The organism is Nocardia alni, from assembly GCF_019038435.1.
Lineage (GTDB): Bacteria > Actinomycetota > Actinomycetes > Mycobacteriales > Mycobacteriaceae > Nocardia > Nocardia alni.
This window is the reverse complement of record NZ_JAGPOX010000025.1, coordinates 1-57671: the sequence shown is the minus strand read 5'-3', so window position 1 is coordinate 57671 and position 57671 is coordinate 1. Positions and strand designations below refer to the sequence as shown.

The 57671-nt window shown below is 67.3% G+C and carries 37 protein-coding genes (1 of these 37 running past the window's edge); 9 read left to right on the top strand and 28 right to left on the bottom strand.

What is annotated here, in order from left to right:
* Both mycP and eccD read right to left on the bottom strand, forming a co-directional pair.
* On the bottom strand, nt 1–1051 hold the 5' portion of the coding sequence (mycP, locus tag JZ791_RS12590; protein ID WP_216894441.1) for a type VII secretion-associated serine protease mycosin. 350 nt of this gene lie to the left of the window's left edge; the window shows 1051 of its 1401 coding nt (coding positions 1–1051); it begins with the start codon at nt 1049–1051; its stop codon lies beyond the left edge, outside the window.
* Nucleotides 1048–2529: a type VII secretion integral membrane protein EccD gene (gene eccD / locus JZ791_RS12585; RefSeq protein ID WP_216894440.1), complete on the bottom strand. Its 1482-nt coding sequence runs from the start codon at nt 2527–2529 to the stop codon at nt 1048–1050. Before eccD ends, mycP begins: the two co-directional genes overlap by 4 nt.
* Nucleotides 2530–2771: 242 nt before the next feature.
* Between eccD and eccA the strand changes: the two genes are divergently transcribed.
* Nucleotides 2772–4595: a type VII secretion AAA-ATPase EccA gene (eccA, locus tag JZ791_RS12580; RefSeq protein WP_216894439.1), complete on the top strand. Its 1824-nt coding sequence runs from the start codon at nt 2772–2774 to the stop codon at nt 4593–4595.
* A gap of 230 nt (nt 4596–4825) precedes the next feature.
* Here eccA and eccB read toward each other — a convergent pair whose 3' ends face one another.
* Nucleotides 4826–6382: a type VII secretion protein EccB gene (eccB, locus tag JZ791_RS12575; RefSeq protein ID WP_216894438.1), complete on the bottom strand. Its 1557-nt coding sequence runs from the start codon at nt 6380–6382 to the stop codon at nt 4826–4828.
* 167 nt (nt 6383–6549) lie between these two features.
* Here eccB and eccE point away from each other — a divergent pair, with 167 nt between their 5' ends.
* Nucleotides 6550–8346, top strand: a complete 1797-nt coding sequence (gene eccE, locus JZ791_RS12570; RefSeq protein WP_216894437.1) for a type VII secretion protein EccE — start codon at nt 6550–6552, stop codon at nt 8344–8346.
* Nucleotides 8347–8421: 75 nt separating this feature from the next.
* Here the strand turns inward: eccE and JZ791_RS12565 are convergent, their stop codons facing one another.
* The 23 genes from JZ791_RS12565 to JZ791_RS12455 all read right to left on the bottom strand — a co-directional run bounded on the left by JZ791_RS12565 (nt 8422) and on the right by JZ791_RS12455 (nt 46977).
* On the bottom strand, nt 8422–8718 hold the full coding sequence (locus JZ791_RS12565; RefSeq protein WP_216894436.1) for a WXG100 family type VII secretion target: 297 nt from the start codon (nt 8716–8718) through the stop codon (nt 8422–8424).
* A 39-nt stretch (nt 8719–8757) separates the two neighbouring features.
* Entirely contained in the window at nt 8758–9036 is a 279-nt protein-coding gene (locus JZ791_RS12560; RefSeq protein ID WP_216894435.1) for a WXG100 family type VII secretion target, read from the bottom strand.
* A 111-nt stretch (nt 9037–9147) separates the two neighbouring features.
* Complete coding sequence (locus tag JZ791_RS12555; protein ID WP_216894434.1) at nt 9148–9969, bottom strand: ESX secretion-associated protein EspG; 822 nt, start codon at nt 9967–9969, stop codon at nt 9148–9150.
* Nucleotides 9969–11000, bottom strand: a complete 1032-nt coding sequence (locus JZ791_RS12550) for a PPE domain-containing protein (protein ID WP_216894433.1) — start codon at nt 10998–11000, stop codon at nt 9969–9971. The genes JZ791_RS12555 and JZ791_RS12550 overlap by 1 nt, the downstream gene beginning before the upstream one ends.
* Before the next feature lie 14 nt (nt 11001–11014).
* A complete protein-coding gene (locus tag JZ791_RS12545) occupies nt 11015–11341 on the bottom strand; it encodes a PE family protein (RefSeq protein ID WP_216894432.1) in 327 nt (108 codons plus the stop codon).
* Between the two features lie 30 nt (nt 11342–11371).
* Nucleotides 11372–13036, bottom strand: coding sequence for a hypothetical protein (locus tag JZ791_RS12540; RefSeq protein WP_216894431.1), 1665 nt, complete (start codon nt 13034–13036; stop codon nt 11372–11374).
* A 3-nt stretch (nt 13037–13039) separates the two neighbouring features.
* Entirely contained in the window at nt 13040–13345 is a 306-nt protein-coding gene (locus tag JZ791_RS12535) for a type VII secretion target (protein ID WP_216894430.1), read from the bottom strand.
* 115 nt (nt 13346–13460) lie between these two features.
* On the bottom strand, nt 13461–13763 hold the full coding sequence (locus tag JZ791_RS12530) for a YbaB/EbfC family nucleoid-associated protein (RefSeq protein WP_216894429.1): 303 nt from the start codon (nt 13761–13763) through the stop codon (nt 13461–13463).
* Nucleotides 13764–13865: 102 nt separating this feature from the next.
* Nucleotides 13866–14411, bottom strand: a complete 546-nt coding sequence (locus JZ791_RS46485; RefSeq protein WP_308162898.1) for a hypothetical protein — start codon at nt 14409–14411, stop codon at nt 13866–13868.
* A 174-nt stretch (nt 14412–14585) separates the two neighbouring features.
* Nucleotides 14586–15638, bottom strand: a complete 1053-nt coding sequence (locus tag JZ791_RS12520; RefSeq protein WP_216894428.1) for a serine hydrolase domain-containing protein — start codon at nt 15636–15638, stop codon at nt 14586–14588.
* A 23-nt stretch (nt 15639–15661) separates the two neighbouring features.
* Nucleotides 15662–16495 carry an ESX secretion-associated protein EspG gene (locus JZ791_RS12515; RefSeq protein WP_216894427.1) on the bottom strand — a complete coding sequence of 278 codons (834 nt, stop codon included), beginning with the start codon at nt 16493–16495 and terminating at the stop codon, nt 15662–15664.
* Nucleotides 16492–17892 (bottom strand): hypothetical protein, encoded by a 1401-nt coding sequence (locus JZ791_RS12510; protein ID WP_216894426.1) that lies wholly within the window; start codon nt 17890–17892, stop codon nt 16492–16494. Before JZ791_RS12510 ends, JZ791_RS12515 begins: the two co-directional genes overlap by 4 nt.
* Nucleotides 17893–17957: 65 nt before the next feature.
* Nucleotides 17958–18362 (bottom strand): hypothetical protein, encoded by a 405-nt coding sequence (locus JZ791_RS12505; RefSeq protein ID WP_216894425.1) that lies wholly within the window; start codon nt 18360–18362, stop codon nt 17958–17960.
* 282 nt (nt 18363–18644) lie between these two features.
* Entirely contained in the window at nt 18645–20246 is a 1602-nt protein-coding gene (locus JZ791_RS12500) for a hypothetical protein (RefSeq protein ID WP_216894424.1), read from the bottom strand.
* Nucleotides 20247–20385: 139 nt separating this feature from the next.
* Nucleotides 20386–34695, bottom strand: a complete 14310-nt coding sequence (locus JZ791_RS12495; protein WP_216894423.1) for a WXG100-like domain-containing protein — start codon at nt 34693–34695, stop codon at nt 20386–20388.
* A gap of 22 nt (nt 34696–34717) precedes the next feature.
* Nucleotides 34718–35221 (bottom strand): YbaB/EbfC family nucleoid-associated protein, encoded by a 504-nt coding sequence (locus JZ791_RS12490; RefSeq protein WP_498049399.1) that lies wholly within the window; start codon nt 35219–35221, stop codon nt 34718–34720.
* A gap of 2 nt (nt 35222–35223) precedes the next feature.
* Nucleotides 35224–35574 carry a hypothetical protein gene (locus tag JZ791_RS12485; RefSeq protein ID WP_216894421.1) on the bottom strand — a complete coding sequence of 117 codons (351 nt, stop codon included), beginning with the start codon at nt 35572–35574 and terminating at the stop codon, nt 35224–35226.
* Nucleotides 35575–35796: 222 nt separating this feature from the next.
* Nucleotides 35797–36015: a hypothetical protein gene (locus JZ791_RS12480; RefSeq protein ID WP_216894420.1), complete on the bottom strand. Its 219-nt coding sequence runs from the start codon at nt 36013–36015 to the stop codon at nt 35797–35799.
* Nucleotides 36016–36191: 176 nt separating this feature from the next.
* Entirely contained in the window at nt 36192–36491 is a 300-nt protein-coding gene (locus JZ791_RS12475) for a WXG100 family type VII secretion target (RefSeq protein WP_216894419.1), read from the bottom strand.
* A 32-nt stretch (nt 36492–36523) separates the two neighbouring features.
* The gene (locus JZ791_RS12470) at nt 36524–37330 is read right to left on the bottom strand and encodes an ESX secretion-associated protein EspG (RefSeq protein WP_216894418.1); all 807 of its coding nucleotides are present in this window, start codon (nt 37328–37330) and stop codon (nt 36524–36526) included.
* Nucleotides 37327–39774, bottom strand: a complete 2448-nt coding sequence (locus JZ791_RS12465; RefSeq protein ID WP_216894417.1) for a hypothetical protein — start codon at nt 39772–39774, stop codon at nt 37327–37329. Before JZ791_RS12465 ends, JZ791_RS12470 begins: the two co-directional genes overlap by 4 nt.
* A gap of 58 nt (nt 39775–39832) precedes the next feature.
* On the bottom strand, nt 39833–46450 hold the full coding sequence (locus JZ791_RS12460; protein WP_216894416.1) for a WXG100-like domain-containing protein: 6618 nt from the start codon (nt 46448–46450) through the stop codon (nt 39833–39835).
* A 17-nt stretch (nt 46451–46467) separates the two neighbouring features.
* Complete coding sequence (locus tag JZ791_RS12455; protein ID WP_216894415.1) at nt 46468–46977, bottom strand: YbaB/EbfC family nucleoid-associated protein; 510 nt, start codon at nt 46975–46977, stop codon at nt 46468–46470.
* 403 nt (nt 46978–47380) lie between these two features.
* On the opposite strand from JZ791_RS12455, the gene JZ791_RS12450 reads away from it, so the two are divergent.
* From JZ791_RS12450 to JZ791_RS12435, 4 genes are read left to right on the top strand one after another with little or no spacing between them, the layout of a single operon-like run.
* Entirely contained in the window at nt 47381–49015 is a 1635-nt protein-coding gene (locus JZ791_RS12450; protein ID WP_216894414.1) for a hypothetical protein, read from the top strand.
* A gap of 14 nt (nt 49016–49029) precedes the next feature.
* Nucleotides 49030–50559, top strand: a complete 1530-nt coding sequence (locus JZ791_RS44955) for a hypothetical protein (protein WP_254205624.1) — start codon at nt 49030–49032, stop codon at nt 50557–50559.
* Nucleotides 50560–50596: 37 nt separating this feature from the next.
* Entirely contained in the window at nt 50597–51283 is a 687-nt protein-coding gene (locus tag JZ791_RS12440) for a hypothetical protein (protein ID WP_216894413.1), read from the top strand.
* Between the two features lie 35 nt (nt 51284–51318).
* Complete coding sequence (locus JZ791_RS12435) at nt 51319–51780, top strand: YbaB/EbfC family nucleoid-associated protein (protein ID WP_216894412.1); 462 nt, start codon at nt 51319–51321, stop codon at nt 51778–51780.
* A 3-nt stretch (nt 51781–51783) separates the two neighbouring features.
* Here JZ791_RS12435 and JZ791_RS12430 read toward each other — a convergent pair whose 3' ends face one another.
* The gene (locus tag JZ791_RS12430; RefSeq protein ID WP_216894411.1) at nt 51784–52542 is read right to left on the bottom strand and encodes a MerR family transcriptional regulator; all 759 of its coding nucleotides are present in this window, start codon (nt 52540–52542) and stop codon (nt 51784–51786) included.
* A gap of 188 nt (nt 52543–52730) precedes the next feature.
* Here JZ791_RS12430 and JZ791_RS12425 point away from each other — a divergent pair, with 188 nt between their 5' ends.
* Both JZ791_RS12425 and JZ791_RS12420 read left to right on the top strand, forming a co-directional pair.
* Complete coding sequence (locus tag JZ791_RS12425; protein WP_216894410.1) at nt 52731–54263, top strand: amino acid permease; 1533 nt, start codon at nt 52731–52733, stop codon at nt 54261–54263.
* A gap of 166 nt (nt 54264–54429) precedes the next feature.
* Nucleotides 54430–56715 carry a serine/threonine-protein kinase gene (locus tag JZ791_RS12420; RefSeq protein ID WP_308162897.1) on the top strand — a complete coding sequence of 762 codons (2286 nt, stop codon included), beginning with the start codon at nt 54430–54432 and terminating at the stop codon, nt 56713–56715.
* A gap of 10 nt (nt 56716–56725) precedes the next feature.
* Here JZ791_RS12420 and JZ791_RS12415 read toward each other — a convergent pair whose 3' ends face one another.
* Nucleotides 56726–57280 (bottom strand): YbaB/EbfC family nucleoid-associated protein, encoded by a 555-nt coding sequence (locus JZ791_RS12415; protein WP_216894408.1) that lies wholly within the window; start codon nt 57278–57280, stop codon nt 56726–56728.
* A 109-nt stretch (nt 57281–57389) separates the two neighbouring features.
* On the opposite strand from JZ791_RS12415, the gene JZ791_RS12410 reads away from it, so the two are divergent.
* On the top strand, nt 57390–57671 hold a 282-nt coding region (locus JZ791_RS12410; RefSeq protein ID WP_216894407.1), incomplete at its 3' end, for a D-aminoacyl-tRNA deacylase.

Sequence of the window (57671 nt, the reverse complement as noted above, 5' to 3'; positions counted from 1 at the left end):
CCAGGCCGGAGACGTAGGGCGCGGCGAAACTGGTGCCCTCGATCTCCTGCAGGCCGTTACTGGTCTGCACGCTGTTGACCAGACCGGTCCCGCCCGGTTTGCTGTCCAGCGAGACGATCTGGCGGCCGATGGCCGCCACACCCATCCACGGCCCCTGCAGCGTCAATTGCGAGACGGTGCCGCTGGGGTCGACCGAACCAACAGACAACACGTATTTATCGAACCACGCCGGGCTGGAGATTGTCTGCACTCCGTCCCAACCGGTTCCGTTCTGCGCCTTGCACGGACCGTCCTGCTGGAGATTTCCGGCAGCGGCGACCACGACGACGTTGTGGTCGTAGGCGTACTGCACCGCCGCGCCCAAGGCGCCGTCGGCGGTGTCCGCCCCAGCGTCCGTGCACGCCACCTCGGAGACATTGATCACCGTGGCGCCCAGGTTGGTCGCCCGCACCACCGCCGCGGCCAGGGTGAGCACGTTGCCGTATCCGGCGTCCGAGATCGCGCCCGCGCCCGCCTGACCGCCGGTGTTCTTGGCCTGGAAGGCCAGGCTCAACTGGCGGATGGACAGCACGCTGGCTTCCGGTGCGACACCGACGAATCCGTCACCCGGGCTGGGGCGCGCGGCGATGATGCCCGCGACGATCGTGCCGTGGCCGTCGCAGTCGCTCAGTCCGTTACCGCCCGCCTGGACGTAATCGCCGCCGGGCTGCACGGGAGGCAGCCGCGGATGCGGATTCACCCCGGTGTCGATGACCGCGACCTTCTGCCCGGCCCCCTTGGAGAACGCCCACGCCTCGGGCAGATTCAGCACGCGCTGCGCGATCGGCGGGTCCTGCGGCGCCGGGCCCGTGAGAGTCGGTGTGGCGCAGATGGTTTTCTGCTGGGTCGCTTCCAGTGGCGCGGGAGCGTTGCTCAACGGCAGCGCGGGGCCCAGGGCCGCGGGGTTGACCTCCGGTGGGCTGATCGCCGAGGCGGGACCGGGCACGCCGAAGACCGCCGCACCGAGAACCGTTGCCGCGCAGACCAACCGCAGTGTGATGCGGCCGGTCATATGCTGCGGGCCGCCTCGTACAGGCCCATGATCCACACCACCAGTGGTACCACCAGAATGATCAGGCCGTATTCGAACAACTCGCTCATCCGCCGCATGACGGGGGTGATCTCGACATGCGGGCCGATGATGCCGAAGACGATCGCCGCCGCGGCGAACAGCAGCAGCAATCCGACGGAAATCAGCACGGCCCGCGAATCACCCAGCGCCGCACCGGCCGCGGTGGCGACGAAGATCACCGCGCCGCCGGCGATCAGCGATCCGGCCTGGGTCAGGTCCGCGAAGGAGCGCCCGCGCAGAGCCAGGATGATCGAGGCCACCACGGCCAGCGCCAGCCCCTGCCAGTGCACGCCGCCCAGCGGATCGGCGGATCCGACCGCGCCGACCACCGCGGCCACGGCGCAGCCGGCCACGGTGCCTGTCTGATATTCGTTGGCCACCTTGGCCCTTCGCCCCAGGCCGACGGCCGAGGGCAGGGCGGTCGCGCCGATCGCGCCGATGCCCTCGATGGTCGGGCGCGGCTCGTGGTCGGCCGGGTCGATGGCCCCACCGGCCGTCGGCACCGGCGGCACGGGCAGCCGAGCCAGCACCGCGGACAGCCGCGGCACCATGGAGATCACGATCAGCGCGCCGACCAGCAGCCCGGCGGCGATCCTCGGCAGCGCCGGATCCCAGATCATCTCCACCGCCGAGGCAATCGCGCCGAAGATCGAGACGGTGATGGCCATCGAGAACAGCGTCGCCGCGGAGCCGGTGGCGCGATACCCGGCCGCGGCGGTCACGAGCATCACCGAAAAGCCCAGCAGTAGACCGGGACTGCCCAGATCACCGGGGACGAACAGCGCACCGGCGCTGAACATCAGGATCAGTCCGGCCAGCGCGAGCCAGGTCGCGGTGAGCGAATCGGCATAGCGACGCTCGGAGATCGCCGAGGCCACCAGCGCCGCCAGGCCCACCGCAACGGCGATCAACGGGCCTGCCAGCCAGTAGATGTCGTGCTGCCGGTCGACCGCGAGCAGCGCCATCGCGATGACGGTCGCCAGGACCGCGCCGACCAGTCCCATCCAGCGGGCCGCGCCCGGCGTCCACCCCCGGAACGAATCGGCGGTCAGCCGCGAGACGGCATCGATGACGTCGTCGAACAGCGCCGGGGTCTCCTTCGCCGAGACCGCCCGCAACACGAGTAGATCGCCGTCGAAGACCTCCGCCTCGATCAGGGTGCGGTTCGGCGAAATGGGTTCACGCCCCAGCCGGGCCAGGGTCCAGTGCTGGGTTTGCAGCGAACCGGCGTCGTCATCGGCCTCGGCGATGTCGGGGTTGCGCGATTCGACGAGCTCGACCAGCTCGCCGATGAAGGTGGCGACCGGGACCGTGGACGGTAGCCCGACATCGACCTGGGTATTGCCGCCGATCACGGAGACGCGGCATAGTTCGGGTTCGGCGGACGTGCGTCCGCCCGATGCTGAAGGTGCGCTCATCGGACAGTCAACTCCGGATCAGTGTGGTGACGGGCGGTGCTCCCCCGCTCGCCATGACAGAGAACAAGCTGCAAAATCTGCGTGTCAGCAGAACCACTCTCACCCCGTCGATCGTGTTCACGTTGCAGCCATTCGGCAACGAACCTTAATCTATCCGACAGGCGGGCAGGGCGCGATAGGTACGCTGGTCAGGAGAGATACGGAATGACCCACAACATAAGAAAATTCGGGGTTCGACTGCAATGACCGGTAACCGCCAAGCACAGCGCGCCTTCGACGCCGGGGTTCTGTCGCTCGGGCTGACCATCGACGGGCAAGAGGCCACACGCGATCTGGACTACGCCAAGCTGGCGTTTCATCGTGCCACCGAGTGGGATCCGACGATGTGCGATGCCTGGCTGGGCCTGGCCGCCGCCGGTGAGGTGACCCGCGAGGTGCTGCTCAATCTGTACAAGACCAGCGGCTCCACGCTGCAGCGCGAGCAGCGTCGGCTCGGCCTGCGGCCGAGAGAACTGTCCGGTCGGTTTGTTACGGGTCTTTACATCGACTACCCGCTGGCCAGCTACACCGAGATCTGGTGCGCACACATCGGCCAGCTGATTGTCGACAAGGATTTCGACGAGGCCGAGCAGGTCCTCGACCAGCTCACCGCCCACCTCAAGGCGCTGCCGCCCGGCCCGGACACCGTGGCCGACAACCGGATCGCCTCCTACATGCGCGGCGTCCTGCACTACACCACGCAGCGGTGGCCCGATGTGATGACCGTGCTGGCCGGTTCCAACGAATGGGACGACCCGTACATGTCCGCGGGCGCGCACGTCATGGTCGGCTCGGCCTGCGCCCAGCTCGGACTGTTCGGCGAGGCCATCCGCCGCATGGAACAGGCCGAGAACGGCCCGATTCCGTCCGCGCGCACCACCGCCATGTTCTGCCGCGGCCTGTGCCTGCGCGAGACCGGCGACGAGCAACAGGCTCAGTCCCTGTTCGAAAAGGTGTACTCGCAGGCCCCCGACTTCGCCTCCAACACCGAGGCGATGCGCGACCGCACCTACCGGATCACCTTGACCTCCAAGGAGACCATCGCCGCGCGCACCGACCGGTGGGATCCCGAATCCGCGCCCACCCTGCAGCAGCAGGAGGAGGCCGACTTCGAGGACCGTGCCAAGAAGATGCTGGAAACCGCACGCAAGGAACTCGATCGCCAGATTGGCCTCGCCTCGGTGAAGACCCAGGTGGCACGTCTGCAGTCGAGCGCTCAGCTGGCCAAGGTGCGGGCCGAGAAGGGCCTGTCCAGCGTGGCCCGCGGCAACCACCTGGCGTTCACCGGCCCGCCCGGAACGGGTAAGACGACCATCGCCCGTGTCGTCGCCAAGATCTATTGCGGTCTGGGGATTCTCAAGACCGACAAGATGGTCGAGGCCAAGCGCATGGACATGGTCGGCGAACATCTGGGCAGCACCGCGATCAAGACCGACAAGCTGATCGACAGCGCGATGGACGGCGTGCTGTTCATCGACGAGGCGTACACCCTGATCCAGGAGGGCCTGTCCGGCGGCGACGCGTTCGGCCGCGAGGCCGTGGACACCCTGCTGGCCCGCATGGAGAACGACCGCGACCGCCTCGTGGTGATCATCGCCGGATACGAGGGCGAGATCACCCGTCTGCTGGCCGCCAACGACGGTCTGGCGTCCCGCTTCTCCAAGCGCCTCCAGTTCCCCTCCTACCTCCCGGAGGAGCTGGGCCAGATCGGTCTGGTGATCTCCAAGGCCCGCGATTCCGAATTGTCCGAGGGCGCACAGCGTCGGCTGGTCGAGGCCTGTGATCGCCTCTACAACATGGAGAGCACCGATCAGAGCGGCCATCCCCGCCGCGGCGTCGACGTGGCGGGCAACGGCCGTTTCATCCGTAACCTCATCGAATCCGCCGAGGAGGAACGCGAATTCCGCCTCGCCAACGACGAGAACCTCGACCTGGCCGACATCGACGAGTCGATGCTGATGCGGATCGAGGAATCGGATATGGAGGCGGCCCTGCACACCATCCTGCACTCGATGGGCCTGGGATAGCCTCCCTCCCCGGTGTTCGGTACCTGAACGCCGGGATGGGCAGTGAGCAGCGGTTTTACCGGTTGTTCACTGCCCTGCGACCTGTTCTGCGCACGCGGACCGGCACTATTCACACACTATTCACGTGCTGCGGGCGACAGCCGGACACGGCAGATCATGGCCGCGACCGAACACCGTCGGTTTCGTCGTCGACGGCTACCGGGCCGCACAGATCGAGCCCGTGAGCCGGCTCAGTTTCCGGTGGCGCTGACTGGGTTGGCGTTGGCCGACGAGGTGGATATCGGGGAACCGCTGCCGGAGGGCAACGTGTCGTAACTGACCAGCGCGGCCTGCTGGGAGAGGGTCGGGCCGGGGATCAGGCGGCCCACTATCGCCCAGGGGGCCAGATGCGGAGTGGCGCCCAGGCCCAGGATCTGGGCGGTGGCCAGGTCCGGGATGCTGTAGCGAATTCCGTTGTCGGAGATGTAGAACAGGCCGTCGCGGCGCAGGCTGCCGGAGTCCATGCCGGTGGTCTGGACGAACTCGCCGGACATGGGCCTGAGGTAGACGTTGTCGACGTGGTCACCGTCGGACGGGGTGGCGAGCTGGACCGGGGTGGCCTGGCTCGGCAGGGGCATCTTTGTGCCCACGAGCAGGGACACCGCGGCCTTGTCGGCCGGGTTGCTGGTGTCGGTGGTCTGCGCGGTGGCCATGCCCGCGCTCTTGTCCCAGGCCACGCAGGTCACCGGATCGTCCTCGGCGGAGATGATTTTCGGGATCTGGGTCGGGAAGTGGCCTATCGCCAGCGTGTTCACCACCGGAACGCCGTCGAGCACATCCGGTGTGACGGCCTGGATCTGGCTCATCCCGTGCGAGTCGGCGTTGCGGATCATCTGAGCGGCGAAGGGGCCGATCTTCTGCACGCCGTCAGCGAGCACCACGTAGAGCTCGGCGGAGCCGCCCTCCAGCGGGGCCACCGAAATCACCCCGCCCACAGGAATATTCGACAGCTTGCCCGGGCCGGGCTGACCCGCCTGCGGAATGGTCGGCGGGGCCAGCGGCGGTACCGGAACCGCGACGTCCAGCAGCCCCGGGCCGGTCGGGCGAGGCGTGTACGAACCCAGGTTCAGGGTGCGGGAGACCACCGTGTTGGTGGGGTCGACCTCGGCGCGTTTGCCGTCGTAGACCAGGTAGTCCTTGCCGTCGTGCTGCACCAGCACAGCCTCGCCGGGGACCGCGGTGCGCGTCTGCGCGCCCAGTTGGGGCGCCCCGGCCATGATGGTCGTGGTGGGGGTCGAACCGGAGTCGGCGCTGCCGGTAGCGGTCAGCTGCACGGTCTCGCAATACGTCCAGTCCGAGTGGGCGCCCTGCGCGGAGGCGGGCAGTGCCGCGGGGGCGCCGGGGATACCCAGCAGCGGGCCCTGCGGATACCCGGTGAGCTTCGAATCCGCCACCGACGTAGGCGAATCCGCACTGGAGGTGATGAGCCTGGCCGAGGCCAGATTCAGCACCGGGTGCATGGTCTGGTTGCCGGAGGAGTCCTTGACCATCACGTACATCGCACCGCTGCTGTTACCCATGATGATCTTCGCGCTGCCGACCGAACCCTGCGGATGGATCAGCGCCAGGATCGTGCATCCGGCGATGCCGAGGATCGACAGCACGACCCCGATGATCAGCGAGCGCGACTGCGATCGCATCGGGTCATGCAGCATGCGCACATCGCGGCGGACCATGGCGTGGTCGAGCCGACGCAGCAGGAAACGGTAACCATTGACCTGAGCTCGGGTCGTCAGCTGAGCTGGCACTGGATCTCCCTCGGAAGAGTTCTCAGGAAAAGCCTATGCGGTTGTCCGGGCGGCACGCTACCCGCAGCCGAAACAGGTAACGTAATCCGCGAAACAGACAGATAGCAGCCCCAAGGTGTCATGTTTGTTTCACACCGCATTCTCTCGAGCGGATATGGGAAGCAGCGATGTCAGAAGAACCGATCGTCTACACCGGGCCCGAACAGGCGGCGGATTCCGAACTCTCCGCGCCGACCGCACGCGCGGCGCGTACTCCGGCGGCCCTGCACGATCAGGACTTCTGGCTCTTCCGATATTACCCGCTGCGGCTGGTGATTCCGGTGCTGCTGCTGGCCGGGCTGGCTGCCTGGATCGCCACCGCCTTCCACCTGCCGTGGTATGAGGTGGTACCCATCGGCGTGGTGATCCTGCCGATCGGCCTGGCGCCGCTGCGCCGCCGCATGCCACGCTCGCTGGCCGCGATCATCGCCGGGGCCATGGCCTTTCGCTTGAACAAGTGGCGGCACGACCCGAGTGCGCTGCCGCCGGAGCCCTTCGACGTGCCGCTGCCCGAGGGCGGTAGTTACGGCGTGCGCTGGGACAACGATCTGCTGATCACCATGCTGCGGATCGAGCCGCCGCCGGACGCGATGACCAAGCTGCGCCCGGGCTCACTGGGCTCGCATCAGGAACTCATGCTCAGCGAGATCGCCAGCTGTCTGGGGCAATTCGATATCACGCTGGACTCCATCGACATCATCAGCACCGGCGCGCGCACCGCCAGTAACGGCGCCGTGGCCTGGCTCTACGACAGCATCCTGGGCCCGCTGCCCGCGATCGCGCGCCGCACCGTGTGGCTGGTACTGCGCCTGGATCCGCTCGCGAACGCCGAGGCGGTGGACAATCGCGGCGGCGGCGGGACGGGCGCCCTGCGCGCGGCGATCATCGCGACCCGGCGCGTCGCCAATCGCCTTGCCGCCCGGGACATCTCGGCCTCGGTGCTGACCGCGAACGAAATCAACAGCGCGGTACGGCAACTCACCCACGGCATCCCCGTGGACCAGTTCTCGATATCCCCGCATACGTTGGAATACGAGGGATTACATCTGACCAGCTACGCGATCGGCCGCGACCTGATCGCCTCGCCCGGATTCGCCGACCTGTGGGCCGCGCCGAGCCTGTCCACGACCATCACGGTGCGGCTGCGCCCGCAGGCCTCGCGGCCCGGGCACGAGAACGGCTCGCCGACCATCAGCCTGCACGCCCTGGTGCGCTTCGACACCCTCGCCGAACCCGCCGAACCGCCGGTTCCCGGCCTGCGCCGCATGCCCGGCCAGCAATTGCAGGCCCTGCTGGACAGCCTGCCCATCGCCACGCCGCGCGAAGACGCCCCCGAGGATCACCGCGGCCCGCTGGACGCGCTGAACGGGTTGTCGGTGCCGACCGCCGGATGCGGCCAACTGATCGGCGCGGACCTCACCGGTTACGGCATCGCGGTGCCGCTGATCGGTGAGGGCACCAGGCATCTGGAGGTCATCGGCAAGCTCGACCTGGCCCAGCAGGTGGTACTGCGGGCCATCGCGCTGGGTGCGCACACCGTGGTGCACACGGTGCGCCCGGACGCGTGGAACACCATGGTGCAGGGCGTGTCCGCACCCGGTTCGCTGTCGCTGGCGCCGCGCGCCGCGGGTGCCAGCCACCATCCGCCCGCACCCGTGGTCCAGCCCGGAAGCCCTTATCCCACAACAACCGTGGTGGTCTTCGACGGGATCGACCCGACCGCCCTGCCGGGTGGCGCGACGATCCTTTACGTGCACGACGGTAACGGCACGAGCCCGTTCGACGCCGATGTGACGCTGTCCCAGGATCCGGATCAGCCGAATATGATCACCGTGCGCACCGCGACCGACTCGGCCACGGTACATATGGTCACCACGCGGGACGAGATGCAGTACATCGGCGAATCGTTGGTCGCCACCCGCTGATAAAACTTTCGGTGAATAAAAGATTCGGCCGGTCGGGAATCCCGACCGGCCGAATCTTTATGCGCTGACGCGCGATCAGAAAACTTCGAAACCCTGACCGACCGCGGAGTCGGCCGCCAGGGCCCGGTGCAGCGCGTCCTCGACCGACTGCTGCAGCTGGTTCAGCACCTGCAGGTTGTCGTCGTAATCGTTGCCCCACTTGCTGAAGACAGCATCGAAGCTCTGGTTGGCGTTGTCACCCTGCAGGGCGTTGTGGAACTGGCCCGCGTAGCCCTTGAGGTTCTCCGCCTCGGTCTGCAGCGTGGAACCGGAGTGCTGCAGGTCGTCGTACAGCGCGTTCATGCTCGTAGGGTCGTAGAGAATTTCACCCATTTGAATACTCCTTCAGTCGAAAAAAAGTATGAGACCTGATCAGGCGTTGCTCTGGTCCATGCTGAGCAACTTCTGCGCGCCCGCGTTCACTGCCTGGGTCAGCGCGTCCAGATCCGACTCCAGCTTCGAGGCCGTGTCGTGCCAGTTGTTGGTGGCGGTGATGAACGCGGAGTTCGCGTCACCCTTCCAGCCAGCCTTGGCCTGCTCGGCCGCATTGTCGATCTTCGAGATCTCGGCACGAATGGCCGCGATCGACTGGTCGAAGTTGCTCGCGAGGGTTTTGATCTGGTCGGGCTGAAGGCCAACTGCTCCTGCCATTTTACTTTCCTCTCATCAGGGGGTTGGTTACTGCTCACAGGGGGGTACTGCGTCGAGAGATCGGCTTCGGATCTCCCTCAGAATAGAAGACTCTTGCTGACATTTCAGAACTTATTGCCTCAGCCACCTCCCCCCGGGCAGCAACTCGACCAGCGCGGAAATCGCCTGTGCGATCCGGTGATCAGTGCCCGGTGTGACCGTCGACCAAGACCTCTGGTCTGGTGCGATGCTCGGCAGCGCGATAATACGACCCCTGCGAGTGTCGTACACCGCGACCGCGCCCGGTGCGCGGGTAGTGATGCCGTCCTCGTGTGCGTAAGCCACGATTTCGGCATAGGCATAACAGGATTCGAACGCCAGACCATAAACGGTCGCGTCGCGATCGGCCACACCGAGCGCGTAACAGGCGTCGGCGTAATCGGCGGAAGTGCTCGCCCCATCCAGTCGTTCGCTCAGATCCTGGGACAGCGCGGTGAAATCCGCGGTCTCGGCAGGTGCACAGGCGCCCAGCGCGCTCAGCAGCGGGCGGGCCAGCGACGCACCGGAACCGTCGGACCAGACCGGTCGCACGTCGTACTCGTCACCCGTGCGCACCGCGATCGTGTGGTCGTTTCCGCGCAGTGCCAGGCATACTCGCACGATCTCGGCGGGAACCCCGGGGTCCGGGGAATCCTTCGAGGTGCGGTAGATGCGCGCCACCAGCTCGCGTTCGGGCTGGGCCAGCACGAACATCGCCTGCGCCAGTTCGCCCGTCACCTCGCCGTAGTCGTCGAAGATCCCGGCGGCGGTCAATCCGTCGACCGCCTCCTCCTGCGCCGAACGCCACTCGTCATACGAATCATGTTGCGGCGAGACGGCCAACGCCACAGGTAGGGTCTGCACCCCGAGACGCTCGGCCACGGCGAACAATCCGTCGTTGGTCAGTGTCGTCATCAGGCCGCCCCGGGCTGCGCGACATCCGGCGGAGGCGGCGTACCCGGCTGGGGCGTCCCCGTCTGGGGCGGCGCGGGCGCCGCCGACGATCCACCCAATACCGCTGGCGCACTGACGATCCCGTTGTCCATACCGATCACGTCGGCGCCCTCGACCGCGATTCCGGCACGATGCGCGTCCTCGACGGGCGCCGCCGGCGCCCCGCCGCCGCCCATGGGCGTCACGGGCATGGCACTGGCCGGGGCAGGCGCGGCAGCCTCGGCCGCGGACACCGGAACCGCCTGCGGAACCTGTTGCGGTACTTCGGATTCGGTATAGGCAGGTGCGATGTACGCGGTCGGGCTCGGCGCGGCGGCGGCCAGGGCCGCGGGATCGAAGTTCGCCGGCAGCGCGGGCATCATCGGAAGGGATTCGGGCATCGGCAAGGGCGAGCCCTTGCCGGTCGACCGCTCGGCCGTCAGCGCGGCGCCGGAACTGAGCACCGGGGGCTTGTCCTGCACCCAGGGAACGGCCAGCGGGTCGGTCGCCGCCTCGTAGACGCGCATCACCCGCGCCGCCGCGGCCTTGGCGGCATCGGCGTTGGTATCGGTCACCGCGGCGATCGCCTGGATCGGTGCGCCGAGACCGAGACCGATCTGCTGCAGCATCTGCTCGGCCTGCTGAATCAGTTGGATATCGGCGATATTCGGCATGGTCAGCCGGGCAAGCTCATTGGCGGCGGCCTGCTGCTCGGCCCTGGCCGCATTGGCGGCCGCGGCCTGCGCGGCGCCGCCGAGCCAGTCGCTCAGCGACGAAATCCGCTCGTGCACAGTGGCACTCGAGACGGACTGCCACGCACCGCGCAGCATCACCAGGATCGACTCGTACTCGACCGCCGCAGCACCGAAGCTGGAGGCCAGGTGTGCCCACGTGGCACCGGCCTCCGCCATCGGGATGGGACCCGGGCCGGTACCGAGATCCCGCGCCAGCTGGTCGGGCTGGCGCGACTCCCAGACCACGCCGGTGAACCCGGACTGCGGTGGCTCGATCATGGTTTCTCTGCCCTCTATACCTGGCGCGCGTTCTCGACGCCGGCGACGTTCGCGTCCTCGACGCGGCCGAAGTGGTCGACCTGCGCGCGCAGCGAGGCCGCCAGCTTCTGCAATTCCTCGACACCGGCATCGGCGCTGGTCGAGAACGAGTCGGCGACGTCGTTCATGGTGCCCGCCGCCCGCATCGACACCTCGTCGGCGCCGGCCGACGGAACGGTCAGCGAGGGCTTGCCCTCGGCGACGTCGTTCTGCAGGCGCTGAGCCAGCGCGTCGAGCCGACCGGCAGCCTCGGTGGCCGCCTGCGGATCGAAATACACTCCGTTGAAATCGTTATCTGCCATGACGTCCTCACAATCGGATAGAACACACCATCACAACGTCAGTTCTTTGTCCGGCGGCGCCTCGATGGCCTGCGAATTCGCCTGCGCACCGACCACGGGAAGTGAAACACCTTCCAGCGGACCGACGACCGCGTCGCCGTTGTTGCCCGTCACCAGGTTGCTCTGTGAACCGGCATCGGCTGCCCCGGCGGCCGCGGTCGACTTGGCCATGCCCATGGCGCCCATTCCGCCGCCACCCATCGGCATATAGCCGGGACTGCTGGTGGCCGACGCCGGTTCGACGGCGGCGGGCTCGGGTGTGCCCGCACCGAGGGATGAACCCTCGGCCGCGGCCGTACCCGTCCAGGGGTTGAGCTGTGCGGCAGGCGCCGCGGAGGTGACGACACCGCCACCGCCGAGACCGCCTCCGCCGGAACCGGACTCACCCATCAAATCGCCGCCGGCTCCGCTGCTGTTAACCGAGTCGATGGATTTGGCCGCATCGGTGGTGGCCGGCCGGGCTGCGGTCGCCAGCTGTCCGATGGATTGCGCACCGGTACTGAGCAATTGGGAGACCGGCGAGGCCAGCTGTTGCACCAGCTGTTCCAGCCCACTGCTCGACGAGGAGGTCGTGGACGACGCCGCGCTCGACGCATCGGAGGCGGTCGAGGAGGCGGCGTCCGATACCGAGGACGCGGCGGAGGACACACCGGTCGGCGTGGAGCTGACCTTCACCTTGTGGCCCGCCGCGGTCATATTGGCGCTGTGGAAGGTCATTTCGAGCCGCGTCTTCGCCAGTACCGCAAGGCCTTCGGCGATCGACTCGGCCGTGGCCCCGGCGAGGAACACCTGCCCGCCCGGCACCGCCAGGAACGGCGCGGTCATCGCCGCGGTGGTCAGGTATTTGCTCACGACACCCGTCATCAACGCGCCGCCCGTGGCCACCGAGGTGGCGCCCGCGCCGAGAATAGCCTTCTGACTGGTGCTCTGGCCGACCAGCTGGGTACCGGAGGAGGACGCCTGGCTCGCGGTGGAGGCAGCCGACTGGGAACCCTGGCCCTGCCACAGCTGCATCAGGATCGGCAGCGCGGCGCTGCCCAGCGACAGGGCGGTCTGCAGACCCGTTGTGATGGCCTGTAGGACCTGGGTCGGGTCGGGGTTCAGGTGTGCGGGCTGCCCGGAACCCGGCGCGGTCGAACCGGCGGGCGAACCCGACTGCGCAGGCTTGGGTGAACCACTCCGCGCCGCAGGGGGTTTCGAAGTAGGCGCGGCCGCCGCCGGGGTGCTCTGCGCACCCGTACCACTCTGCGTCGTGCCCGCGGAGTTGCCCGTCGCCGGGGTGTTCTGCGTCGCCGTGGCGTTCTGCGTCGGCGCGGAGTCGGACGGTGCGGCAGGGGCCGCGGCGACCGCGGGATGCAACGCGGATTTGACCGCGGGCCGGGCCGCGGACGCCGGATCGGCCGCCGGATGCGACCCGGCCCCACCGAAGTGCCCGGTGCCGAAGCTCGACAACATGTCGGTCATCGGCTTGACGATGGCCCCCAGGTCGATGGTCGGCAGCGGCGGCAGGCCCGGAAGGGGCGACGCCGCCGGGATCGTCGGCAGCGGAGGCAATCCCATGGTCTGCAGGATGTGGTTCACCGGCTGGTCCATCATGGGCGCCAGCGAGCTACCCCGCAGCAGGTCTGAGATGCTCGGGTCGATCGGCGCGGTCATCAGCTAGACCGAACCGAGGTCACTCGCCGACTCGCCGTCGGTGTTCTGATACTTGGCGGCGCTCCCGTAGGCCGCCGCCGCGGTACCGGCGTGCACTGCGGCCAGCTCGTTGACCGACGAGATGTGGTTGGCCTGGGCGTAGGCGAACGACGCGAGGAAGTCCTGCCCGATCAGGCCGAACACCGGCACGGCCGCGCCAACGGTCGCGACCTGGTCGACGTTGCCCGCAGTGGCGACGGTGGTCGCCATCGCCGCCGAGGCGTCTGCGTAGTTACGAATGGCATCTGGTGTTGCCGCGACACGGTCCATCGAATTCCCACCTCTGGTAAGGCAATCGCTTGTCATCATGGTAAACAGACGGACCGACATCCCGCTACAGATAGCACGCCCCACAGATCCAGGGGCGGCGATCCGGTAGCAAAATTCACCAGCCTGCTACCTCATCGTTGAACGTATTGACTAGATCGGCTCGTTCGGCGAAGGCGTTAACGGCAGCGGCGTATGCGGTAGTCACGACCGCACTCTCGAACTGTTCGGGTGTCATTCGCGAAATCGTCTCGGACAGTTCGAGATCCAGCAATGCGCCGTTACCGTCGACCTCGACCGTGACCGCGCCGTCCTCCGAGGTTTCCCGGGACCGAATCGCCGCCATATTGTCCCCGAGGTCGCGCAGCCGATACAGCCGTCGCCGCACGCTGGCCTCGAGTTCGTCCATGGATTCGTACATCACACTCCTCGATACGATCGGCCATCAGTACAGACCGACCCGTCTGTATCAAACCAATGCAAAATGCAGTCGTTCAACTTTTGTCCGCACCGACCGCTCCGCTTACACCGAGCGCAACCAACTTTCGGGTTCGTACTCGTCCTCGTCCTCTTCCCGGATCTCGGACTGCGCGACCTGCTCCGGTGTCGGCAATCCCATCAGCCGCAGCGCGTCCTGATCGACACCGATCTCCTCGAACTCCGCCCGCCGCGCCAGCGCCGCCCGGTTCGCCGCCTGCTTACACAGCCGCAACACCTCGGCCGCCAGCGCCCGCGGATCCCGCCGCAACTCGGCCGGATCCACCGAAATCCCCAGCGGCAGCCCCTGATCGCTGGTCCGCACGGTGATCGAACCGGTGCGCGAGGCCGCGGTCCATTCGGTGAACACCTGCTCCGGCGCGCCGGAGTCTCCCCCATCGGCCGAGCCGCCGGCCCCGGGATCGGTTTTCCCGGTCGCCCCGATCACCTCTCCCGCGACCACCACCGGACCGCCATCGGCCGACTCGCCGTCCCGATACTCGAACATCCCCTCACCGACAACCCCTGAGCCCACACCGGGATTCGAATCCCCGTACTCGTCGTCGAAGCCCTCATACCGTCCGGAGCTCATAGCGCAACCCCAATCGTCCACTGCGCAACCGTTTCCAGGTGGGCGCACCTATCGTACGCCACACAGTGCCATAATGCCCTGACAATTGGGCGTCCGCAGCTGCGCCGATCATTCCAACGCTTCGCAGAGGTGGTCGTTCAGTGTGACCGCGGTCGGGTATTCGAGCTCGGCGGCTCACCCGTCGAGGAACCTCGGGTAGAGCGCCCGTACGAGCTCGAGGGCGATGTCCATGCTGATGGCGTTGTCGTTCACCAACGCGTTGGTCACGACCGCGACCGACGCATCCTCGGCGGGATAGCGGTACACCGCGCACGACGAACCGGGCATGATGCCGCTATGGCCGACCAGCGCACCGAGGCGCTGCACCCCGAGCCCGTACCGATGGTAGGCGCGCCGGCCGTCCAGGTGCCGCGCCGTCAATCGCTCACGCTGCAGGTCCGCCGACAACAGTGTGCCGTCGGCAAGTTCACGCACCCAGATCAGGAGGTCGTCGACCGTCGAGGTCATCGCGGCGGCCGTCCACAGGACATTGGGGTTCATGTCGCCGAGCTCACACAACGTGCCACTGTCCGGCACGAGTGCATAGAGGGTCGGATGCGGGTCGGGAAGCTTTGCGACCGAGGGAAATTCGGTGTTGTTCAGGCCCGGCACCGCCGCGACCACGTCGCCGTTGATCACATCGGCCGCCGACTTGCCGGTCACCTGCTCGAGCACGAGCCCGAGCAGAATGTAGTTGCTGTCGCAGTAGCGAGCCCTGACACCCGGTTCGAAAGTCGCCGGCCTGCTGCGCATCACGTCGATCTTGCGCTCCTGCGGCCAGTCCGCGTCGGCAGTGTCGAACGACACGCCCTCGATCGCCGGCCACCAGTCCGCCACATCGGAAAAGTCCGGGACACCGGACGTCATGGTCAACAGGTGCTTGATCGTGATGCGCTCACCGTTCGGAATCCCCGGGACGAAGGGTTCGAGCGTATCGTCGAAACCGATTCGGCCACTGTCGATCTGCTGCAGGACGGCCGTCGCGGTAAATGATTTCGTGACGCTTCCGATGCGGTAGTGGTCGCCGATCCGGAACGGTTCACCGGTGGTCACGTCCGAGACGCCGAGCGCAAGCTCCCATCGCTGATCGCCCACCTCGACAACCGCGCCGAGGCCGGGCAGGCGTCTGTCGTAGAAGTGCGTCTCGAGCAGGAACCCGAGCGTGTCCCGCGTCATCTCGTCGAACATCGGACGATCCCTGTGCCCGCCGCTCAGGAGACTCGGGAGTCACGTTCGGTGGGGCGGTCCTCCCGGATCCGCCGGACCAGTGCGGCGACTCGCTGGTTGACAAATATCTCGAATGCGTTGTCGTCCACCGCAACTGCGACCGGACTCGCTGTTGACTCGATCAGGTAGCGGCCGTCATCGGCAAGATCGCGCCAATGCATCGAATAGCCGCGGCGGTCCTGGATCCAGTGCGCCCCACTGCCCGGTTCGACCTTCAACTTGCCGACGCGGGTCGTCTCGGCACGGCGCCAGCGGTCGGAGCGCTGCTGCGGGGATCCGATCGGATCCCGCACCGGCGACGAGTCGTACCTGTAGCCGACTCTGTCCGACTCCGGTGGGAAGATCGGGACCTCCTTATCCTTACCGCGCCCGGCCTTCGGCAGCCGGGCGATCACGGCCTTCGCCAGCCCGACGACATCGGTCTGGTAGACGTCGACGTCACCGCCGCGGTCGATGGTCTCGCCCGGCTGCTGGGCCAGGACCACCGCGAAACCCTCGCGCCGCAGTCCGACCACACGCGTCACCGTCTGCATATCCGTCTCGTCGCCGGCCCCCTCGCCCGCCGCCCAGATGACAATGTCCGGATTGACCGCGGCCTTCCACAGCTGCAATAGATCGGCGGTCTCCCACCCCTGCGGCGGTTGGAGCGGCGGATTCCTCGAGATCCGTTCCGCCGTCTCCTTTTTCGCGCGGATGTAGTCATCCTCGTATCGGTGAGTCGGCCAGTGCGTCAGCGGGAACGGCAGGCGGTCGTTCGACATCAGCTCCCACAGCACCACGAGTTCGAACGACGTCAATCGCCCCAGGTGAGTGCTCATCCGTCGACGATCGGCTTCGAAGTCAACGGGGCCTCACCCATGGCCTGCTCGAGCCACTCCTCCGAATCCAGGAATTCGGCGCGCTTCTTCTCCTTCTCCTTCTCCTGCTGACCTCGTCCGGCGCCCATACCCATCGGGCCCGGGACGCCCGCCGAAGCCATCCCGGCACGAGCCTCCCCGATGGCAGCCTCCTCGGCCTTGGCGACCATCGCGGCGCGCGGGAACAGCCTGGAGGCCTGCTCTTCCGAGGCGAGCAGGGCGCCCTTGGTGGCGCTCATCGCCCTGCCGAGTGCACCGTCCGGGCCGCCCATTCCGAGTCCGGCGAGCGCCGGGCCGGTCAAACCGGCCAGTCCCCCCATGTCGCCGGCGAGATCTCGCGCGGCATCAGCGGCGGTGGGTTGAGTCAGCTGCTGCGCGGCCTGCTGGGCCGCCTGCAGACCCTGCTGCGCCGCCTCCTGCGCCGCCTGCGAGTCCTGCTGCTGCGAATCCTGCTGTTGCTGCTGCGCGGCCTGCTGTTGCTGCTGCTGCGCGGCCTGCTGTTGCTGCGCCTGGTAGGCGGCCTCCTGCTTGGCCAGCTCGGCCTGCTGCTGGTCTGTGTTCGTCGCGGCATTCGTCAGGCCGGTGAGGCCGAGACTCGGAGCAGGACCGGGGAGGCTGAGGCTGGGCCCGGGACCAGGACTGGGACCAGGGCCAGGGGTGCTGACCTTGCCGGTCGGGTCCGGGAGCCCACTCGTCACCGATTGCGGCAGCGGGAAGATCGGCATGGCCGCGTCCACGGATTTCCCGTTGGGAACGAAGATCTCGTTGATGACGTCGTTGGCCCGCTTCGTCAACTCCTGCTTCATGAGATTTTGCACCTGGCTGCTGTATGGGGCCCACGTGGTGTAGTTCTGGCCGTAGTCGCTGCCGCTGTCGCTATAGCCGTTCTCGCTGTCGTCGATGTGAGTTATGACCTCTGTCCCGTCGCTCAACAGGCCGTGTTGGTCGGGAATATTTTTTTTCGTGTCATCGAGGAATGTCGCCGAGAAGCCCAGGCTGTTCGCGATCGCGTTCATGATGACGGGGAGTTGCGACAGTTGGTCGGCGTAGCGCTGCACGGCCGTCGACGCGACGGCACCACCGGTAGAATCCCAGGAATCGATGATCTTCGCGTACACTTCGTTCCAGAAGTCACCGGCGAGCGAAGTCAGATTGCTGCCGTGAGTGCTCCAGGTCGTCGCCATGCCTTTCACCCAATTGGTGTTGATCGAATCGCGATACGTCACAAGATTTTCCAGCGTCTGGTTATAGGTCTCCCATTTGATCTGGCCGACCTCGGTCTTGATCTGACTGCTGGCGCCGAGTACGGTACCCGGGTCGGTGATCTTGTCCGGCGGGCTGAAAGTATTCAGCGACACGCTGTCAGAATCTGGACCGCTCATTGGTTACCTCCACAGGGCAAGGACGACGGAAATCCCACGGGCTACCGCGGCAGCGCCTTTATCGTATTGTCGTACTTGGAAATATCCGCGGCAGAGGCATTTTCGTTCGTCAGGTACGCGCGGCCGGCCGCAATGAAGGTATCCATCATGTCGCTGACGACCTTGACGTGCTTTCCCAGTACGTGCTGCAGCGAGGAGTCGCCGCTGTCCGCGAGGGCGTCGTAGCGGTCGGCGAGATCCTTCGCGTTCGGGATGATGCCGTCGTCGCCGAAGGCTTTGTTCTTGGCGAGCGTGGAGAGGTTCGTGGCGTCGTTGATCGCGCTGTTGAGCTCGGTGATCAAATCGCTGCACATCTTGGCGCAGTCCTGCGCGGCTTGCGGGTCCAGCCGGATGTAGTTTCCCTTGGCGGCCTTGGTGAGGGCGGTGAAATCGCTGCTGTCTGCCATCGGTCGGTCCTTCTACGACGAGATACTCGGGAAGTGGTGTCGGCCCAACGCTGCGCGGCCCGTTGGCACCATCTGTCTGTCAACTCCTGCGTAGCCGTACCAGCCCCGGCAGCGGCTCATCTTCATCCACATCTTGACATGAAGAGCCCTGGCCGTCTGCCCCATATATCAGGGTCACCACTACCGTCATCATGACACGTTCCCGATGCCGAGCGCCATCGGTCGGCATGTCATCCCGCACGGTTCGCAGTAGCCGTAGACGCCGTGCAAGCTCACCATCCCCTAGATCGGGAAATCCACCCCCGTGCTGGTGCGGCGCTGGTTGAAGCGCTGTTCGAAACCCTCGGCGTAGATGGAGGGGGCTACCGAGGAGGAGGACTGTTCGATGACGCCGTCGTCGGCTATGTAGAAGATGGCGCGGCCGATGGCGATCTCGTCGGGTTGGGTGGGGACGAAGACCATCCAGCCGACGGTGAGGCGTTCGGCGACCAGGTTTTCCAGGGGGTAGTTGGTGGTGTCGATGTCTTGGCCGCGGATGAATTCGCGGACCAGGGTGATCGCGCGCTCGGAGGAGAGCTGTTCGGGGACCTCGGTGACCAGGCCGGCCATCGACAGCTGGAACAGGGCGCCGTCGATGTCGTCGGCCGGGTCGTCGAACAGGGCGACGAGCGTATTGCGGGTCACCACGCCGGCTTCCGCGGCGGCCACCAGGTTGGCCGCGGCCTCGCGCTGCTCCTCGGTCGGCTCCGAACTCGCGAGGCCGGCGACCACCTCCGCGGCAGTCTGCGCGGTCCATACGCCGGGCACGGCCGAGCTGAGTTGATCGGAGGTGGGCGATTCGCCGCGGAACCAGCTGCCGTTGTCCCACCAGTAGCAGAACGACAGGACACCGCGCGCCGCACGAGGATTGAGTACCTGGTTGGCCACCCACTCCGGGGCGCCGGCGTAGAGATCCGGCATGGGCTCGCCACCGTTGTAGGCCGCGTCGAGTTCCGGGGCGTCCCACACACCGCCGGACAGCACCGCGCGGCCGCCGGGCAGCACGTACAGGGTGGAGCCGCTGCGCGAGAAACCCTCGAACAGGGCCAGCGCGGGCAGGACTCGCGGACCGACCTCCGAGCCGACCGCCACGAACGACGCCGCGATCGTCGCCCAGCGCGCCCATAGGACCGGCAGCACCGGGAAATCGTCGAGGGAGCGCACCGGGCCGATCCCGGCGTCCTGGTCGGTGCGCGACTGGACGCCCGCCTGCTGCGCGGTACGCCACTGGCGGTTGTCGTGCCCGACGTACGCCGCCAGCCACACCGGCACCCGCTCACGCGGAAACGCCTGGAGGTCGGCCAGATACGCCTCGGGAACGAACAGCTGATCGTCGGGGAACGGCACGTCGCCGTAGTCGAAATCGGCCTCGACCTGCCCCGTCACGTCCATGGTGACAACCATTCGCCACCACGGACCGTCGGTGGCCTGGGCGGACACCTCGCGGTGCAGCCGGGCCATCTCGAGGATCTCCTCGGGTACCTCGAGCCGCACCCCTTGGTCGGCGTCGTTGTAGTACAGCGTGTACGCGAGACCGCCCGCCACCGTCAGCGCGAAAAACGACTCCAGCCTGCGCCAGCCCTCCGGACCGGTGACGGCGAGCTCACGCGCGATGTTCTGGGCCAGCTGACCGGCCTGATCCTCGATCGAGGAACCCTCGGCGACGGCCTCCGTATCCAGCGCGGTGGACTCCTCGTCCACCAGCGAGCGCTCCGGCGCGTCCGGCGCGGCGGCGGGCTCGCTCGGCGGCGCGGACTGCGATGCCGGACCCCCCAAACCGCTCAGGCTGAAATTGACGTCCGGCAGCCCGCCGCCCGCGGGAGAGTCCTGGTGCGGATCGGTCATTCGGTTAGCCCTCTCTCATCGCCTCACGCGGCAGCCTTCATCTACGCGCAATCTTGCCGCGTACACCGCCATCGCGCCATCTCATCAACGGTAGCCCGCGATATGATGACAACGGAATAACATTTGCGACATCCTCATATTAACGGAATACATCGACTCGACGCCCGCCGTCCGCATGCAGGTCCCGCAGCCACAGCCCGAAGTCGAGGTTCGTGCCGGGTGCGGGGTAGCGCACCTCGAAGGCGCGCACACCCGCCACGCCCACCTGGAAGAGCTGCTGCCCGCTTCGACTTCGGTCCCAATAGATTCCGGTCGCCGGATCGTCCAGATCGAAGATCCGACCCGGCGTACGCAGCAGCAGACTGCCGCGATCGCGGTAGCACGCCACCGGGGTACCGCCGATGCTGCCGTAGAGGCCGGCTGCGGGGCCGATGTTCGTCGCGGCGTACATCTCGCCGGTGCCGAGGTCCAGGACTGCCGGACCGCTCAGAGCATCGAAGGGCTGCAACAGTATTCGCGGCTGTGGGGGCGAGTGTCGCGGGTCGGCGGGCCCGTCCCGGCGCTGGCCGCCGCGGCGCGGGCGGGAGCCCGCGCTGGGTGATGCCTGGGGCGGCATCGGCGGTCCGATCAAGGGCTGCCGGGATGAATCATTCGTCGGCAGTTGACTATTGCCGTGCGGCGGGATCCATTCGTGTCCGTTCCGCGGCGGCCGGCTGTCCCACGGAGACGGTCCATTCCACGGCTCGTGGCCGACGCCGGGCGGTTGCGGCCTATCCTTATTGTCTATCTGCGGCAACGAATCACCCTGCGGTACTTGATTGTTCGGGCTAGGCGGTTCGTCTTCCGGCCGCGGCTGATCGGGATGCTCCCACTGTTGTACATCGGCGAGCAGTGCGTCGGTGATCGGGCCGATGGCCTGTTCGATGTCGGACAACAAATCCGGGATAACCGATGAACCGCCGCTCCGACTCCCCGATGAACCACCTTGTGGTCCAGTATCACCCGTTGATCCGGACGAGCCGGCGGGTCCACTCGCGCCAGCCGGTCCGGTCGAGCCGACGGGCCCACTCGAACCCACAGGTCCGGGAGGACCGGTTTGTTCACCCGGGCCGCAGTGCTCGTCCGGCCCCGAAGGTCCGACCGGACCGGGCGTCGGGGTCGGCGAAGGCCCGGGCTCGGTCGGTGGCGCCGGCGCTGGCGAGGGTAGTTGCGGTTCCGGGATGTCGAAGAACGGAGCCTGCACAGGAGCGTTGGGAAGTTGTGCAGGGCTGATGAAGCGCGGCGGATGTGGGATTCGCGACATGTGGTTCCACGGGGAGTCGCTGGTCGGACCTTGCCGCCTGCCATGCCCCTGCGGATCGCCCTGGCCGTCGTCGCCATGCGCGCCACGACTTCCCGGACTCCTGGGTGGCCGCCCGCCGCCCCGGCCTGCGCCGCTATCTCCAGCGTTGCCGGGCTCATCCTCACCAGACCCGTTCTCACCGGACCCGCCCTCGCCGGAGTTCAACTGCGCCGGCCCGTCGCGGCCGGGAACGGCGGCCAGTTCGGCGAGGACTGCGGCGTGCGCCTGCTCCAACTCCCGCTCCCGCTCACGCGCCCGCTCGAGATCCGTTTCCATGCGTTCCACCTCGGCCCTGGCCCGCTCCCGCTCCCGCAACGCATCGCGCAACCCGTCGATCACCGCCACACGCGGATCCCGTCGTCCCACCTGCCAGGTGCGCTGCGCGGCCTCGGCGGCGTTGTCCACGATATTCGGATCGTCGAGCTCGCCCAGCGCATCCGGCTCGATCGGCAGGGAGCCGAGAGCCCGGGTGCGAGCGGCCTCGGCCGCGGCCTGCGCGGCGGCCAGGTGCTGCCGCCGCTGTGCCAGTTCCGATTCCAGGCCCTCGCGAACCTCGCGCGCGGCGTGCAGATTTCGTTCGGCGACGGCCGCGGCGGACTCGATCTCGGCGCCAGAATGCCCCGCAAGCTCGAAGGACTGCTCCGAATACGATGGTCGCGCAGCGTGCTCCGACTGTGCGATATCGCCCGGCAGCAACGACAGGCCCGAGACCGCGCGGATCGCGTTCCGCTCGTGCAGGCGAGCCTGCAAATCGGCGAGTTCCCCGCCCCGCGAACGCAATTCGTCCAGCCGCTGTTCCAGAGCGCTCATCCGGTCCTGAATCAGCCTGTGCCGGTGGGGCGCGTCGACCAGACCCCTCTCGACGTCCTGTGCGACGCCGGCCAGCATCGCCCGCTCGTGTGCCAGATCGGATTCCAGAGCGTCCTGTGCCTCCCGCAACGCGGTGCGGGCCTGCTGCAAAGCCAGAACCGCTGCCTGGTGGTCGGTTCCGGCGACGGCCTCGGCCCGCCCGGCCAGGTCGTCGACCTGCCGGAGCAGCTCGGGTATCCGCTGTTCCCGGGCGCGCTGTGCCATGTCGTCTCTACGCGCCTGTGCAGCAATGGAATTCGCCCGCTCGGCGGTGGCCTGAGCGACTTGAAAACGCACGGTCTCCGCTCGCAGCCGCTCCTGAAGCTCGTCCACACGGTTCTGCGCCCCGGTCAGGTCCCGCCGCGCCCCGATCAGGTCGCGCCTCACCGCGACGACCTCCCGGGCCGCTGCCGCCAATCGCCGAATCAGCAGGTGGTCCGGCGCATCCGGCCCACCGGCGTCGGCCCGTGCGGTGAGTTCGTCGATCAGCGCCCGAATCCGGCTGCGCTTCGTCAGCCGCGCGAGCGCGTCGGGTTCCAGGCCCAGCAACTCGCCCACCCGATCGCGTCGATCCCGGGCCTGGTCGACCACCACCTGCTGCCGATCCACCGACGCCTGCGCCCGGTCGAGGTTCTGCTCCGCCTCCCGCAGTGCCCGCTCGTACGGCGCGAGCGCCTCGATCAGGGGTGCGCGGCCCAGTGCGGCGCGCCCGGCGGCCGAGAGTTCGGACCGCGCCACGACTCCGCGCGCCCGCAGCACATCCTCATCGGCCGAGTCGAATTCGTGTACGGCCCGCTCGAGCTCGTCCACCCGGGAGCGTCCGGCATCGTCGGGCTGCTCGGCCCGCAGACGGTCGAAGTAGTCCGGCCCGCCGCCCATCGCATCGAGCACATCCACACCCGCACGCCGCGCCGCGGAGTCCAGCGCGTCCTGCGCCCGCTCGAGCCGATCTTGCAGAGCGGGCAGGCGCAGCCGGTCACGATTGCCCGGCAGAGCGAGTTCGAGAGGGTCGCGACCAGTGTGCAACCGAGATTCCACCTCGGCGCCGCGGGTGGCGTGGGCGAGGCGAGCCAGGGCCTCGTTGCGCTCGCGGATCGCGGCGTCCAGCACGTCGACCCGCGCCCGCCCGGTGTCGTCGGCCTGGCCGTTTCGCAGGGATTCCACCAACTCCCGCACCGGATTTCGGGCCAGCGCGGCATACACGTCCTGCGGGTCCAGCCCGACCTCCCCGGCCGCGTGCGCCAGCGCCTCGGCGGCCTGCCGACGCCGTTCCTCGGCGCGCGGACCGTGGAATCGTTCGGCCTGCCGGTACTGCCGGATCGTGTCGTCCAGAGCGTCGGCCCGGGCCAGGCCCGCGTCGCCGATCTGTGCCGAGCGCACGTCGTGCAGCAGTTGCCGCACCGGATCGTGCGCCATCGCGTCCAGGACCTCCTGCGGGTCCAGGCCCAGTGCCCGAGCCGCGTCGTCGAGGACGACCGAGGTGCGCTCGAGCCTCTCGGTGGCGAGCATGGGTTCGAGCAGTTCGGCGATATCGGACCGGAAGCCGATCCGTTCGCGCCACCCGGTCAGGGGTGGGCGGTTCTCGTCCCAGTCGAAGCCCTCGGCCGCGGCCCGGACGTTCGCGTCATACCAGGTGCCGAACGGATGCTCGTGGGTATACACGGCCTCGGCGAGCGCGTCGTGCAGCATGATCACATCGGCGGTCAGCGGATGCCGCAGGCGCGGAATCACCCTGTCCCCCACCGGTTCCACGTCGATCAGCCGGTTGATCGCCTCGGCCACGTCGGCGACCTGGCTCATCCGCCGCCGGACCATCCGCCCGTCGGGGTCCAGGTGATCGTGCACCCAGTGTTCGTTCTCCATCAGGTGATCGAGCACCTGCTGAACCTGATCCCTGGTCAGATCCAGCGACGGCCATTTGGCGGTGGTCGCCGAATAGTCCTCGCGCATCCTGTCTTCCAGTTCCTCGGCGATCCCGTCGACCGTCTCGTCGGTGATCCGCCCGCCGGTCTCCATGAGCCGGTTGTGCACCTGTAAGACGATGTCGTGCATCGCATCGCGGTTCTCGGTGACGAACGCGTCGAGGACCCGTTTCAACCGCGAAGTGCCGGCCATATCGCCGAACACCAGGTCACCCAAGTCGGCGACCGTTCGAGCCGCATCGGCGGTGCGCGAACCGAATTCGGCGACCTCGCCGTCCGTCAGCGCACCGAACACCTGGTCGATCCGTTCGCGCAGCACCTGCGCGTACTCCGGATCGGTCCGATCGCCGATCAACAGCCGCTCGGTCACCTCGCGCAACTGCCGCTCGGTCAGGTCGGCGGCCGGATCCTGTGAGCCGTCTCCGAGGATCCGGTCGTACGCGTCGGTGAGGCTCTCGCCGGGCTCGGCGATCGCAGTGGTGTGCGATTCTTCCAGGACGCGCCGGAATCGGGACAGCCCGTCATCCGCGGCCTGATACAGATCGCCGAACTTTTTCACGGTGCGGTACTTCAGGTTCCGGAGATCACCGTCGCGGAGTTCGTCGAGCAGCACGTCCACACGCCGGCGTAGGCGCTGCGGGAATTCGGGATGCGTCCGCTCGCCGGGCGGAATCTCCTCGATCAATTGCCGGCGAATCCGATCCACGACGTCGCGCGCGGCCAGCACCCGCTCGTTACGGGCGTGCTGGGTCAGTCCGGCCACGATCTTGTCGGCCAATTCCGGGTCGGCGCGGAACATTTCGTATTGCCGATCCCGCCAGGACAGCAGCCGCCACTGATCGGCGATCACGTCACCGCCCGCGAAATCGTTGCGCATATGCGGCGCGAGCGCGTCCACGAGCCGGTCGACCATTTCGCGTGGAACCCGGCCGTCGGTGAATTGTCCGCTCAGCAACTCCTGCACATGGGTCAGGGTGTCACCGACCGCGGCCGGATCCTCGGTGCGGAACGCGGGCGCGTATTCCCGCGTGGCGTGCTCGATATAGTCGTGCAACGCCGCACTCTGCGCGGGATCACCGGGCCGGAAGCCGCGCACCAGCCGCACCAGACCGGCGTGGAATCCGGTGACCACCTCCCGTGCCGCCGCGGCCTGCCGCTCCTGCCGGAACTCGTCCGGGGTGGTGTTGCGCAAGCGGTCGTAGAGGGCCCGTGTCTGTGCGGGGATCTCGGCGCGGATCGGATCGCTGGAGTTCTCGCCGGAATGGCGATCGGGGAACATGGGCTCGACGTCCCATTGATCGCCCCGGTGCCATTCGTAACTCGCCAGCGCCGTGGAGAACGGCGGCTTTCGCATGAGCCAGGGACGTTCTTTGATCCAGTCCCCGATCTCCGGATGGCTGCGGATGTATTCCTGCACCATCGGAAGTTTCATGGCTTGCAGAAACATGCGCGGAAAACGCTGGGCCGCGTTGATATGACCGCCAATTTCGGGTGTGAACAGCTGGTCGTCCGGGATATTGCCGGTGTCGAACTGTCCGGTGACCGCGAATTCGTTGTACGGCAACAGATCTTCCGCGATTTCACCGTGCGGAATATGGTAGAACGGCAGGGCCACCGAGTCGATGTAGTACACCAGGCCGTTCCACCAGTCGGGGTCGCCGGGATGGTATCCCTCGGGTGTATTCGTCTCGTCGCTGCGATGCCATCTGGCCCGGATCGGATCCACCCCGTGCCAGGTACCGCCGCTGTCCCGCCAGGCGACCATCCGGAGGGACGGATGACCGCCGACCGGGTCGTCGGTGAAGTACACGCGGCGGTCCGCCGCCCCAGGCCCCGGCAGCGATTCGCCGCGCACGCCTCCCGGGCCCGCGATCATCTCCCGGTACTCGACCTCGGCCCCCTCCAGCATGGCCCCCGCGATCCTGGTATCGGTCTCGATGCCGCGCTGCAGGACCTGGTCGAATTCGGCCACCGACCCGTCCGGCCCGCGTCGCGTCCCCATTACGACGATCCGCGCGTGTTCGCCCTCCACCAGGGCGACCTCGCCGATCAGCTGTTGTTCGCCGTCGCGCTCGAGACGCGGGTGCACACCGGCGAAGTCGGTCACCCGCACCGCGCCCTCCTGCTCGAGCGCCTGATCCCACCGCCCGGTCACCCATGCGGTCCGGTCGTCGATGCGGCCCAGCTCGTTCTCGACCGACCTCAGCTCGCCGGCGGTGCGCTCGAGGTCATCGATCATCCGCAGCGTCGATTGCCGGGTTCCGTCGGTGCGCCCGGCCGCCTCCGCCCTGCGCGCGTCCAGCATCGCGCGCACCGTCTCGGCATCGGCGTGCAGATCAGTGTCCGAGACGTCGATCCCTGTGCGCCGCAATCGGTTCAGGAGGTCGTCCCGATTCGCTCGCAGCCGGGCGGTGCGCGGATCCTCCAGCAGCGCGGCACGCTCGCTGTCCAGGCGCAGCAGCCTGCGAGCCAGCTCGGGCGCCCGGGGTACGCCGTCGCCGATGCCGTCGATCGCCAACTCCTGCAGCCGATGTTCGAGGTAGGTGCGCTCGGAATCCAGATGCTCGATACTGCCGACCAGCTCCATCAATCGGCGAATCTGCGAGCGCCGCTGGGCCACCTCGGCCGGCGAGTTCGGGCGGTGCTCGACCGTGCCCGGGTTATCGATCGACGCCGGGGTCCGGATCGTGCGCTCCTGCGCCTCGCGCAGCCGCGCCAGCACCGACCGCTCGTAATCGGCGCCCGAGAAGTCGTGCACGTGCACGGTTCCCGCGAGCGCGGTGAGCTGTTCATCGATGGCCTCGCGCCGTTCGGTGAGTTCGCGCCAGCGTCTCAGCAGCCGTTCCTGCTCGTCCCGCAGTGACGGATTCCGTTCCAGCGCATCCACTTCGTGATCCAGGGAGGCGATCCGGCCGTCCAGTTCCTGCACCCGGGTCCGGGCCTCGATCAGCTGACGCACGGTGTCGAGGTCGTCGAAGTTCTGCACACCGGCCTGTTCGCGCGCGGTGCGCAGCGCGCCGCCGAAGTCCTCCTGCGTGTCCAGGGCCGTCTCGGGGATGCCCAGATCCTGCGCGAGTTGATCGCGCAGGTCGATCAGGTTGTCGCGGGATTCGACGAGAGTCTCACGGCGCAGCGCCAATTCCCGCAGGCGCTCGTCCACCGAGCGGTCGTCCTCGCGCAGCACGGTGAGATGGCCCTGGTCGTCCGCGGCGATTCGCAGGACGACGGGCTGGGCGCGATCCTCGCCGATCAGCCCGGTGAGCTCCGGATACCTCCGGGCGGCATGGGCGAGCACCTCCGCGGCCGATACCGAGTCGTCCCACAGGACCACCGCGATGCGCCGCGCGGGGCCATCGATCACGCCCACGCGGGGTTCGCCGGGCATCGAGGTCGCGTTGACCGTGCGCAGGGCCCCCTGTTCGGCGAGGGCCCGCAGCTGGGCCACGGTCTCGGACTCGTGCTGAGCGGCGTCACGGTGGGCCCGGAATGCGGTATCGAGCGCGTCGTAGGCGTCGTGGCGCGCCCGATTGTGTTCCTGGAGTGTGGGATCGGACAGGAGTATCCGCATGGTCTGGTTGCGCAGATCCGCGATCACCAGCTCGCCGTGCCGCGGATCTGCCAGTTCCTCCCAATCCACCCGGGAGGTATGCGATTCGCCGCGTGCCCGGGCGGCGGCCTCGAGCTCGTTGACCCGGTCGATCGCATCGCGCAGCGGCCGCTCGGCGTCGACGCGCGATCGCATCGCGTCGGCGGCGGCCTGCTGGGTCCGGGCCAGCTGTTCCTCGCGCCGCTCGTCCGCGCGCCGGCGCGCGGCGTCGATCCGATCCTGCTGCGCCGCCGCCACGGCGGCCTTATCGGTGAGGATGTGGCCGTGTTCGTCGAACACCACATCGTCCCGGCGCCGCAGGGTCGACGGCATCGGTACGCGCCGTGCCGAATCCCCTTGCAGCAGTGCGTGAGTCAGCGCCTCTAGCGGGTCGGTGAGCGCATCGGCCCGGCCGCGGCGGATCGCCCGGTCGAGCGCGGCGGCGATCTTGCGCGCATCCGGCCCGGACATCGTGTACTCGTACTGGCGAGCCCGGCCGTACCGGATGGAAGCGTGGTCCACGTTGGTTTCGCCCCGGCCGCCGAATCGGATCGGGCGCATGCGGATTCGGCCCGAGTCCACTCCCAGTTCACGCAGAACCCGGGTGCGTGCGACGGCCAGATCGATGCTGTCCCGGTGATATCCGTGATCCATCCCGTCGAGCAGCGCGGTCACCAATGCTCGGCGTTCGGTGCGGGAAAGGCGCGGATCGGCCAGCAGGCGGGCCAGTTCCGGTGCGGACAGGGCACGGTTGTCGCTCAACTGGTCGAAGGCCGCACGCAGGCGGATGTCGGCGGGTAGGTCGGGGGTGCGGGCCGGGGTCTGCGTACCCGGGTCGGGGGGCGCCGACGAGTTGCCGGGATCGGGCTGCGCCGGTGGGTTGTTCGGGTCGGAGTCCGGCGAGGACGAATTCTCCTCGGGCTCCGGCGATTGCGGGTTGCGGGGCGGCGGCTCGCTCTGTGCCAGCACGCCCGGCGTGTCCTCCACGCTCGACACCCCCCGATCTTCCGTCCGTTCCCGGGGCCAGATCGAGGGCCGCACCACCGCGCCCCGGCGGCGCAGCAACAGTTCTCCCGGGTCAGCACGCTGGCGGAACGGTTCGGGATCATCGGAGCGCGCCCGGTCGTCGGGGCGGGCGTGGGCCTCGAGATCATCGATGCGCCGCAGGACCACGGCGTGCCAGTCACCGTGGCCGAGGGCCTCGAAGTCCGGGCGCAGGGCGCGGAACATCTCGCGCAGTCGTCCCACCTGCGAGACGGTCATGTCATGGTCGTGTACCGTGCCGTCGGCGTTCAGATAGGTGCGCGCGAAGTCGCTCGGTTCGGCGCCGGCGGGCCCGAGGTCGAATCCGAGATGGTTGCGCACCCACGCATTCTGGTGGTCGGTACCGGACCCTATGCGATCTCCGAGTTCACCCTGGGGAATTCCGAGGAGGGCATCGTGCAGGTCCAGCGCCGGTGGATGACCCGAGGGATCGAGCATTCGGTGCAGTTCGAGGGTATCGAGGCCCGTAGGAAGGTAGACCGCGTCGCCGACCGCGACCGGCACCGCCACGTCCAGACCGAGCATGTGCGCTATCCGCGCCGAAAGCACCTCGGCCGCGGCGAAATCCGCGTTCTCATAGGTCACCCGCAGCGCCTCGCTGCGATCGCCGAAGACCACCACCTCCGCATGGCGCACTCCGGAGATCTCCGGTCCCGACCGGAACGAATGCGCCTGGATCCCCTCCCAGCGCAGCACGTTCAGAACATGCTGATCGAAGGGGACCACCCCGTGCGCGTCGTCCCACTGCTGCTCGTAGATGTCCCGGTAGAACCGGCCGTTTTCCAGATGCCCCTCGATGATCGGCCGCAGCGCCTCCACTCCGGCCTCGTGCGCCCGGCTCTCCAGCCGGGCCCGTACCGACGCCGGGATCGGTTCACCGCCACCGAAACCCAGACGCTCGGCCTCGGCGTCGCGTGCCCGATAGAACGTCTCGGTGTACTCGCGCACCCCCTCGGGCTCGCGCACGGGCACACTCGCCGCTCGAAGCTGGATCGCCGCTACGATTTCCGCGGCCTGCGCACGACGCTGCTCGTCCAGCATCTCCTCCACGAACATGCGGGAAGAGTTCCGTATCCGCTGGTCCAACGACCCGTCCGTACCGCGCGCCCGAGCCATCTCCGCGTGAATCGCGGTATGCACCAGCGCCGCCATATGCTCCTGGTCGGACAGGCCGGCATCCAGCACCAGTCGGTTCGTGAGCGGGTCGTACCCCTGCTCCGAGGGATCGTCGGTGTGTTCGACTCGCACACCCCGCGTGACCTCGACGGCCCAGCGGCCCACCGGGGTTCGCGAGAGCGTCGCGCGGATCTCGGCGAGGCGTTCGACGGTGGCGTGCCCCGCCAGATCCCAGGGCACCACGTCGTCCGCGTGCCCGATCGGTGTCTCCGGGAGATCCGAGGGCATACGCAGGGTTACCGTGCCGATCCGGTCCACCTCGACGATCGTTCGCACCGCCCGGGCGTTGGGCAAGGCTTCGATCGCCTGCGCGACGGCCGGATCCACCAAGACCTCGTCATGTCCAGCGGGGCCGGCCACGACCATGATCCACGGATTTTCGCCGGAGGATCGGAAAGCCCGGCCGGACAGGCGCGTTCGGCGCGGATCGGTGATCATGGCCTTGTTCACGATCTCGGTCGCGGCCAGATCGTGCAACGCCTTGGTGCTCCGGTCGATGCGGGCGCTGAGATTGGTGTATCGGTCACCCAGGTCGAGCAGTTCCCGCAGCTGATGCTGTTCGCGGTGTAGTGCGGGCAATTGATCCACGCTCGCGGCGGCCACGGCCTCGTCCACCTCGTTCAGCTTGCGCACGACCGGGTCGCGCAGGTCCTGTCCCGGGTTCCGGGTCAGGCCGTGCGCCTGCCATGCGTCGTTCAGCTGTTCGGCCAGCTCCGCCCGGAGATTGTGGAGATTGGCGCGGCGCTGCAATTCCGGGCGCATCCGTTCGACGGCCTCGGGCGAGAGTTCCTCGCTCCGCGCGGCGCCGGCATCGGGAGCCGATTGCGCATGTGCATTCGCGTGATCCCAGTAACGACCGTATGTTTCGCTGTATGTCTGGCCGTCCGGGGGTCTCTCCTGACCGAGGTAGTCGATGCCGGCCTCGGTCGCCCGCCGGTGCGCCTGCGACTCGGTCGCCCCCTCGTCCAGTGCCGCCTGACGCTCGCGATCGTAGACCCGGACGGCCTCGCGCGGGGCCGGCGTGGGCTCGCCGAGAGCGGCCAATTCCCGTTCGAGCTGCGCTTGACGCAGATTGCAACGCAGTTCCTCGTCCAACAGGGCGTGGACGTACTCGTCACGGGTCACCGCCAGCGGCTCCAGGGGCGTCTTACCATCCACGAACGCCTCCGCATGAGTCCACTCGTGGATCAGTACCGAGGCCTGCTCGACCACCGATCTCCCGGTCGAGTACACCGAAATACGCTGGGCGGTGGGGCTGAATTCACCGAGCACGGTTCTCGCCGCCCTGACGGCGTTACGTGTACGCACCGGCATCGCGTCCAGTGACTCGAGTGCCGCGCGGCCGATCTCGGTGCGCTCCAGCAGAGTTCGCACCTGGGTATCGATCTCCGTGGTCACCGCCAGGCCGATCCGCCCGGCAGACTCGCGGTCGAAGACCTGGTGCGCCAACGTCTCGCGCTCACCCTCGGGCAGCGATTCGGCGGGGTGGCCGTCCGGGTCGATCAGGATGGCCTTGCGGTAGCCGGTCAGCTCGTGCGGCTCGTCGGGCGGGAAGCCGTGCTCCTCGCCGGCTGCGCTGTCCCGCACCATGATTCGGTCACCGGTGTTGACCAGCAGATAAGCGTGGTCGCCGACGTTGTGGTTACTGTCGTCCGCGACGCCCCTGTACGAATCGACCACAACGGCGCTGGATCCCCGCCCCAGCCGGTTCAATTCGTCGACGATCTTCTGATGGTCACCGTACAGGCCGATCCTGCCTCCGGTGGCGACCCGCAATTCGTCAGGGTGCACACCGTATTCGTCGATCGCGCGGCCGAACAGCCGGATGCCCGCGTCGGGATGCATCCGCCGCAGCTCGTGCAGGACTCCGACCGCGCATCGACCGTTGCTGTTCTTCTCGAACATCCGGAAGCTCTCGACCGGATGCTCACCGAGGCGGTTCAGTATATCGCGGCCGAATTCGTGCTGCGACAACTGCTCTCGCATCCGTTGTGCGTCGGCCGGGCCGGCGTGCTCGTCGAGGGCCTCGACAACATGCCGACCGGTGACGCCGTCGGGCAGCCTCCGGTCGAATGCCCCGGCCGACAGCACATCCCGGGTCAGATCGGCCTCGTGGTCACGCAGCATGGCGCCCAGTGTCGATTTCTCGGCGGCTCCGGCGCCCTCGGCGAACATCCAGCGGCGAGCCCGGCCGCCCACTCGGTCCAGCGGAGTTCCCTTGTCGTCGAACACGATCGCCTGGGTACGCGCCAGCTCGTGCGGCACATCGGGCGGGAATCCGTGTTCGGAGCCCGCGGCCGCCTCGTGAACGATGATCTCGCCGTCGCGGTTCTCCAGCACCAGCAGGCGACCACCGACGCCGTACTTGTCGGTTTGGCTGTGAAAGGTGTCGGCGACCAGCGCGGTCGAGCCGTTGCCGAGTCGCCGCAGCAGGACGGCGATCTCGGCATGCCCCTCGGCGAATTGCCGGAACCGGCCGCCGGCCGCCGCGATGAGTTCGGCGTGGTCGGTACCTTCCGGACCGACCATCCGCTCCAGATCATGGACGCGGTCGCCGCCGGGGTGCAGGGACATCAGTTTCCGCAGCGCGACCAGCCCGGGCTGGTCACCCCTGCCGTCACCGGAACCGTTCCTTCCCGAGCCGTCCCGGCCCGTACCGTCCGCGGTAGAACCGGGCTTGCCCGAATCATTCCTTCCCGAATCATCCGTGGCCGAACGGACCTCGACACCGGACCGTTCATCCTTGCCCTGGCCGTCCGATGTGGCGGATGCACGCGACCGCCCCGGATCCGATTCCGCGGAGCCCGGCTCGGATCGGCGAATTGCGGACGAGGAGTTCGCATCCGCCGCACCCGCGCGCGGAGTATGTGTCTCGGGCAGGGCGACGGCCCGGACGTTCCGGCCCTGCTCCGCGGCACCGGATCGAGATGTGCCCGGCTGCTCGCCCGGGGATCCGGCGCGGATCTTCGATCCCGAATCCTGGGACACACTGGTGGATTCGGTCTGCGCCGACGATCCGCGCGACAAATTCGTATCGCCGAGGGACCGGTTATCACCGGCCATACCAGCCCGCGATGCCGATGCGCTCGGCTCGGCAGGCGAGCGCCCGGCCTCACCCACCGACGAAGCGCCGCCCGCCGCCCGGTCGAGACCGGATGCGTTCACGCCGTTGGTCTGCGCCCTGGGCAGGGCCGAGGACTTGTCGGCCGAGACCGCCTCCGGTGTCGCACTGGACGGCACTTGGGCGGGACGTTCCGGCTGTGTGGCGGAAACATTGGGGCCCGAGCCGTCGGTCCCCGCTCCGGCCGGGCGTACGGCACCGTCGTCTCCGGCGCCGACGACGCCTGCGGTCCTGCCGTCACCTGCGGAGAGGCCGCTGTCCGTGGACAGCGCCGCATGCGGGAGCGAACCATCCCCCGGGTTCACATCGCCGACACCACGCGGGCCCACCCCCGGCAGATCGCTGAATCGCGGTGCGCCCGGGGTGATCCCCGCCGCCATGCCGCGGCCCCAACTGTCGCTCATCTCGAAGTGCCGGGTGATCGACCCCTTGAACATGCCGGTGATCGACCCGCTCAACACGCCGCCGGTGAGCATGCGCGGATCGAACTGCTCGGCCTGCGTGACGGTGTCGGACCACGCTTTCCCGAAATTCCCGTCGTTGTTCCAGAGCGATTCACCGAACGTCAATCCAAGGCTCGCACCGAATCCCGCAGTACCGCCGGCCAACCCGCCGGCCTTTGCCATGATGATGTCCTCGAGGAACGGCGACAGGGCCTTATCCTCGAGCCACTGCCCCAGCCCGTGCCCCAGCGGCCCGGCAACCGCACCCGCTGCGGCAGCCGACAGTGTCGTCGAGGCGAGTTCGTTGTAATCGAAGCTCTTCTTGTGCCCCTGTGCGATCTGGAGCATCTGGATCGCCGTACCCTGCCCCGCACCGATCAGCGTATTGATCAGCACATGCTTGAGGATGAAACGGATGATGGCGCTGGAGATCTTGGACTCCACCCATTCGGCGACCTCGGCACGCACCCGGGAGATGAACATCCGAATCGCCAGGCGCGTACTCGCGACCGCCAACGCCTCCTCCGCGGGCGCGGTCGGCGGGAACAACCACGCGGCGGCGATCTCGACAGCCAGCAGGGCCAGGGAGGATTCGACCATCCACTGCCCGGCCTCGATCTGATTCGCGGTATTGTCCGCGCCGTCGGCGACCTGCCCGAACAAATACGCCAGGCGGGCGATGGATTGATTGTTCTCGTCGGTGACCGAGGGCGTGCCCTTGGCGGTGGTATAGCCGTTCTCGAGCTGTTCGAAGGCCGCGGCGATCTCGTCGTGTGCCTGCCCGGACGGATAAGCGGCCAGCGCGGCATTCTTGGCGGCTTCGAGATCCGATTCCAGGTCGGTCAGCTGGCTGCCCGCGGTGCGCCACAACTCGGCGAGATCGCGCATGAGCCCCGGATCGCCGTCCGGCCATTCGGAGCCGGCGACCCAGCCCAGGCCGCTCATCAGATCGTCGCCCCACCCCATGGGCGATCACCTCAGTCCCTGTTCACCAACCGGAATCGGTAACTCCCGGTTCCCGGGGACCGCGCCTTTCCATCATTTCCGCGCCGTCGAATTCCTCGCCCGCACCGGCACTTCGATCGCCGGAGGCGGGCCTGGTCGACGGCGGCGGTTCGGGCACGGGCAATTGGTCACGCAGATTCGGCATGCCCGGGACCAGGTCGGAGAGTTTCGGCAACCGGGCCCGCTGATCCTGCAGCGGCTGCATCAGCTCTTTGGATTTGCGGCCCACCTCTGCCGTCGCGGCGTGGGCCGCCTCGATGACGGCGCGGGCCAATTCCGGATAGTCCAGATCCTCCACGTCCCGGCCGAATTTCAGATCGACCAGCACGTTGTCGGCGTTGACCGCGACACTGACCCTGCCGCGGCGCACCGTCGCCCGGCCGACCAGCGCGGTACGCTCACGCTGCAATCTGGCCACGGTGTTCAGCGTGGCTCGAATATCCTCCATCAGGTCCGGAAATTGTTCCGGGCCACCGCCTTCGGGCACGACTACTGCCCAGCCGATTGATAGGGCGCTTTATTGTCCTGCTCGATCTGCTTTTCGATATAGTCCGCGGTGGAGTCCTGACCGTCGGCCAGATTATCGATGGAGGCGCAGAAGCCCTTGCCGCCGGTAATTCCGTCACCCATCTCGGACACGGTCGACAGATAGCCGTTACCACTTGTGCCATTGGCGAACTGAGCGCCGATCTTATCGGTGCCCCAGGGGCTGCCCAGGCCGTCCAATCCGGAGGCCAGGCCGGTCCAGATGCCGCGGAGCTTATCGGCGACGCTTCTGGTCACGTTCGCCGAACTGCGAAAGGCCGCGGGGTCGATCTGAAATCTCTGGGTCCCCACCACACACCCCTCTCCTGCCGCGCCCGGACAACCCACGTCGAGTGCCCTCGAACCTCCTACGCCCGTGCCGAATCCCGATCCAGCAAACGCAGGTGGTTGATTCCCAACGGTAACACCAACAGAACGTGTCATCCACCCGAACAGTTGGGGGCGCCTGCGAATTCGTCGCAGCTCGAGGAGCCGCGCCGGGCATATCGAGCGGCGCGGCCAACCACGGGGTGAGGGTCAGCTGGCAACCTGGCCGACGTCGTCGTGCGGGCCGAATCGGTTCGAGAGCCGATAATGTCCCGCCGCGACCAGCATCGCCAGGGCCGCGCTGCGGGACGGACACGAACGGGGACACGCCCGGTGTACCTGCATCAGCCGATGCGCCTCGGCTAGATCGGAGGGGTGCACCTCTGCGGTGCAGACCGGGTGGTCGGAATGGGACGAGTTACGCGACATGGCGATTCACCTCCGGGAGACGTCCGCAGTGGACCCCTCACCTCCATGATCACCCCATGCGCCGGAGATGGGTATGCCGAAACCTGGTTCTTACCTGTATTTGACGCGGCCGCCAACACACAGCGAACCGGGTGGTTGTGCGGAATATCTCGGCACAACCACCCTGCGGGCGAAGGTCAGCGCTTGTCCATGTCGTCGATCTTCTTGGCCGCGTCGTACATGCCGCTGCCGAACTGACTGAGCGAGCTGGACATGTTGTCCGCGCCCGACATCAGGTTCTTGCTCGACGTGGTGTACCCGCTTTCGCCCTCGGTGAACTTGTTGCCGTAGCTGTCGTGGCCCCACGGATAACCCTTGGCGTTCAGGTTGTTCGTCAGGCTCGTCACGACCTCGTTCACCCTGCCGTGCACATCGTTCATCGTGCCGGCTGCGGTGCGCAGCTGGTCGGTGTTGACCTCGACCGGTTTATCGGCCATGAGAATCTCCTTTCAGAGGGTCGACCGGAGTATCAGTAACGGTCGTCATTTTGGGCCTCCCAGTGGGTATCCATTCGTTGCATCAGATTGTCGATGTCCTTCTGGATACGCTGGGCCAGTTGTATCGGGCCGACGGCCTCCGCGATCGGCGCGTCGTCCATCGCCATGACATAGCGGCCGTCCTCGATCACATCCCGGAACAGCATCTTGGTCTCCTGGATGCCGCGCGGACCATATTTGGAGCGCCCCTGCACGATCAGGATGGACCCGGTCAGCGACGCACGCAGATTGAAGAACTTCGTCGAGGCGACCGCGGGCGGATCCTCGTCGTCGTCCCTGAAGAAGCTGCCGCCGTAATTGCCCATATGCTCGGCCGGATCGATGATGATCGGCACGCTGGGCAGATGCCCCGCCTCGACCGAGGGCAACGCGCGCACCACGTCGTTGGCCAGGCTGCGCGCATCGCATTCGGTCACCACGAAACCGTCGGTGTGCCACAGGGTTTTTCCGGGCTTCTGCTCGAATTTGAACGCCTGCGCACCACTGCGGGCGAAGTGCATGTACAGCGACTTCTGCCCGTTATCGATATCGTGCTCGTCCCAGCCGTGTATCCGTACGAACAGCTCCGGCGCGCACATGACGTCGATCATCGCGTCCCAGGCCGGATCCCACTTCATCCGGAGTTCTTCCCAGGTCTTCTCTTTCAGCCGCGCGGACTGATCGAGCGTCATGGGCTCGTCGAGGGTGTAGAACAGCGGATCCGGGAGCTCACCGGCCCGATATTTTTCACACAGCACCTGGAATTCGATGCCGGTGAAGTCCCACTTCAGACCGTTCACGGTTCGATCACCGGCCTCACCTTGTCAACCGGATCGAGGATGTCGTCGAGGTTCGAGGACCCGTCCAGATATTTCGCTCGCTTGTGTTCCTTCGAACCGCCCTGCTGCCCGCCCTGGCCCATGCCGCCCATGCCTGGCATGCCGGGCATGCCGCTGGAATCGCCCGGTGTAGCGGTCACCTGGCCCGGATCGTGCTGATCGGCGACGGTCGCCCGCGGGAACAGCTTCGAGACATCCGCCGGAGCGGTCTGCAACTGCTGGCCGAGCTGGTTACCCATATCGCCGACCTGGTGCCCGACGTCGGCGAGACCCGCGCCGATACCGCTCATCGCGTTGTTGAGCGCACCACCGAGTTGGTTGATACCCGAGGACATCGCGTTGACCAGACCCGGCAGCACGCTGGACAGCGCACCACCCAGGGTGCTGCCCAGGTTGCTCAGGCCGGACAGGGAATTCAGCAGTGAATCGCCGGTCCCCAGACCCGCACCCGACATGGCCTCCTCGCCGGCCAGGAAGCCCGCGGAGTAACCGGCCGAATAGCCCGCCCCGTAGGCGTTCGACCCGCTGCCATAGGTGCCGGCGCCGCTGCCGCTGCCATAGGTGCTGCCGCCGCTGCCGCTGCCGTAGCTGTAGCCGGACCCACTGCCGAACGCACCACTGAGTGTGCTGTATCCGGATCCCGACATCCCGCCGCTGCCGTAGACGCCACCCGAGGCGGCGCCAACCGCGCTCATGTAGGCCTGCGCCGCCGACATGGCCGCCGAATAGCCCGCCGCGTAGGCGTTCGACGCGGCGTTGGCGCCCGAACCGTAGGCGCTGCCGTACGAACCGGCGCCGGAGTTCTGGCCCGTCTGACCGCCGTAGGTGCTGCCTTGGCTGCCGGTGTACGCGCCCGCGCCGCCGCCGGTGCCGCCGCCGGTGCCGCCACCGGTACCACCGCCCGTGCTGCCCGCACCGTATGTGCTGCCGGAGCTGCCGCCCGTGCCGTAGCTGCCACCGCCGCCACCGGTACCGCCACCAGTACCACCGCCGGTGCCACCGGTGGTGGTACTGCCACCGCCGCCACCGGTACCGCCACCTGTTCCACCGCCGCCGGTGCTGCTGCCGCCGCCGTGTTCCGCCGCCGCCTCGCCTGCGGCGAAACCAGCGGAGTAACCGGCCGAATAGCCCGTACCGTAAGTGCCGCTGTTGGCCCCGCCGCCGGTACCGGTCCCGCTGCCGGTGCCACTACCCGTACCACTGGCGCTGCCACTGGCGCCGCCACTGGCCGAACCGCTGGCGCTGCCGCTGGCCGTACCGCTGGCGCTGCCGCTAGTCGAACCGGTGGCACTGCTACTGGCCGAACCGCTGGAACTGGTGTTGCCGGTGCCTTGGCCGAGCACGGTGATCAGCGGAAGGCTCTGCAGCGAACCCTGGATGCCCGCGGAGTAATCGTTCTTGTAGGCGCTGGCGTAGTTTTTGCGCCATTTCTGCAGTGTGCAGTTGACGTACCGGACGTGCGGCACACCGTCCCCACTACGGAATTGCTCGTAGGTATACGCGGGCATGGCGTCGAAGGTGATCTTCAGCCAGGTCGATGTGTAGTTCAGGGACGAGGCGAGCTCATTGATGCTGTCGGTGAATGCCTTCGAACCGTCGTCGAAACGTGTCACGGCCGCCTGGGCCGCGTCCGCGCCGGTACCGGTCCAGTAATCGCCCTGGATGTTGCTGAGTGTGCTGACCAGGGTCGCTATGTCGTCGCCCATCTGATTGGACATCCAAGCGTAGCGAACTCCGGCCTCATCGGTGTTCCAGTCCGCGCCGCCGTTGGCCATGATCGACCGACCGAAATTATAGAACTGGTCGAAGCCCCACGAAGCCGCGTCGCTGACCGACACCGTCTGACCGTTGTCCGCATTGGTCGGTTTCGTCGGCTGGTCCGGCATATCGCCCGGGTCGTTCACACCGAAGTCCGCTGCGCCCGGTGGATTGCTGTTGGCCGGGCTGTTCGTCATGGCCGCGCCGGCGATGCTGGTGAGGTCGTCGGTAGAGCTGGAGTCGGCCTTCTGGTACGCCTTCAGCGCATCGAGGAAGGTGTTCTCCATATTCGTCAGGATCGACTGGAGACCGGCGATCCCCTGAAGGATCACCGTGCCCTTCTGGTTGTAGATCTGGGTGAGTTCGACGCCGCCGTGCTCGTTCGAGATATCCGGGATGGCGTTCATCTTGTTGTCGGTGATGTACTTGGCGTACCAGTCCATCTGCTGGTTCAGCTCGTTGACCGCTTTCGCACTGTTCAGGAACACCTGATACGCGGCCTTGACCGTTGTGCTGACACCGAGGGTGGGGTTGTTGCCGCCCGCCTGATTGGCCAGGCCCGACCAGACATTCCCGTCATTGCCGGACGTGTCCGTGGGCCCACCGGTGGACGTCCCGATGCTTCCACCGCTGCTAGTGCTGGCCATTGTCTTCCAACTCCCTCATATACGTCCTAGTGCTTCGAGTCGAGCCTGTAACCACTTTTCAGGCTCCGGGTGGTTCGCTGTCGGGCGCCGAGTTCACCGTGACGGTGATCGGCTTGTTGTTCGAACGCGTCTGGGCGCCGGCCGGATTCCCCAGGTTGAACATGACGTCCACGTCCGCGGCGGGTTCGGGTACCAGCTCGTCGTAAGGTGGCTGCTGGTATTCAGGCGCTTGCTCGTCATCGGACTCCAACTCGTCATCGTCGGACTCCAACTCGTCGTCCTCGGACTCCAGCTCGTCGTCCTCGGGCGCCAACTCGTCGTCCGGCGAGGGCACCAGCAAAGCCTTGGGCGGCTTGCGTTTTTTCCGGGCGGTACGTTTCTTCTTCCGATCCTTCTTACGCTCGGCTTCCTCGGCCTCCGGCGACGGGCGGCCGCCACCTGCTCCGGGGGATCCCTCCGGCTCACCGCCGCCCGGGGATCCCGCGCCGCCGTGCCCCATCGGATTGTGTTGCGACTGAGGATCCTCGGTCTGCACCGGATCCTGATGTCCCGGACCCGAGCCGTCCGCTCCGGCGTGCGGCGAGCCCGAATCGTTGGTGACGTCGGCCATCGACTTGGCCGCGTCGGGACCGTACTCCTGAGTGGGCGATTCGCCCTGACCGCTGCCGCCCGATCCGTCACCGGACCCCAGACCGTCCGAACCGCCGAATCCGTTCTGCCCCGCGGAATTCAGCATGTCCGAGGCCGACAGACCCGGGAATCCGTTCTGTCCGCTGAGCGCGTTCGTCAGGGCAGACATGTCGTGGTTGCCCGCCAGATCGTTCAGCCCGTTCAGGCCGCCCAGGCCCGAGAGGCTGTTCAGCGCCGACTGGAGGCCGTTGAGCCCGGACAGCGCACCGCCGTCCGCGCCCGACGATCCGGTCGAATTACCCTGTCCCCCGTTGGTTCCTGCCATATTCGACAGCAGGTTCTGCACCTGCTGCGGCGACATGTTCGCCAGCTGCGCGATCTGCTGGGGTGACATGCCCGCCAGCGCGGACAGCTCCTGCGGCGACAGGCTCGCCAACTCCGAGGGTGACATGTTCGACAGCGCCGAAAGCTGCTGCGGCGACAGGCTCGCCAGCGACGCGAGCTGCTGCGGCGACAAGCTCGCCAACTGCGCGGGCGACAGTGCCGCCAGCTGCTGCGGCGACATGCCAGAGAGCGCGGCGAGCTGCTGCGGCGACAGATTCGACAGTTGCGACAGCTCCGACGGCGACAGACCGGCCAGATTCGCCAGCTGCGAGGGCGACAGGCTCGACAGGCTCGACAGCTGCGACGGCGACAGACCGGCCAGGCCGTTCAATCCCGACAGACCCGCCAGTTGCTGCGCCGAAAGTCCGTTCATCGCACCGAGACTCGACAGGCCCGGAATGTTCGACAGGTTCGACAGACCTGCCAGTTCACGCGCCGACAGACCCGCGGGCGCGGACAGGCCCGACGCCAGGTGGGACAGGTTGCCCAGTCCCGCGGCCTCGCGGCCCGCCAGATTGTTGAGACCCGACATGTCCGGCTCGTGGAAACCGGCCGGATTGGTCGCGTGGTAGTTGTCCCAGTTGTTCGACCACGGCGGGTTGTAGGTGAACGGGGGCGGGGTGTATGTGAACGGAGGAGGGTTGTAGGGCGGCGGCGGGATGTACGGCGGCGGCTGCGATTCGGTGAACATGTCCACCGGAATCATTTCCTCGCTCGACGGCGCTATCGGCGCGACGTACTCCATCGGGGGCGGCTGCTGCGGGGGCGCGACATACCGCGAACGCAGCAGCCCGACGATCTGACCGCCGGTCAGGTGCGGCGAGGCGCGGTCGACCGGCGGCAGCATGGTGCCGTCGGGCTCGTTGACGTGGACCATGCCGTCCTTGTCGACGGTCCAACTGGTGCCGTCCGGGCGGCTGCCCGAGGAGGTTCCGTCGGGTTCGGTCACGCGGACAGAACCGTCGGGGCGAACCTCGCGGATGGTGTTGCCGGGGACCTCCGCGTCGGAATCCCCGTCGGGATACTTCGCGCCCCCCTTCGGGGGAGTCTTCGTCCGGATCATCCCGTCGGGCTGGGTCTCGCGCGAAATCCCTTCCATATCGGTGAATTTCACGCCGGACTTGCCGACCTCGGACACCGAGTCGTCGTGGAACACCTTGAAGCCGTCGGGGGTGTTCTCGATGGTCGCGCCGTTGGACAGTTTCGCGGTGCCGCCCTTGGACTCGATGGGCTGCTTGTCGCCGACCTCTTCCCCGTCCGGACCGGTGACCTTGACCTTGCCGCCGGAGGTCTTCTCGTAGGTCGTGCCGCTCGGGTCGGTGACCTTGACCTCACCCTTACCGTTGAGCTCCAGCTTCGTGCCGTCGGGCCGGTTCAGGTCCACGCCCTCGGGACGGCGCGGGCCGGTGATCCGGTCGCCGAGCCCGAATCCGTCGGGCGACTTCGCGACCGTGGTGCGCGAACCGTCCGGGTGGGTGGTCTCCCGGCCGAGCAGCGGGTTCCTCGAATCGTTGATGGTGTGGGTGGTGCCGTCGGGTTCGGTCACCTTCACCGAGTGGTCGGATTCGAGGATCTGTTCGGTGCCGTCCTCGCGGATCACCACGGTCGGCTGATCGGGGCCGGTGCGCACCTCGGTGCCCTCCGGCTTCATCACCGTGGTGGTCTCGTCGGTCTGCACGTGCCTCATCGTGCCGTTGGTGTGCACGGTGGTGGTGACGCCCTCGGGGGTCTTGGTTTCCACCGAGTTGTCGGGCTTCACGGTGTGCGCGGTGGTGTCGCCGCGACCGACCTCGATCGAGTAGTCGGGCTTCACGGTGACCGACTGCTCCGCATCGCCCGGGTGCTCGAAACTGATGTCCTTGGCGTCCTTTTCACCGCTGACGGTGAATTTACGGCCGTCCGGCGAGGTGATCGTCACCTTGCCCTCGTCGTCCTTGCTCCAACTGGCGTCGCTGTCGGCCCACTCGGACTTCGAACCGGATTCCTTACCACCGGAACGGAATCCGGTCTTGACACCGTCTTTGGAGACGAATTCGGCCGAGCCGTCCGGCCTGACGGTGACGGTGGACTCGTCCGGGTTGGTGATCTTGACGATGCCCTTGTCGCTGACCTCGAGTTTCACCGGTTTGTCGTCGTGGCCGTAGAAGTCGACCGACCGGGGCTCGTTCTTGGCGCCGCCGAAGCCCAGGCGCTTGGCCAGGGAACCGATCAGGCTCGGCTTGTCACCGGACTTGGCGTCGTCGGAACCCGACGCCTTCTCGTCGCCGGAAGACTTGGCGTCCCCGGAGGATTCGCCGGCCTTGGCGCCGGTGTGCAGGGTGAATCGCAGCGGATCCTTCTGCCCGCGCCCCACCGACACCGTCTTGCCCCCGTCGTCCAGGGTGTGGGTGGTGCCCTCGTGGGAATCCATGTTGAAGCCGCCGCCGGACTTCTCCCAGCTCGACTCGCCCATCGGTATGTCGTGGGTGGTGCCGTCGGGCTTGGTGACCACGGTGGGCTCGTCCCCGCCGGACTCGATCTTCTGTCCCTCGGGGTCGTAGGCAGTGGTACGGCCGTTGTGGGTGAATTCTGTCGAGCCGTCCGGCTTCACGGTCGTCGTCGAGCCGTCCGGGCCGGTGGTGCGCACACCACCGCCGTCGGGCAGCACGGTATGCGTCGTGCGATCGGGCCGGCCGAAGCTCTGCTCGCCCGCGTGCCCGGCCGGCTTGCCGCCACCGAAACGCCACCACCCCGTACGGCCGGACTTGCCTGTCCCGGAACCTGTTTCGTGGTCGGGGCCGACGAAATCGACGGACTTGCCATCGGCGGACACCTTGATGCCGTGCTCGTCGCCGGGACGGCCGATGACGATGTTGCCGTCCTTGTCGATGGTGTGCTCGGTACCGTCGTGCGAGGTGACGGTGAACCCGCCGTTTCCCGTCCTGGTCCACCCCGCCTTGTCGGTCGGCACGATGTGCTCGGTGCCGTCGGGGGTGGTGACCCGGGTCGGCTCGCCGGGCGCGGACTCGATCTTCGTGCCGTCCGGCTGGTACTTGGTCTTCGCCTCGCCGCCGCGCTGGACGGTTTCGGTCTCGCCGTCGGGTTTGACGGTGACCGTCGACCCGTTGGGCCCGGCCAGCCGCACCGACCCGTCCCGGCCGAGATAGTGCGGCTCGTAATCGCCACCGCCGTCGGCGCGGCCCGGCGTGCCGACGTAGACGAAGCCCTCCTGCACCTGGACCTCGGTGCCGTCGGGGAGCTTGACGGTGACGGTGCCGTCCTTGTTCCGCTTCCACGTCGGATCGTCGTTCCCGGCGCCGGAACCGGACCTGCCGCCGGTAACGCCCGGCGTCGGCGATCCGGAATCCCCTGCGCCGGCACGAGATCCGTACGGAGCCAGCGGTGTGTCGCTCGAGGAGTTCGAATCACCGCCGCCGGTACCGGTTCTCGACCCGGGCGTCACCGTGCTCTCGCTCGGGCTGCTGGTGCTCGACGGGGACGGCGAACTGTTGCTCGGGTTGCGCACACCGCCGCTGCTGGGCGAGGAGTCGCTCGGGGTCCCGCTGGAACTTCCGCTGCCGAGACTGCTGGATCGGGTCGGCAGGGGCGACGAGCCGTCGCCGGTGCTCGCCGCGCCGCGGACGCCGCCGGTGGCCGTGGACGACGTCGACCCGGCCGAACCACCGGCCTGCGCACCCGTCGAGGACGCGGCCAGGGGGTTGCGCGTCCCCGACGCCGTGCCGCTCGATCCGCCGGTGCTGCTCGACGACAGACCCGACGACCGAGCGGGCGAGCTGCTCGACGTGGTCGGCGAGGAGTTCGCCCCGGCCGCCGGGCTCGAGGTCGATTCGACCGGACTCGACTGGGCCGCACCGGAATTCGATCCGAGACTCGAGGACTGGGTCTGGCCGCCGGTCTGGCTCCAGGGCGGGGTCTCCTCCTCGTCGATCGGGCTGACGGGCTCGTCGCTCAGTGAGGACCGCGATCCCGGGCTGACCGGGCTCACCGGCGACACCTCGTCCTCCACCGAGCCCTTGGTCGAGCTGCTCGGGCTGTTCGCGACGCTGGTGTCGATGCGCAGCGTCGGACGCGCGGTCGTGCCGTCTCCGGCGCCGACCGAGGAGTACGTGGAGGACTGCGAGGACGAAGACGACGGTACGTTCTCGGACTGCTGCCCCTCGGTGCCCTCGCTGGGTGTCGATCGCTGCCCACCGAGGCCGCCGGTGCCACCGACGTTGCCGTTGCTACTGGAATCCTCTACGGTCGCGGGTTTCGCGCCACCGGCGTTCCCGGTGGACACGGTCTCGTCGGTCGTACCGGCCGGCGTGGTGCGCGTGTCGTCGGTCGTCCCGCTGGTGATCGGATTCGACTGTTCCGATGGATCACGGACAGGCGTAGACCGCGGCGCGCCAGGAGCATTCGTGGAGTCCGATCCGTTCGTGGACCGAATGCCGTTCGAATTACCCGTATTCGACGGATCGTTCACGCCACGATTGGACGGATCGTTCACGCCACGATTGCTGGAACCGTTGATGGGACTGGAGATCTCGTCACTGTTACCGGCCCCGGAACGACCGCCGGGCACCGGCGACGACAGTTTGTCGTCGCCGCCGGAATTCGAACTGCCGCCGCGATATCCGGTCGACGTCACGATCGGCGCGTCGTCCCCCGATTTAGTGAAGCCCGCGGACCAGCCGTTGCCCTCCTTGTCGAAGGACCCGACCTCGAATTTGAACGATCCCGACGGGACGTAATCGCCCCGGAACGCCCGGACGCCACCGCTCATCACACCGTGCGCGGCGCCGCCGGCCCAGCCCGCGGCGTTGCCGAAGGTGCCGGACCAGTCTCCGGTCATGCCCGCGGCCACGAGATCGGTGACCAGGTTGCCGAATTCGCCACCCGCCGCGCCGACGAGCATGCCGTGCCCGGTGCGCGCGAACGTATTCGACAGATCGCCGAACAGCTTGGAGCTCTGCTTGCCGAAGATGTCGCCGAACAGCTTGCCGCCGGCGCCCGCGGCCGCGCCGCCGAGCAGTGAGGTGGCGAATTCGTTGACGTTGAAGTTCTTTTGATGGCCCGCGGCCATCTCGCCCAGTTGCACGGCGGCGTCGACGCCGCCGGAGGTCAGTGCGCCCTTGAGGATCGTGGCGACCCAGCCCTTGGCCAGCTGAGCGAACTTCTCGCCGAAGAGCCGCAGCACGCGCTCTACGATCTGATCCTCGATCATTCGGCCCAGGAATCGCACGACCAACCGCGTCGCGCCCACCTCGGCCGCCTCGACCGCGGGTGCGGTCGGCGGAAACGCCCAGGCCCAGGCGATCTCGATGGCCAGCAGGATCAGCGAGATGATCACCATGAGCTTGGCCGACTGCACCGAGGTGCCCATACTGTTGGCGGCGTCGCCGAGCTGATCCATATAGGTGGCCAGCTGATCCAACGAGCTGTCGCCGTTGAGGATCTCGTCGAACATCTGCGAGATGCTGTCCGCGCCCGAGCCGGAGCGGTAGGCGCCGACGGCCTGGCCCTTGGCGGTCTGCACCTCGGGAACGACCCCGCGAATACCGTTCGCGGCGTCGTGCCAGATCTGGGCGACCTCCCAGATTACGGTCTCATCGCCGTCGGGCCATTCCGATCCCGCGACATAGCCGAGCCAGCGAAGCTCTGGTGGCAGATAAAGTCCCATATCGGTACAACCAGCACCTACCGGTCGGTATCACTGATGAACGAGCGCGGCATATCCTCCACATCCTGGAAGATCATGTCGGGTCGTTCCGCCGCACGGACACGCTCGTCCGAATCCGGCGGGCTCAGTGATACCGGCGGCGCGACGGGCATCATCTCGCCGAGATCGGGTGCGCCCTCGATGATGTCCGACAGGCGCGGCAACCTTGCCTTCTGCTCCCGCAGCGGTTCCATGAGTTCGGCGCTCATTTTCTGCACCTTCTGCGCCGCGGCCTGCACGGCCTGAGTCATCGCCGCGGCGATCTCCTCATAGGAGATATCCCTGATGTCCTCGGCGAACTTCGTAGCTATCAAGATGCCATCTGCGTTGACAGTGACCGATATCCGCTTGTCGCAGGCAGTGACGGTGGCCGTGAGCTGAGACCGGTCGCGCTGAACCCCGGCGATGCCAGACATTTGCTCCTTGAACGCGTCCATCAACATCGCAGCATCAGCCATCAATCGCTCATTACTCATGCCTGCGCTCATCGGCAACCTCCACCGCCCAATGCTAGCCCCGGACCGACCGCGACGCATGCCGGGAAAGATCGTCCGAAGGCGCACTCGGCTGCGCCCCGGCAGAACGCCCGGCACGGTTGGCTTTTCCCTATATTCAACCTCATCGCGACCGAACTGCGGAACGTTTCACCAGCATTACTTCCAGATGGCACGCAGTGCTCGTCTGGGTTGCGGTAATCTGCCGAGCAGGTGAACGAGACAGTGCCGCCTGCACATTGGGCTTCTCCTGGGCGAGAGGAAGATTCGGTGTGGTCGAGAATTGGCGCGCGAAAGACGTATCACGGTTACCGTGGCCGCCCGGCGCGGCGCGGCGAAGGCTGCTGAGGAAAAGTGCGCGCGGGCGAGTATCGCAGTGCAATGTAATACTGGCGAAGTGCGACGCAATCTAGTCATTGTCCGTGCCGGCGACACGTCGCTGCACGAGAACTGGATGGCCGGTCCCGTGGACCGGAACTGGGATCTGATCGTCAGCTACTACGGCGACGATCCCGACATCTTCCGGTATCCCGATGCGGTGCGGGTGGACGCCAAGGGTCCGAAATGGCCCCCGCTGCGCACGCTGATCGATGAACTCGGCGAGGCGATCAACCAGTACGACTACATCTGGCTACCGGACGACGACCTCGACGCGGACACCGCGACGGTCAACATGATGTTCGACTACTGCGCCGAATACCGGCTCTCCCTGGCCCAGCCCGCGCTGACCGCGGACAGTTCGATCGTGCACCCGATCACCAAGATCGATCCCCGCTACACGCTGCGCTTCACCAACTTCGCCGAGGTCATGGGGCCGATACTGAGCCGCGACTTCCTGCACCGCACGCTCGGCGAATTCGGGGAGACCCAGACCGGCTGGGGCATGGACTACGTCTGGGCGAGCATGCTGACCGAGGGCCAGACCGCCATCCTCGACATCACCCCCGTGCGGCACACCCGCCAGCAGGGCTCCGGTCCGCTCTATCGCGCGGTGCAGGAAGCGGGCGTGGAGGATCCGGAGGAGGAGTACCAGGCCTATATGCGGCGCAAGGGCATCTCGCGCCAGCCGCAGGTCGTGCACCGCGGTATCCCGGCGGGATTCCCGGAACCGGCCAGCCTGGTCAAGCGTCGTCTCAGCTGGCAGGCGCCGGCGCGCAATGTCCTGGATCCGGCCAGGTGCGTGGTACTGGTCCCGGTGGCCGATAAGATCGAACCAGCCTGTGCCCGTGGGCTTTTCGAGCTGGAGCGGCAGGGCTACACGGTGTGGCGGCTGTACGGGGCGTCGGCGATCGATCAGGCGCGCAGCCAGATGGCGACCGACGCGCTGGCGGCCGGATTCGAGGAGTTGATGTGGATCGACTCCGACATCGAGTTCCCCTTCGACGCGGTGAACCGCCTGCGCGCCCTGGACCTGCCGCTCGTCTGCGCGGTCTACGCCAAGAAGGGCAAGCGCGAGCTGACGGTGCACTTCGAGCCAGGCACCGAGAAGCTGGTGTTCGGGCGGCACGGCGGACCGATCGAGATCAAGTACGCCGCAACGGGATTCCTGCTCACCAAGCGAGTGGTCTACGAGAAGATCGAAGCGGCCGAACAGCTTCCGGTCTGCAACAAGCAGTTCCACCGGCCGACCGTGCCCTACTTCCTGCCGATGATCACCCTGGACGGCGAAAACCACTGGTATCTCGGCGAGGACTTCGCCTTCTCCGAGCGGGCGCGGCGCAGCGGCTTCAAGGTCATGGCCGATACTCGAATTCGCCTGGGGCACATCGGCCGGGATGCGTACAGCTGGGAGGAGGCGGGCATCGACACCGCCCGCTTCGACACCTACACCTATCACCTGGGCCCGCCACCCGAGCCGAAGCAGGACCAAGAGCAGGCGGCGGAATCGTCCAGCGACGATGCCGAGCGGTCCGCGCAGGAGGTATCGGCGCAACCGCTCGCCGAGGCAGTGGAATCACCCAGCGAGACAGCGCAATCCCCCGAGACCCCAGAATCGTCCGACGTCCCTGCGCCGTCGGCTGCCGAGAAGTGAGCGGAGCGAGACCAGTGGCACAGCAGCCGGGCGAGTCCGAGGCACCACAATCCACCGACGCCGAGGCGCCGCAGTCCGGCGAGCCGGCAGCACAGCAACGCCGCAACCTGGTCATCGTCCGTGCCGGCGACTCCTCCCAGCACGCGGTGTGGCTGAGCGGTCCGGGCGACCGGAACTGGGATCTGATCGTCGGCTACGCCGGGGACGATCCGGAGCCTTTCCAGAGCCCCGACATCACCCTGGTCGAGGCGAAGGGCCCGAAATGGCCCGCGCTGCACCAGGTGATCGACGAACTGTCCGACACCATCGCGGGCTACGACTACATCTGGCTGCCGGACGACCATATCGAGGCGGATCTGGCCTCGATCAACGCGATGTTCGACATCATCGCCGAATACCACCTGTCGCTGGCTCAGCCCGCCTTCTCCACCGATAGCCACGCCGACCACGACATCACCCGGGTCGTAGCGGGAAACGTGCTGCGCTACACGAATTTCGTCGATACCGTCGCCCCCTGCTTCAGCCACAGCCTGCTGCGCAGTTGCCTGGCCGAGTTCGCCGACACCACGACCGGCCTGGGCCTGAGCTCGATGTGGCCGACCATTCCCGCCCAGGATCAGATCGCCATCGTCGACGCCGTCACGGTCCGCAGCGTGCAGGCCCACCCGGCGCCGGACCCGCAGGCCATCGACGGCGAGGATGACCGGGTCACCGAGCTCGAGCGATTCCTCACCGCGAACGAGCTCGAACTCGTCGTCCCGAAGGTGGCGCGCGCCATCGCGGCCGACCCGGACAACCCACTCGTCGCCGCCCCCGAGCCGGAGCCGGATCACCGCCTGGCGCCCCTCGATCCGCGCGAGCCCTTGGACCCCTCGCGCTGCGTGATCCTGGTCCCGGTCGCCGACAGCATCGAACCCGATTGCGCGCGCGGTCTTTTCGAACTCGAGCAGCTGGGCTATCCGGTGTGGCGGGTGTACGGCGCCTCGGGCATCGACCAGGTACGCAGCCAGATGGCCAGCGATGCGCTGGCGGCCGGATTCGATGAGCTGTTCTGGATCGACGCCGACATCTCCTTCCCGGTCGACGCGGTCGAGCAGCTGCGCCGCCTCAATCTGCCGATCTCATGCGCCATCTACTCCAAGAAGGGCCAGCGCGAGCTGGTGGTCCACCTCTCGCCGGGGACACAGCATATGACCTTCGGCGTCGGCGGCGGACTGGCCGAGATCAAGTACGGCGCAACGGGATTCCTGCTGACCAAGCGCGAGGTGTACGAGAATATCCAGGAGCACGAGGGGCTTCCGACCTGTAACAAGCAGTTCGGCCGGCCGGTTGTGCCGTACTTCCTCCCGATGGCCGTGCCGGTCGGCGAGAACTTCTGGTACCTGGGCGAGGACTTCGCCTTCTGCGAGCGGGCGCACCGCTGCGGATACCGGGTGATGGCCGACACCCGGATCCGGTTGGGCCACATCGGCCGGCAAACGTACGAATGGGAGGACGCGGGCTCCGCGCGCGAGCGATTCAGCTCGTTCACCTTCAACTTCTGACCCCTGCCACCCCAAGCGAACGAAAGCGAAGTATTCGATGGACCCATCCCGCTGCATCGTCCTGGTTCCGATCGGCGGATACCTCGAACCCGAATGCGCCCGGGGACTGGGCCAGCTCGAGGCCCGCGGCTATGCCGTGCGCGCCGTGCCCCGCTACGCCGCGATCGATCAGGGGCGCAGTCAGATGGCCACCGACGCGCTGCTCGAGGACTACGAGGCGCTGATGTGGATCGATTCCGATATCGGTTTCGACGCGAACTCCGTCGATATGCTGCGCGAGCACGACCTGCCGGTCGCCTGCGGCATCTACCCGCGCAAGGGCGTACGCGAACTGGCGTGCAGCCTGCTGCCGGATACCCCCCGGATCACTTTCGGTGAGGGCGGGGGTCTACTGGAGATCCGTTACGCGGCAATGGGTTTCTTCTACACCCAGCGGGTGGTGTACGAGCAGATGATCGTGCACGAGGAACTTCCGGTGTGCAACAAGCAGTTCGACCGCGTCACCGTCCCGTACTTCCTCCCCATGCTGCTCCCCCAGGGCCAGGACGACTACTGGTACATGAATGCCGAGTACTCGTTCTGTGAACGCGTGCGCCGCAGTGGTTTTCGCGTCATGGCGGACACCAGGGTCCGGCTGGGTCATATCGGCCGCCACAGTTACTACTGGGAGGAGGCCGGAATGGAAAAACCCCGATACGCCACTTACGAATTCAATATAGTCTGATTGAAAACACCCTGAAACCAGGAGGTTTCACCACCGTGGACAATGAGCGAACCAAGGCCGACATCGCAGACCTGATGGACACGGTCAACTCGCAGATCCGTTCCATCGCCGAGGTGCAGCGCAAGCGCACCGAACTCACCGCCACCGCCAGCGCCCGCGAGGGGCGGGTCACCGTCACCTGCAATGCCGACGGCGTCCCCATCGACACCGAATTCTCCGACGACATCGACGATCTGGACTACGACGACATCGCGATGGCGGTGACCGAGGCCGCGCAGGACGCGGCGGTCAAGGTCGCCCGCATGGCCGAAGAGCTGATGAAGCCGATCCGCAAGACTCGCTCGCGCCTGCCGAGCCTGTCCGCGATGGTCGAGGGCCTGCCCGATCTGCGCGCGAAAACCCCCGAGACGCAACGCGCCCCGTTCACCCCGCCCGCGGACCGCAACCAGGACGACGCCCGCGACCGACGCTGGTCGGTCAACGACGACGCCGACTGAGCCTCATACCCCGTCGGGCAGCACATCTCCCAGTTCGCGCGTCACATGCTCGAGGTAGCGAGTCACGTACTGGCCGATGAGTTCTCCCGCCACCCGGCCGGGCGTGACGCGTGTCATCGAGAGGTGCGCGACCAGTTCCGCCACATCCTGCGACGAGCGCTCGGAACGACGGAACTCCCGCACCGCCGTGCGCTCGAACATGTCCACGAACTGCCGTGCGATGTGATCACAGTCGTCGCGCAGCCGCTCCAACTCGTCCAGCACCCGCGTCGGCGGCACACCCGCGGCCTGTAGCTGCGCGGCGATATCGACCAGCTGCGGGTCCTTCACCCGATACGTGGCCGCGTCCTGTGGCTCGTACAGCCCGGCCTGCACAACCCGGGCCAGGCCGTTGGGAATATCCGCGTAGCGTTCGGCCAGATCCGCCGCGGCGACAGTGGTTTCGACGGTCGCGGGTGTCGGCCTGGACGGCGGGGGTGCGACCGGGGCCGAGACGGCGCTCACCCCGAGCACTGCGGCCAGGTCGTCGCCCCGATCCCAGGCCTCCAGCAGATCACGAACGCCGTTGAGCTTGATGCCACGATCGAGCAACCGGCTGATGATGCGAACTCGATTGAGGTGCTCTTCGCTGTAGAACCCCGTGCGGCCCTTTAGTTGCGGTGGTGGGAGCAACCCTCGCTCGTTATATACGCGCAGAGTGCGTACCGTCATCCCGGACTCGCGAGCGAGCTCGTCGATCGTGAACTCAGATTCCACTGCCATACCTCCAGGAAACCATAGCGAAACCGCTGGCCACAGCATCGGTTACCAACGGGTTTCGGTGGCTGCGTTGGATTTCCATGACGTTACAACTCACCAAAACTGACCCAGCCCCTTGCATGTGCCATCTTTCAGCGGTACGTTACACCACACAGCGGTATGATTGGCATCACAGGAAAGGGCCCCGCCCAATGACCACCCTTCAACCTCCTCCGCAGACGCAGAACAATGCGCTGACTGCGGAGGACGAGGGCTACCACAAGGCGCTTCGCCCACGCCAGCTGCAGATGATCGCAATCGGCGGCGCCATCGGAACGGGTCTGTTCCTGGGTGCGAGCGCCCGGTTGCACTCCTCGGGCGCGAGCCTGTTCATCGCGTATGCTGTCTGCGGCATCTTCGTATTCTTCATACTTCGCGCCCTGGGTGAGCTGGTCCTGCACCGGCCGTCCTCCGGCTCGTTCGTCTCCTATGCCCGGGAATTCTACGGCGAGAAGCTCGCGTTCGGCGTCGGCTGGATGTACTTCTTCCACTGGTGCATGACCGGCATCGCGGATATCACCGCGATCGCCACCTACATGCACTTCTGGGGCGCGTTCAAGGTCGTGCCACAGTGGGTGCTCGCCTTCATCGCGCTGGCCATCGTGCTGAGCATCAACATGATCTCGGTGAAGTGGTTCGGCGAGATGGAGTTCTGGGCCGCGCTGATCAAGGTCGTCGCGCTGGTCGGGTTCCTGGTCCTGGGTGTCGTATTCCTGGGTGGACGGTTCAAGCTGGACGGTCAGAGCACCGGTTGGAGCGTGATCAGCCAGCACGGCGGCCTGTTCCCACACGGCACATGGCCACTGGCGCTGTCCGTCACGGGCGTCATCTTCGCCTACGCGGCGGTCGAGCTGATCGGCACCGCGGCCGGCGAGGCGGAGAACCCGGAGAAGATCATGCCCCGCGCGATCAACTCCGTCATCGTGCGCATCGCGTTGTTCTACGTAGGCTCGCTGCTTCTGCTGTCGCTGCTGATTCCGTGGTCGGACTTCAACCCGAAGGTCAGCCCGTTCGTCACGTTCTTCGCCAAACTGGGCATCCACGGCGGCGCGACGTTCATGAACCTGGTCGTACTGACCGCGGCGTTCTCCAGCTTGAACGCCGGGCTGTACTCCACCGGCCGCATCCTGCGCTCGCTGTCCATGAACGGCACGGCCCCGAAGATCGCCTCGCGAATGAACAAGAACGGTGTGCCCTATGTGGGCATCCTGGCCACCGGCTGCGTCGCACTGCTGGGCGTCGGGCTCAACGCCGTCGTCCCGGCGAAGGCATTCGAGATCGTGATGAACATGTCGGCCCTGGGCACCATGTTCGCCTGGACCACCATCACCCTCTGCCAGTTGCAGCTGCATCGATGGTCGAAGGAGGGCAAGGTGACCAGGCCGTCGTTCCGACTGTTCGGCGCTCCCTACACCGGCTACGCGACGCTGGTATTCCTCGCGGTGGTCGTGGTGCTGATGGCCGTCAGCGGCGACGCCACCGAGTGGGGTGCGCTCGTCGCGATGGCCGTGGTCGCAGGCGTGCTGATGCCCGCGGGATGGTTCCTGACCCGCAAGCGGGTAATGGCACTGGCTCAGGAGCGGGTCGGATACACCGGCGCGTTCCCGGTGCTGCCCGAGCGCCCGCTCGAGGGACGCGACCAGTCTCCCGGCACGAAGCCGGATGATGAGGCACAATCGCACTAATGCCCGTAGGCCCCGGTAACCAGCCGTGACACCCTCGGGACCGGCCCCCGGCCGCTCCGCAGTCCCAGACTGCGGAGCGGTCGGGTTTTCCGGGTCGATACGAGGTTCGAGGTTTCGAAGAAGGCGAATGGCCGAGAATTCCAGCCCTTCTGGCCAAGGGAGTCCCGTGCCGGCTGTGCCCCCGCTGGCGACGCGACAGTTGCGCGATGCCCCCGGTACGCCCTACCAGTGGGGGACCCGGCGGGTGGACCTCACCCAGCCCAATCCGGGGGGTGAGCGGCTGCCGACGACGGCGGAACCCGACGTGCGCTCGCGCCCGAGCGTGCGGCGGCTGGGCGCGGGGCTGGTCACGCTGCCGCGGGTGAATCCGGTCGATCCGACCGCCGCGGTGCTGCGCGATCCGGAGGTTCCCGAGGACAAGCGGTACTGCTGGAAATGTCTGCGACCGGTGGGGCGCTCCGGCGAGTCCACCAACGATGTAGCCGGCGCCACGGCCGGAAACTGCGCGAACTGCGGCTCGCCGTTCAATTTCCGGCCGATGCTGCAGCCCGGTGAGGTCGTCGCCGATCAGTACGAGGTGCGTGGCTGCCTGGCCTACGGCGGGATGGGCTGGATATTCCTGGCCCGCGACCGCAACGTCAGCGGCCGATGGGTGGTGCTCAAGGGTTTGCAGAACCCCCTCGACCTCGAGGCCCATGTGGTCGCACTGGCCGAGCGCCAGTTCCTGTCCGAGATGACGCATCCCTCGATCGTCAAGATCTACAACTTCGTCAAACATCGCTCCGCGGACGGGATTCCGTGCGGCTATATCGTGATGGAATACGTCGGCGGGCGCTCGCTCAAGATCGAGCTGGACCAGCGCGCGCCCGAATATCTCCCGGTGTCCGAGGCGCTCGCCTACATGCTGGAAGTCCTTCCGGCACTGGATTATCTGCATTCACTCGGGCTGGCCTACAACGACCTCAAACCCGACAACATCATGGTCGGCGAGGACGACGTCAAGCTGATCGACCTGGGCGCGGTGGCGGCGCGGGAGTCCGGCGGGAGCCTGTACGGCACACCCGGATACCAGGCGCCCGAATTCACCCGGACCGGACCGACCGTGGCCTCGGACATCTACACCGTCGGGCGCACCCTGGCCGCGCTGACCCTGCGGATGCCCACCGACAAGCACGGGCACAAGCTGCCCGGAATACCCTCGCCCGGCGAGGAACCGGTGCTGCGCCAATATCCGTGCTTCTCCCGGCTGCTGCGCCGGGCTACTGATCCCGATCCGGCACAGCGCTTTCCGAGCGCCTACGCGATGTATCGGCAGCTGCTGGGCGTGCTGCGCCTGGTCCTGGCCGCGGACACCGGTAGGGAGTATCCGCAGGTCTCGTCCGTATTCGACGCTCCGCGCGGCGATTTCGGTGTCGACACGCTCATCCGGCAGACCGACGGCATCGTGGACGGTGTGCGCCGCGTCGCCGTACTCGACGCCGCCAGTGTGGTGGCCGCGCTGCCGATTCCGTTGATAGACAACGAGGATCCCAGCGCGGAACTGTTGTCGCCGCTGCTGCACGGCGATCCGAACCGGGCCCTGGACACGCTGCGCCAGAGCCGCGAGAACATGCGCAAGGGCAAGATCGCCACACCCGAAACCTTCGAGCTGGAAGGCACATTGACCGAGATCCGTGCGTATCTCGATCTGGGACAGGTGCACCACGCGCGCTCGAAACTGGCCGGACTGGACGACGGGTACCGCACCGACTGGCGCATCGAGTGGTACGCCGGAATGGCCGAACTCACCGGTGGGTCACACGAGCAGGCGTACGAGCACTTCGATCTGGTCGCCTCGATGGTGCCCGGCGAGATCGCGCCGCAGCTGGCCCTGGCCGCCACCGCGGAACTGCTGCTCGAGGACGATATCGAGGAATCCGACGCGAGCGACCCCCGCCCGAGCCGGTGGGCCGGCACCGCGACCGACCACTATCGCGCGGTCTGGCAGACCAATCACGGAATCTCCAGCGCCGCCTTCGGTGTGGCCCGCCGCCTGGCCGCCGGCGGCGACACCCGCGCCGCGGTGCACACGCTGGAGCAGATGCCCGAGACCTCGCGCCACCACAACGTCGCGCGGATGACGGCCTGCCTGCTGCTGGCCTCGCGCCCCGCCGTCACGCTGACGCAGGACGACCTGGACGAGGCCGCCGCGCACCTGCGCGACCTCGTCGACGAACCCCGCCTGCTCCAGATGCAGGTCCTGGTCATGGGTGCGGCCCTGTCCTGGCTGCGCCGGGGTGAACGTCCCCCGGAACCCGGCGCCACCATCCTGGGCCTGCACTACACCGAGCGGGAGCTGCGCGAGGGCATCGAACTGGTACTACGGCACATCGCCCGCACCACCCCCCGCCGGTTACAGCGCTACGCCCTGGTCGATCTGGCGAACGAGCTGCGGCCGCGGTCGTGGTGGTGAACCCCGGCCGTCACCAACCGGACTCTGTGGTTCGAGACCTGGTGTCGCGCTGCTGTTCCAGTGCCGCGTCCTCATAGGACACCGCGTCCTCGTACGCCCCGGCATCCGCGGTCGGTGTATCGGCCGGGCTCGGCGCGTCGCTCGACGGCACGCGTTGGGGCGAATTCGGTGGCGCGAGTGAGGGCTTCGGCGGTGTGGGCATATTCCCGCGCAGGTCGGGCATGCCCTCGAGCAGGTCCGCGAGCCTGGGCATCCGCGCCCGCCGGCCCTGCAGTGGCGCCATCAGCGCACGATTCTTCTCGGCCAGGTCCCGTGCCGCGTTCTGCGCCGCCTCGGTGACGGCCTTCGCGATCTCCGGCAGATCCAGGTCGTCGGCGTCCGATGCGAACTTCGTCTCGATCACGACCCCGTCGGCATTCACGCTGACCGTCACACGCCTGCGGGACGCGGTCCCGGTACCGATCAACTGCGCGCGCTCGGTCTGGATGCGCGCGATGGCGCGCAACTGATCCTGCGCGCCCTCGATCATGCCCTCCAACTCGGCGGGACTGAATCGCTCTGCCATCCAAGGCACCATGACAGACTTCGGCGAACCCGCCGTTGCACGGATATGAACGACGAATGGCCGTGGTGCGAAGCCGACGAGCGAAATCCGAACTGCCAAGATGGGCGTTGTGCGAATACTGGTACAGCGGGTGAGCTCCGCTCGGGTAACCGTCGGCGACGAGGTGGTCGGCCGCATCGACCCGGCCGCCACGGGCGCGCCGCACGGTCTGGCCGCCCTGGTCGGCGTGACACACACCGATACGGCAGCGACCGCGAAAGCACTGGCCGACAAGCTGTTTCGGCTGCGCATCCTGGAGGGCGAACGCTCCGCCGCCGACCTGTCCGCCCCCATCCTGGTCGTCAGCCAGTTCACCCTCTACGCCGACACCGCCAAGGGCCGCCGCCCCTCC

Bases quoted from the DNA above. Each gene is read 5' to 3' on its own strand.
- JZ791_RS12545 (WP_216894432.1), bottom strand. From the start codon at position 11,341: ATGGCAGATAACGATTTCAACGGAGTGTATTTCGATCCGCAGGCGGCC.
- JZ791_RS12480 (WP_216894420.1), bottom strand. From the start codon at position 36,015: ATGTCGCGTAACTCGTCCCATTCCGACCACCCGGTCTGCACCGCAGAG.
- eccE (WP_216894437.1), top strand. From the start codon at position 6,550: ATGTCAGAAGAACCGATCGTCTACACCGGGCCCGAACAGGCGGCGGAT.
- JZ791_RS12500 (WP_216894424.1), bottom strand. From the start codon at position 20,246: ATGACCGATCCGCACCAGGACTCTCCCGCGGGCGGCGGGCTGCCGGAC.
- JZ791_RS12415 (WP_216894408.1), bottom strand. From the start codon at position 57,280: ATGGCAGAGCGATTCAGTCCCGCCGAGTTGGAGGGCATGATCGAGGGC.
- JZ791_RS12550 (WP_216894433.1), bottom strand. From the start codon at position 11,000: ATGATCGAGCCACCGCAGTCCGGGTTCACCGGCGTGGTCTGGGAGTCG.
- JZ791_RS12495 (WP_216894423.1), bottom strand. From the start codon at position 34,695: ATGGGGTGGGGCGACGATCTGATGAGCGGCCTGGGCTGGGTCGCCGGC.
- JZ791_RS12440 (WP_216894413.1), top strand. From the start codon at position 50,597: ATGGACCCATCCCGCTGCATCGTCCTGGTTCCGATCGGCGGATACCTC.
- JZ791_RS12475 (WP_216894419.1), bottom strand. From the start codon at position 36,491: ATGGCCGATAAACCGGTCGAGGTCAACACCGACCAGCTGCGCACCGCA.
- JZ791_RS12515 (WP_216894427.1), bottom strand. From the start codon at position 16,495: ATGAGCACTCACCTGGGGCGATTGACGTCGTTCGAACTCGTGGTGCTG.
- eccD (WP_216894440.1), bottom strand. From the start codon at position 2,529: ATGAGCGCACCTTCAGCATCGGGCGGACGCACGTCCGCCGAACCCGAA.
- JZ791_RS12455 (WP_216894415.1), bottom strand. From the start codon at position 46,977: ATGAGCGCAGGCATGAGTAATGAGCGATTGATGGCTGATGCTGCGATG.
- JZ791_RS12530 (WP_216894429.1), bottom strand. From the start codon at position 13,763: ATGTACGAATCCATGGACGAACTCGAGGCCAGCGTGCGGCGACGGCTG.
- JZ791_RS46485 (WP_308162898.1), bottom strand. From the start codon at position 14,411: ATGAGCTCCGGACGGTATGAGGGCTTCGACGACGAGTACGGGGATTCG.
- JZ791_RS12465 (WP_216894417.1), bottom strand. From the start codon at position 39,774: ATGGCCAGCACTAGCAGCGGTGGAAGCATCGGGACGTCCACCGGTGGG.
- JZ791_RS12425 (WP_216894410.1), top strand. From the start codon at position 52,731: ATGACCACCCTTCAACCTCCTCCGCAGACGCAGAACAATGCGCTGACT.
- eccA (WP_216894439.1), top strand. From the start codon at position 2,772: ATGACCGGTAACCGCCAAGCACAGCGCGCCTTCGACGCCGGGGTTCTG.
- JZ791_RS12560 (WP_216894435.1), bottom strand. From the start codon at position 9,036: ATGGCAGGAGCAGTTGGCCTTCAGCCCGACCAGATCAAAACCCTCGCG.
- JZ791_RS12520 (WP_216894428.1), bottom strand. From the start codon at position 15,638: ATGTTCGACGAGATGACGCGGGACACGCTCGGGTTCCTGCTCGAGACG.
- JZ791_RS12540 (WP_216894431.1), bottom strand. From the start codon at position 13,036: ATGACCGCGCCGATCGACCCGAGCATCTCAGACCTGCTGCGGGGTAGC.
- JZ791_RS12555 (WP_216894434.1), bottom strand. From the start codon at position 9,969: ATGACGACACTGACCAACGACGGATTGTTCGCCGTGGCCGAGCGTCTC.
- JZ791_RS12460 (WP_216894416.1), bottom strand. From the start codon at position 46,450: ATGGGACTTTATCTGCCACCAGAGCTTCGCTGGCTCGGCTATGTCGCG.
- JZ791_RS12505 (WP_216894425.1), bottom strand. From the start codon at position 18,362: ATGGCAGACAGCAGCGATTTCACCGCCCTCACCAAGGCCGCCAAGGGA.
- JZ791_RS12430 (WP_216894411.1), bottom strand. From the start codon at position 52,542: ATGGCAGTGGAATCTGAGTTCACGATCGACGAGCTCGCTCGCGAGTCC.
- JZ791_RS12535 (WP_216894430.1), bottom strand. From the start codon at position 13,345: ATGGACCGTGTCGCGGCAACACCAGATGCCATTCGTAACTACGCAGAC.
- JZ791_RS12565 (WP_216894436.1), bottom strand. From the start codon at position 8,718: ATGGGTGAAATTCTCTACGACCCTACGAGCATGAACGCGCTGTACGAC.